The organism is Janthinobacterium pasteuri (genome assembly GCF_051380775.1).
GTDB lineage: Bacteria > Pseudomonadota > Gammaproteobacteria > Burkholderiales > Burkholderiaceae_D > Janthinobacterium.
In genome coordinates this window covers 56,654-111,971 of sequence record NZ_JBNYXS010000021.1, presented here as the reverse complement: position 1 = coordinate 111,971, position 55,318 = coordinate 56,654, and the positions used below count along the sequence as shown (strand labels likewise).

The window sequence follows — 55,318 nt, the reverse complement described above, 5'->3', positions numbered from 1 at the left end:
TTCGTCCCACATGCGCTGCAATACGGCGAGTTTGAACTCGGCATCGTAATGACTGAATTTCTTCTGCAGTCCAGCGATGCCATGCAAACGATACCGGTCAACCCACCGCTTCACCACTACATGATGAAGCAAGTGATCATTGGCCACTGATTTATAGCCTTGCCGGCCATCCAGATATTGCCGAACCACTGTCAGCTTGAACTGCTCGTTGTACTTGGTCATGAAAAAACCCCAAAAGTTGGTGTCCAACTTTTGGGGTTCAGTTCACAAGGCTCCCTTTTTACTGGCGCTGGCTATCCATTACATGATGTGCTGGCCAATCCACCAGGCGACCGCTGCGACGAAGGCCGAAGCGGGAATCGTGAAGATCCAGGCCCAGACGATGTTGCCCGCGACACCCCAGCGCACGGCCGACATTTTTTGCGCCGAGCCGACGCCGACGATGGCGCCCGTAATGGTGTGCGTGGTCGACACGGGAATGCCCAGCGCCGTCGAGACGAACAGGGTGATCGCGCCGCCCGTTTCGGCGCAGAAGCCGCCCACGGGTTTCAACTTGGTGATCTTCTGGCCCATGGTCTTGACGATACGCCAGCCGCCGAACAGCGTACCGAAGCTGATGGCCGTGTAGCACGAGATGATGACCCACAGCGGCGGCATCTTGTCGTTCACGCTCGAGTAGCCGGCGGCGATCAGCAGCATCCAGATGATGCCGATGGTTTTTTGCGCATCATTGCCGCCGTGGCCCAGGCTGTAGGCTGCCGCCGATGCCAGTTGCAAACGGCGGAACCACTTGTCGACCTTGCGCGGTGTGGAACGCACAAAAATCCACGACACCAGCAGCATCATGATCGAGCCGAACACAAAGCCCAGCACCGGTGCGATCACGATGAAGGCCACGGTTTTCCACAGGCCGGCCGCGACCAGCGCGCCCGTGCCCGACTTGGCGACGGCGGCGCCCACCAGGCCGCCGATCAGGGCGTGCGAGGAAGACGATGGAATGCCGTAGTACCAGGTAAACAAATTCCAGAAGATGGCGCCCATCAGCGCGCCAAAGACCACGTACTGGTCGATCACTGTCGGGTCAATCGTGCCCTTGCCCACCGTGGCAGCTACGGTCAATTGGTGGAACACGAAGATGGCGACGAAGTTGAACGTGGCGGCCATGGCAACCGCGGTCTGCGGTTTCAATACGCCCGTCGAGACCACCGTGGCGATCGCGTTGGCGGCATCGTGGAAGCCGTTCATGAAGTCAAACAGCAGCGCGAGGGCGATCAACAGGCCTAGCACGTAGATGCTGATTTGTATGGTCATTGTAGTTTCTTTTCTGATTCTGGTTCAGGACAGGCCCAACGCTTACGCGTTTTCGACGATGATGCCTTCGATAATATTGGACACATCTTCGCAACGGTCGGTCACGGTTTCCAGAATTTCGTAGATCGCTTTCAGCTTGATCAGGTTACGCACGTCCGGTTCGTCGCGGAACAGCTTGGACATGGCGGCGCGCATCACATGGTCAGCGTCCGATTCCAGGCGGTCGATCTCTTCGCAGATGGCGACGATCTTGCGCGAGTTGTCCATGTTGTGCAGCATGGCGACGGCGTCGCGCACTTTTTCGGTACAGGCCAGCACCAGTTCGGCCAGGCGCTTGGCTTCCGGCGTGACGGCTTTCAGGTCGTACAGCGAGACGGTTTGCGCCGCGTCTTCCAGCAAGTCGAGGATGTCGTCCTGGCGCGTGATCAGCTGATGGATGTCGTCGCGGTCGATTGGCGTGATGAAGGTCTTGTGCAGCATTTCCACGGTGGCGTAAGTGACTTTGTCCGCCTGTTTCTCGATGCTTTCGATCGCATGCACGCGGTTTTCCAGGTCGTCGAAATTGGTCATCAGGCCGAGCATTTCTTTAGCGCCCTTGACGCACAGTTCCGCGTGCTGGTTAAACAATTCAAAAAACTTGCCCTCAGTGGGCATCAAGCGTCCAAACATGTCATTCTCCGTTAAGCATTGAGTCGTGTTATTTACTACAGAAAGCCGCCCCGTATGAGGGGGCGGCCAATGGAATATCAGTGCTGCTGAGCCTTAGTCGCCTTGGTAAAGCGCCAGGCCACCACTGTAATTGCCAAATTTGGTGTACTGCCCCATGAAGGTGAGGCGGATGCTGCCGATCGGACCGTTACGTTGTTTACCGATGATGATTTCGGCCGTTCCCTTGTCTGGCGAGTCGGGGTTATACACCTCATCACGGTAAATGAACAGGATCACGTCGGCATCCTGCTCAATAGCGCCCGATTCGCGCAAGTCCGACATCACGGGACGCTTGTTCGGGCGTTGCTCCAGCGAGCGGTTCAGCTGCGACAACGCGATCACAGGACAACCGAGTTCTTTCGCCAGCCCTTTCAATCCCCGTGAAATCTCGGAAATCTCCGTGGCGCGGTTATCGCCAGGGGAATTGGCCGACATCAGTTGCAGGTAATCGACGATGATCAGGCCCAGCTTGCCGCACTGACGCGACAAACGGCGCGAGCGCGCGCGCAACTCAATCGAGTTCAACGCGGGCGTTTCATCGATGTACAACTGCGCGTCGTTCATCTTTTGAATCGCATTCGTCAGGCGCGGCCAGTCTTCGTCGTTCAGGCGGCCCGTGCGCAGGCGGTGCTGGTCGAGCTGCCCGACGGAGCCGAGCATACGCATGGCCAGCTGGGCGCCGCCCATCTCCATCGAGAACACGGCCACGGGCAAGCCGCTGTCGATGGCCACGTTTTCACCGATGTTGACGGAAAACGCCGTCTTGCCCATCGAAGGACGGCCCGCCACGATCACCAGGTCGCCCGGCTGCAGACCGGAGGTCATGCGGTCGAGGTCGATGAAACCGGTGGGCACGCCCGTGATTTCACTCTGGTTGTCGCGGCTGTACAGCTCGTCGATACGCTCGACCACCTGCGTCAGCAGGGGCTGGATGGCGGTCCAGCCCTGGGCACCACGCGCGCCTTCTTCGGCGATGGCGAAGATCTTCGACTCGGCATCGTCAAGCATCTGCTTGACTTCCTTGCCTTGCGGGCTGAAGGCCGTGCCGGAGATATCGTCGGCGACGGTGATGAGTTTGCGCAGCACGCCGCGGTCGCGCACGATCTCGGCATAACGCCGGATGTTAGCGGCCGATGGCGTGTTTTGCGCCATGGCGTTCAGGTAAGCAAGTCCGCCCACATCATCGGCCTTGCCGAGCTGGGTCAGGGTTTCAAAAACAGTAATGACATCGGCTGGCCTGGAAGCGTTAATCATCTTGACGATTTGCTCGAAGATGATGCGATGGTCATAGCGATAGAAATCCTCCGCATGCATGAAGTCGGCGATGCGGTCATATGCTGCATTGTCACGCAGCAGACCACCGATAACGGATTGTTCTGCTTCGATCGAATGCGGCGGAATACGGAGGGAATCCAGTTGCGGATCAGAGGGGGCGTTCATGGCGCGAATTATACCCGCTTCGGCGTGCTGGCAAAAATAAAGGGCTGAAAATGAGCGAAAAAAAGGCCACAAAAAAGCCGGGCGAACCCGGCTTTTCATCGTGCGGTAGCGCTTGCGGGCCAGGCCCGCAGACGATTACGCGTTCGCGTCTGGAACGACAGCGATAACAACTTCCACGACCACGTCGGTGTGCAGGGCAACCGAAACGTTGTGCTCGCCAACGATCTTCAGCGGGCCGGTAGGCATGCGGATTTGTGCTTTTTCAACAGCAAAACCTTGCTTGGTCAGCGCTTCAGCGATGTCGAAGTTGGTGACGGAACCGAACAGACGGCCATCAACACCAGCTTTTTGAGCAACTTGAACGGTCAGACCGCTCAGTTTTTCGCCCTGGGCTTGCGATGCGGCCAGTTTGGCGGCAGCAGCTTTTTCCAGTTCGGCGCGCTTGACTTCGAATTCAGCCACAGCGGTTGCCGTAGCACGACGTGCCAGGCGTTGCGGGATCAGGAAGTTACGTGCGTAACCGTCTTTGACTTTGACGACTTCGCCGAGGTTACCGACGTTAACAACTTTTTCTAACAGAATGATTTGCATAGTTCTTCTCCAGGAATATCTGACCGATTAAGCGTGGTGCAGATCGGTGTATGGCAGCAGCGCGAGGAAGCGAGCGCGCTTGATTGCGGTGTCAACTTGGCGCTGGTAGTGCGCTTTGGTACCGGTCAGGCGTGCTGGCATGATCTTGCCGTTTTCTTGGACGAAGTCTTTCAGCGTGTCGACGTCTTTGTAGTCGACTTGCTCAACGTGAGCTGCGGTGAAGCGGCAGAACTTCTTGCGTTTGAACAACGGGTTTTGCTGTTTGCGTTTTTCTTTAAGCTTGAGCTTATTTTTGTCGAACTTTTTACCGAATGCCATGTCAGGCTCCTGTATCTAAAATGCGCTAGTCGGGGTGACTGCACTAAAATCAATGATGTGAAACACCAAACTCTTGCTGTTGCGGCTCTTCCTTGCCAGGAAACCCGTGAACTGATAGATCCCGCCCAAGCTTGCCTGGCTGAAGCGGCCTGATATTTCACCAGCGGCTAGCGCGGCAACATCAAACTCGGTCAAACGGGCAATTCCTGCTTCCATCTGCTGCGAACTGTGCTGCAATACTGCATTCACAATCGGCAACCCTGCCGGGGTATAGCGCAATATTTCGCGCTCGGCAATGATGGCGGTGACTTGTAGCTGGTTCAGCGCACGATCCTGGTCAAGAATTAAGCTGCTGCTGCGGCTGGAGCTGCTGCTGGTGCTTCGGTGCGGTGGCTTTTGGCCGCGTCTTCGCGTTGTACCGATTTCATCATCGGCGAAGGAGCTGTTTCAGCTTTCTTCATTTTAACGGTCAGGTGACGCAACACGGCATCATTGAATTTGAATGCTGTTTCCAACTCGACCAGGGTCTCGTTGTCGCATTCGATGTTCAGGCAGATGTAGTGTGCTTTAGGCAGCTTTTGGATCGAGTAAGCCATTTGACGGCGGCCCCAATCTTCCACGCGGTGAACCGAACCGCCGCGGGTGGTTACGCTGGCTTTGTAGCGTTCGATCATCGCGGGCACTTGCTCGCTTTGGTCCGGATGGACGATAAAGACTATTTCATAATGACGCATGCAAACTCCTTCAGGTCGGATTGATAATCGCCCACCCCGGCGTCAAGACGGGTGTGGGAAGGTCAGCCGAAGATTATAACCGCCTTTTGCAAACGTTTCAATGATTGCTTCAACAAGCGGCCCATGCACGGGGCTGGCCAGGCACTTTTTCCTCCGCATTCCAGTATTTCGCACGAAATTCGCGCAAATAAGGGAAATCCCCTTGCATAGTGGGCGATACTGTACAAAAATACAGACTGTTCATATAGACAGCATTTTAGTATGCACCCACCGCTCATGATCAAGCTGACAGCACGACAAGAACAAATCCTGAACCTGATCAAGGACGCGATTGAAAACACGGGCTTTCCCCCAACCCGTGCCGAAATCGCCAATGAACTGGGTTTCAAATCGGCCAATGCGGCCGAAGAACATTTGCAAGCCCTGGCCCGCAAGGGCGCGATCGAGATTTCGCCCGGCACCTCGCGCGGCATCCGCCTGATCGGTGCGGCGGCGACTGCGGCCGCCGAGGCGCTTGCATCGAAAGTGCCGGCAGCCCTGCTGATGTCGCTGCCGCTGATCGGCCGGGTAGCCGCCGGTTCGCCCATCTTGGCACAGGAAAACCTGGAAGCGAGCTACAACGTGGACCCGGCCCTGTTTTCGGCCAAGCCCGACTTCCTGCTGAAGGTGCGCGGCTGGTCCATGCGCGACGCCGGCATCATGGATGGCGATTTATTGGCCGTTAAAAAAGTCGACAGCGCCAAGAATGGCCAGATCGTCGTGGCCCGCATCGGCGACGAAGTCACCGTCAAGCGCTACAAGAAAACGGGTTCCGTCATCGAACTGCTGCCGGAAAACCCCGACTTCAAGGTCATTACCGTGTCGCCGGAAGATGAATTCGCACTGGAAGGACTTGCAGTGGGCTTGATGCGCAGCTGGCATTAAGCATTCAACGTAAAAAGGGCCGCAACAGCATGACTGTTGCGGCCCTTTTCATTTGCGCGGCTTGTTATACACCCAGTGCCTGGCGGAAATCCTCGAGCAGATCAACCTCATCCTCGATGCCGACGGACACGCGGATCAGGGACTCGGCAATGCCCATGCTGGCGCGGCGTTCGGCCCCCATCTCGTAAAAGATGGTGTGGGCGACGGGAATGACCAGGGTGCGCGTGTCGCCGAGGTTGCTCGCTGGAATGGCCAGGTTCAGGCGATTCAGGAAATCGAAGCAGTCGATGCCATCCTTCAATTCAAAGCTGAACAGGGAACCATAACTGCGGAACAAGTCCGTCGCCAGCGCGTGCTGCGCGTGCGACGCCAAGCCTGGATAATGCACGGCAGCCACACGCGGGTCCGCTTGCAGCATGGTGGTCAGCGCGAGGGCGTTCGAGCAGGTGCGGTCCATGCGCAAGGCCATGGTTTCCGCGCCGACGGCGATATGGTGCGCCGCCTCCGGGCCCAGCGAAGCGCCGAAGTCGCGCAAAGCCTTGGCGCGGATTTGCGCGATGCCCCACTGCGCGGGCGCCGCCTTTTTATAATTCTCGAAAATGTTCGGGTACTGCGTCCAGTCGAACACGCCCGTGTCCGTCAAGCTGCCGCCCAGCGCATTGCCGTGGCCGCCGATGGATTTCGTCAACGCGTTGACGACCAGGCCCGCACCCACCGCTTTCGGGCGGAACAGGTATGGCGTGGTCATGGTGTTGTCGACGATATACAAGATGCCACGCTCCTTGCACAGCGCGCCGATCTTCGCCAGGTCGGCGATCTGCGTGCGCGGATTGGCGATGGTTTCCACGAACACGATGCGCGTGGCCGGCGTGATGGCGGCGGCCACGTTGGCCACATCGGTGGCATCGACAAACGACACGCCAATACCCTGGCCCGTCACCGTTTGCCACAGGCTGTTGGTGTTGCCAAACAAAAAGGCCGACGACACCACATGGTCGCCCGCGCGCAGCAAGGATTGCACCACGGCGCCGATGGCGCCCATGCCGGTGGCAAAGCACAAGGTCGCCACGCCATCTTCCATCTTGTTGACCTTGTCTTCCAGCGCGGAAACGGTCGGATTGCCCTGGCGGCCATAGCGAAAGCCCGGCTCTTTGCCCTGGAACACGGAAGCGAGCTGGCGCGCGTCGCCATAGCCAAACGCGACGGAGGTGTGCACGGGCTTGTGCAGAGAGCCGTGCTCGATGCCCTTGCGGCGGTCGTTATGCAGGATGGTGGTGGTAAAGCCGTATTTTTTTTTATCGTTCATGATCGCAAGGCAAAAAAAGCCCGGCGCTAGCCGGGCAAGATAATTACGCTTCTGTCGTTGCCAGGTTCAGGTTCAGCTGGGAACGCGGCGTATCTTCTGGCGCTGCCGCCTTCGGATGGTGGCGCGCATATTCCAGGCGGTCCAGGTATTCCTGCGACACGTCACCCGTCACGTACACGCCATCGAAGCACGAAGCCTCGAAGTTCGTCAGTGCCGGATTGACGTCGGCAATCGCCTGCTTGAGCGCGCCGATATCCTGGTACACCAGGTAGTCGGCCGTGATTTCGCGGCACACTTCTTCCGTCGTACGGCCGTAAGCGATCAGTTCATCGCGTGTCGGCATGTCGATGCCGTACACGTTCGGGTAGATCACCGGTGGCGCGGCCGAGGCGAAGATGACCTTCGTCGCGCCCGCTTCGCGCGCCATCTGCACGATTTCACGGCTGGTGGTGCCGCGCACGATGGAATCGTCGACCAGCAACACCACTTTATCCTTGAATTCGGATGGAATCGCGTTGAGCTTCTGGCGCACGGATTTCTTGCGCGCCGCCTGGCCCGGCATGATGAAGGTACGGCCGATGTAGCGGTTCTTGATGAAGCCTTCGCGGTATTCCAGGTTCAGCGCCAGTGCCAGCTGAATGGCGGCCGGACGCGAGGAATCGGGAATCGGCATGACCACGTCGATATGCACGTCAGGCAATTCGGCACGGATCTTTTCCGCCAGGTATTCGCCCATTTTCAGGCGCGTGGCGTACACCGAGGCGCCGTCGATGACGGAATCGGGACGGGCCAGGTAGACGAATTCGAACACGCAGGGATTCAGGCTGGCATTGTCGGCGCACTGGGCGCTGTGCAATTTCTTGTCGGCATCGATGAAGACGGCTTCGCCGGGACCGATATCGCGCACGAAGCGGAAGCCCATGCCTTCCAGGGCCACGGATTCGGAGGCGATCAGGTATTCAGGACCCAGCTCCGTTTCATTAATGCCCAGGCACAGCGGACGGATGCCGTGCGGGTCGCGGAAGGCCAGCAAGCCTACGCCGGCGATTTGCGCGACGGCAGCGTAACCGCCCTTGACGCGGCGGTTCAGCACGGTGACAGCCTTGAAGATGGCTTCCGGGTCCAGATTCAGGCCCGTCGTCGCTTCCTGGATTTCATGCGCCAGCACATTGAGCAGCACTTCCGAATCGGAATCGGTATTGATGTGGCGGCGGTCGTTCTTGAACATTTCCTGTTTCAACTGTTCCCAGTTGGTCAGGTTGCCATTGTGCGCCAGGGTGATGCCGAACGGCGCATTCACATAAAACGGCTGTGCTTCCTCTTCGCTCGACGAACCGGCCGTCGGGTAGCGGCAATGGCCGATGCCCGTCGTGCCTTGCAGCGAACGCATGTTGCGCGTACGGAAGACGTCACGCACGAGGCCATTGGCTTTGTGCATGGAAAACATACTGCTGTGATTGGTCGCAATCCCTGCCGCGTCCTGACCGCGATGTTGCAAGAGCAACAATGCATCATAGAGCAATTGATTGACAGGTTGATGGGAAACGACGCCGACGATGCCACACATGGTGTGCTCCTAAACTGTGCTACTGATTTTAAAAAAATTCAAAATTTCACATGCTGCGCGTAAGCGGCAGGCAGATAAGGCTTGATGGCACGCGCGCCCTGCTCCGCGAGCGGGCTGAGCAGCGCATTTTTCCAGAATGGCTGCTGCGGTATGGAAGTCATGCCACACAAGATGACGGCGGTCAGCACGATCACAAGACCCCGCGCCACACCGAACAGGCTGCCCAGGGTGCGGTCGGCCAGGCTCAGGCCCGTCACCTTGACCAGTGCATCGACTGTCATGGACAGTAATCCCATCAAAATGCGCACGCCGATGAACAGCACCACGAAGGCTAGCAACAGGCGGACGGCTTCGCCCGGCACGGCTTCCGGCAGGAATTTCGCCAGGGTGGCGCCATACGCGTTGGCAATGACGAATGCCACGATCCAGCTGACCAATGACAGTATTTCCTTGACCAGGCCGCGCATCATGCTGATCAGCACGGAAGTCACCAGCACAAACAGCACCAGATAATCGAAGATCGTCACGCGCGTTCAACCTTGCAACATCACGCCGGTACCAGGCTGCCGCCCAGGCCCAGCTTTTGCAGCTTGGCGCGGGTCTTTTCGGCATCTTCGCGGTTGCCGAACGGCCCCACGCGCACGCGGATACGCTCGCCCGCCGGGCTGGAGACTTTCTGCGTATAGGATTTGATGCCCGCTTCGCGCAGCTTGTCCTGCAATTCATCGACCTTGTCCTGCGTCGCCAGGGCTGCCACCTGCACCACGAACTTGCCGCTGCCGGCGTCGTGTGCCTTGTCTTGTGCTTTCTCCTGTGGCTTGTCCAGTGGCTTGCCTTCCAGAATCGCCATGGCGCGCGCCGCATCGTCGGCAGATTGCGCTGGCTTGGCAGGCTTAGTCTCAGGCTTGACTTCCGGCTTTACCTCATGCTTCGGTTCAGGCTTCGGTTCCGGCTTGGTTTCGTGCTTCGGCTCGGGTTTTGCTTCCACCTTGACTGGCTTGGGCTCGGGTTTGGGTTCGGGTTTGGGTTCCACATAGGCCGGCTTGGCAGGCGCAGGCTGGACGGCCGCCAGCACGGGTACCGGAGCCGGAGCCGGTGCCGGCGTTGGCCTGGCCGCAGGCGGCAGGGGCGCGTCGATGATTTCCTCGGACTGGTCCAGGCCATTGTGCGCAGCCGCCTGAGCGGGCACAGCCGGCACGGGCGCAGGCGCAGCGGCCTTTTCTTTCGAGGGAATGTCGATGGCGATATCGTTGAAAGGCGCCTTCGGTTCGGAATCGAGCAGCATCGGCAAGCCGACAGCCACGCCCAAAGCCAGGGCGATGGCCCCGACCAGGCGGCGGCGTGCGCGCTTTTTTTCAGGCAAGACCGGGTCCGGCGCTTCCTTGCCGCCACGGCGCGATCCGCCGCCACCGGAGGTGTTGGCGGCGCGCTTGCGGGTCGGCGACTGTGCTTCGCCAGGGACGTAAAAGCCGCTGTCTTCGCCAGAGGATTCTTGCTTGTTTTTAAACAGTTTCGAGAACAAGCCCATGCGTGATTTTCAGTCGAGTGCGTTTCAGTGAAGTGAGGATTTTCTGGCCTTCATCACGCCGGCAACGGTGAGGAAAGAACCAAAGACCACAATTCTATCATTCTCACCGGCCCGGCTCATTGCATTTGCAAAAGCTTGTGCCGGATCATCGAAAATAGACACAGTATGTTCACTGCTGTCGGGCTTATCTTCGAGCATGATCTGCACCTTGGCAGCCAGCTCGGAAGCCGTGGCCGCGCGCGGCGAAGGCAAGCCCGCCAGACACCAGTGATCGACGTGTTCACTCATCGCGGCCAGCACGCCATCGATATCCTTGTCGTGCATGGAACCGAACACGGCATAGGTGTACGGGTGATAGCCCATATTGCCCAGGTTCTGGTTCAGCGCCGCAGCTGCGTGCGGGTTGTGCGCCACGTCGAGGATCACGCTGGGGCGGCCAGGCAAGACCTGGAAGCGGCCCGGCAGCTCTACCGTCACGAGGCCGGTGCGTACTTCCTGCGCCCCAACGGGCAGTTTCAGCTTCAGCACTTCCAGCGCGGCCAGTACGGCCGTCGCATTGAGGATCTGGTTGGCACCGCGCAAGCTTGGATACGCGAGCGAATTGCGGCGCTGCTCGCGCCCGCCATAGTTCCACTGCTGCTTGTCGCCCGAATAGTTGAAATCGCGCCCCATCAGCCACAGGTCGGCGCCGATGGCCTCGGCATGGTCGATCAAGGACTGCGGCGGTACGGGGTCGCTGCAGATGGCCGCCTTGCCCGGACGGAAGATGCCGGCCTTTTCAAAGCCGATCGCTTCGCGCGTGTCGCCCAGATAATCCGTATGGTCGATATCGATGCTGGTGACGATGGCCACGTCCGCGTCGATCACGTTGACGGCATCGAGGCGCCCGCCCAGGCCCACTTCCAGGATGGCCACGTCCAGCTTGGCTTGCGACAGCAAATGCAGGATGGCCAGGGTGGTGAATTCGAAATACGTCAGCGGCGTGTCGCCGCGCACGGCTTCGACAGCCTGGAAGCTGGCAACGATTTGTTCGTCGCTGGCCATCTCGCCCAGCACGCGGGCGCGCTCATTGAAATCGAGGAAATGCGGCTTGATGTACAGCCCCACTTTGTAGCCGGCACGCAACAGTACCGATTCCAGCATGGCACACGTGGAACCCTTGCCATTCGTGCCCGCCACCATGATCACGGGGCAAGTAAACGCCAGTTGCATGCGCGCCTTGACGGCTTGCACGCGGTCCAGGCCCATGTTGATCTGGGTTTCCGAATGACGGGTTTCCAGCATGGCGAGCCATTCCGGCAAGGTGGTGGGGAGGTTTTGCATGGGAGACTTATTGATTAGAGTGCGCGAGGCGGGAAAGACATGAGACCCAAACCGAAGACTGGGGTCGGACCCTGAGGGTCCGACCCCAGCAGTTCAGGTTTTGGGGTAAATCAAATTACGCAAGTACTTCTACGGCCTGGTTTTGCAGCAAGGCCAGCAGACGGGCGATTTCTTCGCGCATCTTGCGGCGGTCGACGATCATGTCGACGGCGCCTTTGGTGACGAGGAACTCGGCGCGCTGGAAGCCTTCCGGCAGTTTTTCACGCACGGTGTTTTCAATCACGCGCGGGCCGGCAAAGCCGATCAGCGCTTTCGGCTCGGCAATGACGACGTCGCCCATGAAGGCGAACGAGGCGGACACGCCGCCCATGGTCGGGTCGGTCAGCACGCTGATGAATGGCAATTTCTTTTCCGACAGCTTGGTCAGCATGGCCGTGGTTTTCGCCATCTGCATCAGGGACAGCAAGCCTTCCTGCATGCGCGCGCCACCGGTGGCGGTGATGCAAATGAACGGCACTTTCTGTTCCAGCGCGATTTGCGCGCCGCGCACGAAGCGCTCGCCCACGACGGAGCCCATGGAGCCGCCCATGAATTCGAATTCGAAGCACGCCACGACCACTGGCAGGCTCATGATGGCGCCACCCATGACGACCATCGCATCCGTCTCGCCCGTCGCTTCCATGGCGGACTTCAGGCGGTCAGGGTATTTCTTGCTGTCCTTGAATTTCAAGGTATCGACGGGCAGGATTTCCTGGCCGATTTCATAACGGCCACCCGCGTCGAGCAGGCTGTCGAGACGTTCACGCGCGCGGATGCGCATGTGATGGTCGCATTTCGGACACACGTGCAAATTCGATTCCAGGTCCGTACGGTACAGCACGGCTTCGCACGACGGGCACTTGACCCACAGGCCTTCCGGCATGGTCTTGCGCGCGGCAGCATCAGAACGCTGTATGCGCGGTGGCAGCAGTTTTTCCAACCAACTCATATTTTCTCCTTGGGCCCTTGTAGGGGTAGCGTCGGTGGACGCCCCCGGCAGACGGTAAACGGCGACGCCCCGCAGGGCGCCACCAAAAATTTTATCTATTGCACAATAACAGCAAAATCAGTGGCCGAAGTGTAGCCGTTTATCGCCGGGCTGTCGAACTTTGCCGCCAACGCAAATGCGTAAACGGCAAGCTTGCTCAGGCGTCCAGTGCGGCGCGGATGCCCGCCGTAAAGCTGCGCACGGCATCGACGGCGCCCCCTGCCGGGGCGTTTTCAATCTCCTGGATGATGCGGCTGCCGATCACGACGGCATCGGCCACCTTGGCAACGGCCTTGGCCGTGGCACCATCGCGGATGCCAAAGCCCACGCCGATAGGTAATTTTACATGCTGGCGGATGGCTGCGAGACGTTCGGCTACCTGTTCCGTATCAATGTTGCCTGCACCCGTCACGCCCTTGAGCGACACATAATAGCTGAAGCCACCGCCAACCTTGGCCACTTGCGCGATGCGCTCTTCGGTCGAGGTAGGCGCCAGCAGGAAGATCAGATCGAGGCCGGCAGCGCGCATGGCGGCGGCGAATTGCTCGCACTCTTCCGGCGGATAGTCGACGATGATGGCGCCATCGGCGCCGGCCGCTTGCGCCGCATCAATAAACGCGGCGCTGCCGATGCGCTCGATGGGGTTGGCGTAACCCATCAGTACCACGGGCGTCGTCTGGTTTGTTTCGCGGAACTGGCGCACATACGCGAACACATCGTGGATGCCGACATTGAATTTCAGGGCGCGTTCGCAGGCGCGCTGGATGACCGGACCTTCGGCCATGGGGTCGGAGAACGGCACGCCCAGTTCCAGTATGTCGGCACCGCCCTCGACAAGCGCGTGCATCAGGGGCACGGTGGCGTCAGGGCCGGGATCGCCGGCGGTGATGAAGGTGACCAGGCCGGTCTTGTTATTCGATTTTAAGTTGGCAAAGGTAATGGCGATACGGGACATGGGGAGCTTTCTTAATGATGGATAGATGGAATAATTTCAACCCAAAGCAAAGGCTGGGGTCAGACCCGGCGGGTCTGACCCCATTGACACGCTGCTAATTGAAATTCAATCCCATGCGTTCCGCCACGGTATGCATGTCCTTGTCGCCACGGCCCGACAGGTTGGCCAGCACGATCTGGTCTTTCGGCAAGGTGGCCGCCAGCTTGGCCGCGTAGGCCAGCGCGTGCGACGATTCCAGCGCCGGGATGATGCCTTCGATATGGCAGCAGTCGTGGAAAGCCTGCAAGGCCTCGTCGTCCGTGATCGACACGTATTGCGCGCGGCCCAAGTCTTTCAACCACGCGTGTTCCGGGCCCACGCCGGGATAATCGAGGCCGGCAGAGACGGAATGCGTCTCGATGATCTGGCCGTTTTCATCCTGCAGCAGATAGGTGCGATTGCCATGCAGCACGCCCGGGAAACCGGCCGCCAACGAGGCCGAGTGCTTGCCCGTGTTCAATCCTTCACCGGCCGCTTCCACGCCGATCAGTTTGACATCCTTCTGGTCGATATACGGGTAAAAGATGCCCATGGCGTTCGAGCCGCCGCCGATGCAGGCCAGCACATAATCAGGTTGGCGACCCGTCATTTCCGGCATCTGCACCAGGCATTCCTCACCGATCACGGACTGGAAATCGCGCACCATCATCGGGTAAGGATGGGGGCCGGCGACGGTGCCGATGATATAGAAGGTGTTTTCAATGTTGGTGACCCAGTCGCGCATGGCTTCGTTCAGCGCATCCTTGAGGGTCTTGGAACCGGATTCGACAGGCACGACAGTGGCGCCCAGCAATTTCATGCGGTACACGTTCTGCGCCTGGCGCTTGACGTCTTCGCTACCCATGTAGACCACGCATTCGAGGCCGAAGCGGGCACAGATGGTGGCCGTGGCCACGCCATGCTGGCCGGCGCCCGTCTCGGCGATGATGCGCGGCTTGCCCATGCGCTTGGCCAGCAAGGCCTGGCCGATCACGTTATTGATCTTGTGCGCGCCCGTGTGGTTCAAGTCTTCGCGCTTGAAATAGATTTGCGCGCCGCCCGCCATTTCGGACCAGCGCTTGGCGTGGTAGATGGGCGACGGACGGCCGACGAAGTGTTTCAGCTCGTAGCGGAATTCTTCCAGGAATTCCGGATCGACGCTGTAGCGCGCGTAGGCGTCTTTCAGCTCGGCCAGCGCATGCGTGAGCGTTTCGGCAACAAATGCGCCGCCATACGGGCCAAAGTGGCCGCGCGGGTCAGGGAATGGGTAATCGGTGGCGTGAAATAATGCGGCGGCTTCGCCGGGCGCTGTGGTGTGGTCATTCATGGTGGTTTCCTCTGGCAATGATGGCATCGGCATCCTGCACCGCGGCGATGAACGCGCGGACTCGGGATGCGTCCTTGATACCCTTGGACGCTTCGACACCACTGCTGATGTCGACGGCGTAAGGGCGCACGCGCACCACTGCGTCAGTCGCGTTTTGTACGCTCAAGCCACCACTTAAAACGACCCGAGGCGCGAGTTCTTTTGGAATGAGGGACCAATCAAATACCTTTCCTGCACCGCCGTAGGCATCCACATAGGTATCGAGCAAGAGGCTGGAGAACAAGGGACTGGCGGCGCGATAGCGCTGTTCGTATTCTAGCAAATCTTCAAAGGACGTGTCGGGTTTGACGCGGAACACTTGCGTAAACGGCGTATTCACGGCGCCAGCGAGCGCGGCGCTGTGTTCGGGCGTCTCGTCGCCATGAAATTGCAGCAGCGACAAGGGCGCCACGGCCCTGGTGGCCCGCACTTCTTCCACCGTGGCGTTGACGAACAGGCCCACCGTCGTCACGTAGGGCGGCATGGCGGCGATCAGGGCCGCCGCCTGCCGGGGCGTGACGTAACGGGGGCTTTTCGGATAAAACACGAAGCCGATGGCGTCGGCGCCCGCCGCCACGACCGCCTGGATGTCTTCAACGCGGGTCAGGCCGCAGATCTTGATGCGTGTGCGTGGCATGCTATTCCTTAATGTCAACCGTCAGAACCAGGGCAAGGCACTGCTGCTGTCTTGCGGTAACGCCCATTTCGGGTCGTAATCGATCTGCGCCAGATACAAGCCGTCCGGCATGAAGGTGGGCGCCGCCGCATGGCGGTCTTTACTTTCCAGCAAGTGCCCCAGCCAGTCCGGCTTTTCGCGCCCCGTGCCGATATACACGAGCGAACCGACCAGGTTGCGCACCATGTGGTGCAGGAAGGCATTCGCCGTGATGGTGAAGATGACGCAATCGCCGCGCCGCTCGATGCGGATGTCATGCATCAGCTTGACGGGCGACTTGGCCTGACATTGCGCGGCGCGAAAGGCCGTGAAATCGTGCCAGCCCAGCAGAGGCTGCACGGCCTGGCGCATCAGTTCCACGTCCAGCGGACGGAAAAAGAAGCCGGCGCGTCCTTCCACCAGCGGCGAGCGGGTGGCGTTGTTATACAACACATAATGATAGGTGCGCGCGCGGGCGCTGAAGCGGGCGTGGAAGAAATCGTTGACGGCAGGATCGCCGGCCAGCTCCTTGGCCCAGCGCACGGCGATGGATTTCGGCAGGAAGGCGTTGACGCCGCGCACCCACGAGTGCACGTCGCGGTTCAATTCCGTATCGAAGTGCACGACTTGCTCGAGCGCATGCACGCCCGTATCCGTACGGCCGGCGCAGGTCGTGGCCAGGCGCACGCGGGCAAACTGCTCCAGCGCGTTTTCCAGCTGGTCCTGCACCGTCTGCCCATCTTCCTGTTTCTGGTATCCATGCCAGGCCGTGCCGTCGTACTGCAGGCCGAGGACGATACGCTTCAATGGCGTTGCTGTCGTAATATTTTGCATCGAAGCATTATACCGGCGCAGCAGCCTGCTGCGCCGGCAGGTATTGCTAGCTGAGGAGAGCTCTCATGGTATTCGCCTTGGCAACTTGTTCCGCGCTGCCGCCCTTGATGACTTCATCGATCAGCTCGCGCGCGCCTTCCTTGTCGCCGATTTCCTGGTAAGCGATCGCCAGGTCCAGCTTGGTATCCATTTCCATGTGGATGGCCGACAGCGGGTCGTCCACGCCCACGCTGGCCGTCTTGCCATCGTTGAGGTCCAGGTCGATGCCGGACAGGTCGAATTCCTGTGCCGGCGGTATGGCTTCCGGCAAGGTGGCTGGCGTTTGTGCGTCGTCGAACAGGCTGTCGAGGGAAGGCTCGGCCGCCGCCACCGGTGCGGCAGCAGGAGCCACGGGCTCGTCGAGGTCGAAATGGGCCAGGTCCACATCCTTCAACGGATCAGGCAAAGGCGTCAAACCGGCACCCACGCCATTCACGGGGCCCGCTGGCGGCTCCAGGTCGAGGCCGAAATCCATGCTGGCGTCATAGTGCGCATCGTGCGCAGGCGGCTGCGGCTTGCTGTCCGGTCCCGGCATGACGATCGGGTCGCTGGTGGAGACGGGCTCGAAATCAAGGCTGTCGAGGTCAAAATCGAGAGGATCGCGCGCATCGCGGGCGCTGACAGAGGAAACCGGCTCTGCCGGCGCCAGGTCGGCCGACGGCGCCGGTGCAGACAGATCGTCGGGCAAGTCCATGCTCTGACCGCGCAAGTCGTCGCCGCCCCCCTTGCTGAGGCTGACGACGGCATCATCTTCCGTATCGCCATACAGGGGGTTGGTGGGGTCGAGCGCCAGGCCCAGCGCGGCCGCCTGCGGCCACTCTTCGCCCTGGCCCCGCGTCAGGCTGTAGAGTTCGCTGGCCTGGTCTTCAAACGCGCGCACATCGTTGCGGGCCGAATAGATTTCCAGCAACTTCAAGCGGGCCGCATGACGCTCGGGATGGAGGCGCAAGGCTTCCTTGAGGATATCTTCCGCCTGGCCATCGCGGCCGTAGGCGATATACACGTCCGCTTCGGCGACAGCGTCTGTTTCATTGCCTTCAAGCATGCTGGCACCCGCTGCGGCGGCCACGCCGGCAGCGGCGGCGCCCGTGCCGAACAAGTGGTTGCTCGCTTCGGACTGCTGGTCTTCCGGCGCCAGACCGGCCGGCGGCGCCACTGGCGGCTCCGCTTCGAACTCGGGGGCGATATCTTCGGCGGGCGGCGGCGCTTCCTTGCGGCGGCGCGCGATCACCAGCGCCGCCACGGCCGCCAGCAACGCGGCCAGGCCGATGCCGATGGCACCCAGGTGGTCGCTGATCTTGTCGGCCAGGGTGGGCTCCAGCGGAGACGGTTTTTTCACCAGCGGCACCGGCTTGGCCTTCGGTGCGGGCGGCTGAGACACGGACGGCGGCGCCTCGGCCGACGCGCTGGCGATGGCGCTGGCAGCGACCTCGGCCGGCTTGGCGGGGGTGGGAGCGCTCTTGTCGGCCATGGCCTTGCTCTTAACCGCCATCAACTTTTCCAGGTCGCTGACGTTCTTTTCCAGCTCTTTGACGCGCGCGGCCGCTTCATCGACCTGTTTGGCCTTGGCGATCTTGTCTTCCTCGCTGGCAACTGCGCTCTTGCCGGCCGACTTGGCCGCCGACTCCGCCTTCGACAGTTTCAGTTTGTCTTGCGATTCGCTCACGGCCGTCGGCTTTTCCTGCACCTTGGTCGCGCCGATCTTGCCAGCCGTGCTTTGCGTCGCTTGCGCCGCCTTGGCCGGCTTGCTTTGCGATACCTGGCCCGCCAGCTTGTTGCGATAGGCTTCGAAATCGATGGCGTGCGCCGTCACGATACCCTTCGCTGCGGCCGCATCGGTGGCGCGCACGGCGTCCGCGCCCGGCACGGCCAGGATGCGCCCGGCTTGCATGCGGTTCATGTTCTCGCCCCTGAAGGCATCGGGATTGGCGCGGTACAGGGCGACAAGCATCATGTCGAGCGAGACGCCCGATGGTTTCAGTTCGCTGGCGATGCGGCTCAGGGTGTCGCCCGCCTTGACCTTGTATTCGCCAGCGGGCTTCTTGCGTGACTCTTGCGCCGCCGCCGGCTCCACATTGCGCCCGGCCCGGCCTGGTTCGGCCGGCGCCGTCACTTGCGCGCCGCGCGTCTGGCGCGCTTCGGGCGTGTCGAGCACGAACGCATATTCGCGCACCTGGCGCCCGCTCTTGCTGCTCAGTTCCAGCAGCAAATCCACCATGGGTTCGGCCACCGGTTGCGCCGAGCTGATGCGGATGAAGGACTTGCCGTTGCGGCTTTCCACGGCAAACGTCAGCGCGTTCAGGGCGGGATTGAATTCCACGTTGGCCTGGCGGTAGGCATCCGGCGGCGCCAGCTTGGCCAGCAGGCTGGTTGCCTCGCCTGGCTTGACGGCGGATAATTCGACCTCGGCGCGCAGCGGCTGGCCGGCGGCGGATAGCACCGTGATCTTGCCCAGCTCGGCTGCGGATACCGCCGGTGACAATAACACCGCGCAGGCAACAGCGCTGCTGAGTGTTTTGATGGCAAGGGAGGCGACCCGGGGACGAGTGTGTACAGGCATAATTGGCGGCATCTTAGTTGACATGGGAAAACAGTTACTTTTCCAGAGGTATCAACATATCATCATGCCCATAGCTATGCAAGCTCCGCATGGTTGAGCCTTGACGGACTCAGGACGAAAAAAAAGCCGGGAAAACAGCCCCGGCTTGATCTTGATCAGCAATTTATTGCCATTACGCGTCCAGCAAAATGCGCAGCATGCGGCGCAGCGGCTCGGCCGCGCCCCACAGCAATTGGTCGCCCACGGTGAAGGCGGACAGGTATTCGCCGCCCATGCTCATCTTGCGCACGCGGCCGACGGGAATCGTCAGGCTGCCCGTGACGGCTGCCGGCGACAGGTCGCGCACGGACGCTTCGCGCGTGTTCGGCACCAGCTTCACCCATTGATTGTTGCTGGCGATGATGTCGTTGATTTCATCGAGCGGCACGTCTTTTTTGAGCTTGATGGTCAGGGCTTGCGAATGGCAACGCATGGCGCCGATGCGCACGCACAGGCCATCGACAGGAATTTCCTTGGTGCCAAAATCGATGCCGCGGCCCAGGATCTTGTTCGTTTCCGCGCCCGCTTTCCATTCTTCCTTCGACTGGCCATTGCCCAGGTCCTTGTCGATCCATGGGATCAGGTTGCCGGCCAGCGGCGCGCCGAATTGCTTGATTTCATCCGGGGAATAGCCGTGCTGGGTGGCCAGCACCTGACGGTCGATTTCCAGGATGGCGGAAGCGGGGTTTTCCAGCAGCGCCTTGACGGAGCTGTTGATGGTGCCAAATTGCGTCAGCAGCTCGCGCATGTGCTGCGCGCCGCCACCCGATGCCGCCTGGTACGTCATCGACGTCATCCAGTCGATCAGGTCGTGCTGGAACAGGCCGCCCAGGCCCATCATCATGCACGATACGGTGCAATTGCCGCCGATGTAATTCTTCACGCCCTTGCCCAGCGCATCCTTGATGACGTGCAGGTTGACGGGATCGAGCACAATGACAGCGTCTTTTTCCATGCGCAGGGTCGATGCCGCATCGATCCAGTAGCCATTCCAGCCCGCTGCGCGCAGCTGCGGGAAGACCGCGCTCGTGTAGTCGCCGCCCTGGCAGGAAATGATGATGTCGCACTTGGACAGTTCGGCGATGCTGTTGGCATCCTTGAGGATGGTTTCATTCTTCGCCATGGCCGGCGCCGCGCCGCCCGTGTTCGAGGTGGTGAAAAACACCGGTTCGATGTGGGCGAAATCGCCCTCTTCCTGCATGCGCTGCATCAGGACCGAACCGACCATACCGCGCCAACCTACCAAGCCAACTAATTTCATTACCATTCCTCAAGATGAGACGGCGACTGCCGTCATTAGACTATTTTATCCCAGTGCTTTTACAACTGCATCGCCCATCGCCTCGGTACCCACCAAGGTGGTACCCGCTTCGTGGATGTCGGCCGTGCGCAGGCCCTGCGCCAGCACTTTCTTCACCGCACCCTCGATGCGAGCTGCCTGCTCTTCGCGGTGCAGCGAATAGCGCAGCATCATGGCCGCCGACAAAATCGTCGCCAGTGGATTGGCGATGCCCTTGCCCGCGATATCGGGCGCCGAGCCGTGCGATGGCTCGTACAAGCCCTTGTTGTTGGCATCGAGCGAAGCGGACGGCAGCATGCCGATCGAGCCCGTCAGCATGGCGGCCGCGTCCGACAAGATGTCGCCGAACATATTGCCAGTCACCATGACGTCGAATTTCTTCGGTGCCCGCACCAGTTGCATGGCCGCGTTATCGACATACATATGATCGAGCGCCACATCCGGGTATTCCTTGTGCACGTCGATGACGATGTCTTTCCAGAACTGGAACGTTTCCAGCACGTTCGCCTTGTCCACGCTGGTCAGACGCTTGTCGCGCTTTTGCGCCGCCTGGAAGGCTACGTGGGCGATCCGGCGGATTTCGCCTTCCGCATAGCGCATGGTGTCGTAGCCTTCGCGCTGGCCCTTGAACGGACCGTCCGGGCACTCGCGCACGCCGCGCGGCTGGCCGAAATAAATGTCACCCGTCAATTCGCGGATGATCAGGATATCCAGGCCGGACACTACTTCCGGCTTCAGGGTCGAGGCGCCCGCCAGTTCCGGGTACAGAATGGCCGGACGCAGGTTGGCGAACAGGCCCAGGTTCTTGCGCAAGCCCAGAATAGCCTGCTCCGGGCGGAACTGGCGCTCCAGATTGTCGTACTGGTAGTCGCCAACGGCGCCGAACAGCACGGCATCGGCCGCTTTCGCCAGCGCCAGCGTGCCTTCCGGCAAAGGGTGTCCATGGGCCGCATAGCCGGCGCCGCCCACGGGCGCCGTTTCCAGCTCGAACGATTCGCCCAACACATTCAAGACCTTGACGGCTTGCGCGACGATTTCAGGACCGATGCCGTCGCCGGGTAAGATTGCAATTTTCATGGAATGATCTTTAGATAACGTTGGCGAGCCAAGGCTGATTGGTCAAATGACGCTCTTCGAAGGCGCGGATATCGTCGGCATGGCGCAGGGTCAGGCCGATATCATCGAGGCCATTCATCAGGCAATATTTGCGAAAGGCATCGATCTCGAACGGGTACGAAACGGAACCATTGCTGGTGCGCACGCATTGCTGTTCCAGGTCCACCACCAGCTTGTAGCCGGGGAAAGCCTTGACTTCATTGAACAGGTGCTCGACCTGGCTTTCCGACAGCACGATGGGCAGCAAGCCGTTCTTGTAGCAATTATTGAAGAAAATATCGGCAAACGAAGGCGCGATGATGGCGCGGAAGCCATATTGGTCCAGCGCCCACGGCGCGTGTTCGCGCGAGGAGCCGCAGCCGAAGTTCTTGCGCGTCAGCAAGATGGAAGCGCCCTGGTAGCGCGACTCGTTCAGCACGAACTCCGGGTTCAGCGGGCGACGGCTGTTGTCCTGGCCCGGTTCGCCATGGTCGAGGTAGCGCCATTCGTCGAACAGGTTGGGGCCGAAACCACTGCGGTGGATCGATTTCAGGAATTGCTTCGGGATAATCGCGTCGGTGTCGACGTTGGCGCGGTCCAGCGGGGCGACCAGGCCTTCGTAAATCGTAAATTTATCCATGCTGTTTCTACTCGGTAAGACGGGCGGCGCTGTGCGCCGACACGTCACGGTTTATTTTCCGCCGGCGCCAGTGACGACCTGGCCGACTTTCTGCACATCGCGGCCGATGCCGGAGACGGTGTTGCAGCCGGACAAGATGACGGTGGCGATGAGGAGGGCGAAGAGTTTTTTCATGATGATTTCGTTTATTTCAGGGAAATGGATGGCGTTAGTGTAAACCAGCAACTGAAAGCTGGGGTCAGTCCTCACGGATCGGAATTTTTTCCACTGGAAAAAATTCCCCCGGCGGGTCTGACCCCAGAATTTAGCTGCGTTGCCACGCAGCACCCTTAATTCATCGCAATCCCCGCACGTCGACAAAGTGGCCGGCGATGCCCGCCGCCGCCGCCATCGCGGGCGACACCAGGTGGGTACGGCCGCCCTGCCCTTGCCGGCCTTCGAAGTTGCGGTTCGAGGTCGAGGCGCAGCGTTCGCCCGGTTCCAGACGGTCGGCATTCATGGCCAGGCACATGGAGCAGCCCGGCTCGCGCCACTCGAAACCGGCATCCTTGAAGATGCGGTCCAGGCCTTCGCGCTCGGCCTGGTCCTTGACGAGACCGGAACCGGGCACCACCAGCGCCAGGGTGACGTTCGAGGCGCGGTACTTGCCGCGCACCACGGCGGCCGCCGCACGTAAATCTTCGATGCGCGAATTGGTGCAGGAACCGATGAAGACCTTGTCGATGCGGATGTCTTCGATGGCGGTGTTCGGTTTCAGGGCCATGTAGACCAGCGCCTTTTCCATCGCATCGCGCTTGACGCTGTCTTTTTCCTGGTCGGGATCGGGCACGCGGCCATCGATGCCGACCACCATCTCGGGCGACGTGCCCCAGGTCACTTGCGGCACGATGTCGGCGGCGTTGAGGGTGACGACCAGGTCGAAGCGGGCGCCCGCGTCCGAATGCAGGGTGCGCCAATAGGCCACGGCGCGTTCCCAGTGCGGACCGGCCGGCGAAAACGGGCGGCCCTTGACGTAATTGATGGTGGTGTCGTCCACGCCGATGATGCCGGCGCGCGCGCCCGCCTCGATGGCCATGTTGCACACCGTCATGCGTCCTTCCATCGACAGGGCGCGGATGGCCGAGCCGCCGAATTCGATACAGTAGCCCGTGCCGCCGGCCGTGCCGATCTTGCCGATGATGGCCAGTACGATATCTTTCGCCGTCACGCCGGCCGGCAAGGCGCCGTCGACTTGTACCAGCATGGATTTGGATTTCTTTTGCAGCAAGGTTTGCGTGGCCAGCACGTGTTCCACTTCGGACGTGCCGATGCCGTGCGCCAGCGCGCCGAAGGCGCCGTGCGTGGACGTGTGCGAATCGCCACAAACGACCGTCATGCCGGGCAGGGTCGCGCCCTGCTCGGGGCCGATCACATGCACGATACCCTGGCGCTTGTCGTTCATGTTGAAGTAGGTCAAGCCGTAGTGCCTGGCGTTCTTGTCCAGGGTCTCTACCTGCAGGCGCGAAACCGGGTCGGCGATGCCGTCGGCTCGGCTGGTAGTGGGCACGTTATGGTCGGCCACGGCCAGGTTGGCGGAAACGCGCCACGGCTGGCGGCCTGCCACGCTGAGCCCATCGAAGGCTTGCGGGCTGGTGACTTCGTGCAGCAAGTGCCGGTCGATGTACAAAATTGTCGTGCCATCATCTTCGGCCCGAACAACGTGGGATTCCCAGAGTTTGTCGTAAAGCGTCTTCATCATGATTTATGCAGCGTTGCCACAGCCTGTTTAAGTGATCAAGTGATACCAAGTCATACGGTGATCCACAAGGATTATGCCATACATTGCGCAATACAGAACCGAAACAGGCAAAAGCGTGGGATTGGCGATACAAAGTTTGGCCACATCGTTAGATGTGAGCTGGAAATTGCCGATGTCAGCACATTGGCGGCATGCCGGCCCCATCCGCAGGCGGGCTGCCGAACGAGTCACGGCGAGACCATAATTTAATATTTTTTTCCCAATCTTTCGTGTATTGTATTTCGACAACAATAGCCAGCGCACACGCGCCACCACACTTGGGAATCTCGATGAAACTGAACTTGTTAGCGCTGGCCGCCCTGACCCTGGCCGCGCTGCCCTTGGCCGGCGCCCATGCGGCGGCGTCCACGCCGGGAGAAACCTGCGTGCAAGACTTGCGCGACATTGCGCCCTTCCTGCTGGAAAACGATACGGGCGCACGCGCCCACCTGGCGCAAAAGGGCCAGGCCTATTTCGACCTGGCGCTGGCAAGCGCAAGCGAGGCCGCGAAAAACACTGACGATGAGTCTGCTTGTGATGTAGTACTGGCTAATTATCTGAGTCAGTGGCGCACAGGCCATCTGCAAATCGTGCCCAGCGCAGCATTGAAGCACAGCAAACCAGCGCCGCCCTCCACGCCCACTGCAAATACGGTTGATACAAGAGCGCCATCGCTGCAACTGCTGTCACCTCGGACCGCCTTACTGACACTGCCCAGTTTTTTTCCTCGGTACAGCAAGGCAATCGCCGATCTACTGACAAGCCAGCGCCACGATCTTGCCACCCGCCCCAACTGGATCATTGATGTCAGGCGCAATAATGGCGGCAGTGATAGCACTTATGCCCCCCTACTGCCATGGATCAGTTCAGGCGAGATCGTCAGCGTGGGTGGCGAATGGCTGTCCACGCCAGCCAATATCGCCGGACAGGAAGGTATCTGCGCTCTGTTCGCCCCCGGTGATGCCTCGTGCACGACGCATAGTGATCAAGCCGTCGCCCGGATGCGCAGCGTCCAATCAGGCCAGTTCGTGACGCAGCAAGCCGATGGACCTGTCAGCTATGGAAGTTTTCCCAGAAATAAAACGCAGCCGGCCCGCGTCGCGGTGCTGGTCGATCGCGATTGCGGGAGCTCCTGCGAAGAATTCCTGCTGGTGGCGCGGCAAAGTTTTCGTGTCAAACTGATAGGGCGCAACAGCCATGGCTCCCTCGACTACTCGAATTTGCGCCTGCATGCCCTGCCTTCAGGAATACGCCAGTTAATGTACGCCACCTCGCGCTCTGCCCGTCTGCCGCAACTGCAGGTCGACCTGGATGGCATCATGCCCGACATCTATCTGCCGCCACCGAAGGACGAGGCGCAACGCGCCCAGGAAATCGTGCGCGTGCAGCGCTGGCTCGAAGGCGGTAGTTTACGCCCCGGCGGCGCTTGACTGCACAATGAAAAAAGCCCGCTACAGACAGCGGGCTTTCCAAAGACTCAGCGATAGTTACGTCAGGCTGCCAGCCGCACGCTACCTCGACACCCGTCCATCAGGAACGACAGCCCCACGACCAGCACCAGCTCGCCTTCGGCCGAACGGGCAGTACCGGTGATGCCTTCCACGGTGATGGCCGTCATCGGCTTGATCACCAGGTCGGCCGTCCCATCGACGGCTGCCACGGCGAGAATGTACGGCTGTGGCGCAGCGACAACAATGCCCACGCGCTCGCTGCACGATTCGTAGCCCAGGGCGCCGGCCAGCGAACGTACGGGCAATGGACGGCCCTGGTCTTTCAGCACGGGCGCGCCACCCACTTCCATGAAGGTTTCCGGCAATTCGACGACGCGCTGCACCACCGCCATCGGCAGCGCCAGCGCGGCGCCCGACGTCGACACGAGCATGGTCGGCACGATGGACAGCTCGATCGGCAGGCGGATGGCAAACTTGGTGCCCTTGCCCAGGGACGACTCGATGTGGATGGCGCCGCGGTTTTTCTCCACGGCCGTCTTGACCACGTCCATGCCTACGCCGCGTCCGGAGACGCTGGAGGCCACTTCCTTGGTCGAGAAGCCCGGCAGGAACACCAGCTGGAAGCATTCATCGTTGCTCAATTGCGCGTTTTCGCTGATCAAGCCCTTTTGCTGGGCCTTGCTACGCAGGAAGGCTGGGTCCATGCCCTTGCCATCATCCTGCAGCACGATCATGACACTGTTGGCTTCCTGCCAGGCCTTCAGCGAAATATACGACTTGGCGGGCTTGCCGGCAGCCAGGCGCGCTTCCGGCGATTCGACGCCATGGTCGAGCGAATTGCGCAGCATGTGCACGAGCGGATCGTACAGGCTGTCGACCACCACGCGGTCGACTTCCGTCTCCGCGCCTTCGATAGTGAGCTCGACATCCTTGCCCAGATCCTTCGCCAGTTCACGCACCAGGCGCGGGAATTTCTGGAACAGTCGACCCACGGGCTGCATGCGCGTGGCCAGCGTGGCACGCTGCAGTTCGGTCGAGTAGCGTGAAGCGCGTTCCAGGGTTTCCGCCAGGGTCGCCATCAGGGTAGCGGCCTGGCCTTCGAATTTGAATTGCAGCAAGCGTTCGAGCAGCACGGCTGCCTGGTTGGCAGCCTGCACCGACTCGCCGGCCACTTCCAGCAGCGCGTCGAGCTTGACGGCGTCGACACGGATGCTATCTTCCTTGACGGGCGCGGCATGGCGCACTTCCGGCCGCTCTTCACGGCGGTCCACGCCATCCCATGCCTTGCCGGCCGGCTTGGCGGCAGCGGCCGGCGCCGCGACCACGGCGGCAGGAGCAGCAGCGATGGCGGACACTGGTGCGGCAGCGAGCCGGCTAGCCTCGGGCACGACGGTGTTATACATGCCTTCCCAGTCCAGGCCATCGGCGCTGGCGGTGGCAACGGCGGCAGGCGCGGCCACCACAACTGCGGCGACCTCGGCAACGACCACGGCGGCTTCCGCCACCACGGCGGCGGCAGGCGCGTGTGCGTCCATGCCCTTGCCTTCGATGGCGTTCGTGAGGATGTGTTCCAGCTCTTCCGGCATGGCTGGCAAGCTTTCCGGCGCGGCACCATTGGCCAGTTCCGTCAGCTGGTCGGCCACGAAACCGGATGCTTGCAGCGCCGCCTCGATGGCGATCGGGGTCACCGGCGCGGCGCCCGTGCGCAAGGCGTCGAACAGATTTTCCGTCAGATGGCAGGCCGCCACCAGCGCGGGCAAGCCCATGAAACCGGCGCCACCCTTGATGGTGTGGAAGGAACGAAACACGGCATTCAGTGTTTCCTTGTTGTCAGGATCACGCTCGAGGCGCAATAAGTGCTCTTCAACATTAACCGCAAGATCCATCGCCTCAACGACGAAATCCTTGAGCATATCGTCCATTAGAATCCCAAATCCGCAAGAAGGTCGTCTACATTATCCTGGTCCAGCGCCACCGACGGCACGGACGGGCCCTGCATCAGCGGCACCGGCTTTTGCGCCAGTTTTTCGCGCACCTCGGCCGGCGCGTTGTCGCGCAGCAGCTGGGCAAGTTCGTGCTCCACCGTCTTGGTGATGTTGACCACTTTTTTGATCAGCTGGCCCGTGATGTCCTGGAAGTCCTGCGCCATCATGATTTCCAGCAAGCGCGCTTTTTCCGCTTCCGTTGCCTCGGCAACGGCTTGCGCGAACTGGCGCGAGTCGCCGGCCAGGGCCTTGAATTCTTCCAGGCTCAGCTTGCCATCGAACAGCGCCGTCCAGCGGCTGTCCATGTCCTTGGCTTTCTTCGACAGCACATCTTGCGCCGGCATGCCTTCGTCGAGCGTATTCAGGACCTTGTTGGCAGCCTGTTCCGTCAGCGTGGCGACATATTCCAGGCGGTCCTGGGCATCGACGATCTGCGACGACGCTTCCGTCAATGCCTTGTCGTAGCCCAGTTCGCGCAGCGAATCGTGCAGCAAGCGCACGATGCCACCCAGGCGTTCGAACATCGGCTTGTCGGACTGGTCAACCGGATCGGCCGCTTCGTCAGGCACGCCTGCGGCAGCTGCCGGGGGCGCTTCCGGTGCGGCGGCGACTGGCGCTTCCGCTGCCGCTGCCGGCACGGCGGCGCTGGCCGACACCGAGTCGAACAGCGCGTCAAAATCGTCGTCCGCGATCACGGCTGCGGGCGCTGCGGCAGGCGCGGGCTTGGGAGCGGCCGCACTTTGCGCAGATACTTCATCGAATAATGCATCGAAATCATCAGCGGCGTTGGTCATATCCCTGCTTCTCCATAATTTGTCAAAATTCCGCCTGAACTGTGCGTTTTACAGACTGATACCCACAATTTCTCGATTAAGATGATTTGAGGCAATACCGCTGCGATGGTGCGAGTGTAGCAGGGCGCCGCCCTGTTGGTAAATCTCAAAACGCGCTTCCTGGTGTAAAGCTGGTCCATAAGAGCTTTTCCGTCAGGAAATAAGTGTTCCAGCCGTTGTATTTTGAAATACTACCATTGGCGTGCCTGCAAGACCACGCGCCGCACAAGAAATCCTGCTCGCGGGCGCCTGCGCAACGGTGCGCCAAGAATATCGTTGCGGCTAAAACACGATCTTTCTACCAATGTTGCCTATACTGAAGGTGCAATAGTATTGATAATTATCAAGTCTTTACATGAATACCATGCTGCCGTCGCGCCTACAATAAGGGGCGTTGCGCGCGCTGAGCCACCGCCAAAGGACCTGCCATGTATAAGAAAATTCTGATCGCTACGGACGGCTCCACCGTCTCCAACCTGACGGCCTGTGCCGGCGTTGCCTTTGCCGAACAGATGCAAGCCGACATCCTTGCCGTGTACGTTGCGCCCGAATACCAGTATCCGGTGTACATCGAAATCATTCCACCAAGCTATCCCAGCGAGGAGGAATACCGCATCGCCATGCGCAAGGCGGGTGCCGACCACTGGCAGCCCATCCTCGACGCGGCCGCCAAGCGGGGCCTGGAAGCGACGGGCCTGACCGCCTTTTCCGACAGCCCCGCCCTGAAAATTGTGGAAGTGGCGCAATTGCAGCAATGCGACCTGATTTTCATGGGTTCGCATGGACGCAGCGGCTGGGGGCAATTGCTGCTCGGCAGCGTGACCAACAAAGTGCTGTCGCACTCGACATTGCCAGTGCTCGTACATAGGCTGATCAAGGAACCCCCATCCAAGTAAGAGGTAAGATGGCCACGCAGGCCGCCGCAGCCCATATATTGGGTAAAAGATTGGGTAACAGATTGGGTAAAAGGCAAAACTGCGGCCATTTCGATTAAAATGACAACGTTTCTTGTTTTTTAACACCAGGCCGGCCGCAACTAAACGGCCAGGGCCAATTACACGCTTCCAGATTGCGCGCCTATGATACGTATTGTGATTGCCGACGACCACACCATCATGCGAGAAGGATTGAAGCGCATCCTTGACGGCGCGCCGGACATCGACATCGTGGGCGAAGCCATCGACGGCTTTGAGGTACTCAACCACATACGCCAGGGCGGCTTCGACCTGTTGCTGCTCGACCTGTCGATGCCGGGCCGCAGCGGCGTCGACCTGATCCGGCAAATCCGCAGCGAGGCGCCCAAGCTGGCCATCCTGATCCTCACCATGCACGAGGAAGAGCAATATGCGGTGCGCGCCATCCGCGCCGGCGCGCAAGGCTATCTGACCAAGGAAAGCGCGGGCACCCAGCTGGTGGGCGCCATCCACAAGGTGGCGTCGGGGCGCCCCTACATCAGCGCCGAGGTGGCAGAACAGCTCGTGCTCAACATCATGATGCCGAATGAAAGCTTGCTGCACAAACAGCTTTCGGACCGCGAGTTCGAAGTCTTTTCCCTGCTGGTGGCGGGCAAGTCGATCACGGAAATCGCCAACAATCTGCACCTGAGCGTGAAGACGGTGAGTACACACAAGACGCGCATCATGCAAAAGATGGGCATGAGTTCGCTGTCGGAAATGGTCCAGTAAGCCGTGGCGCACCGCCTGCTGTCCCCCTTCAAGACCTGACCGTGCGCGCCAGCGCGTAGGAACAATCCTACATCAATTGCCACAGCTCCTACTGCCATATTCAGCCACTGCTGATATTAATTGCATACGGTTGTTGGCATACTGAAACCAGTCATCAAGTTGCTGGGAAGTTACTTCATCACACAGCAAGTCTTCAGCGAATCGAGATTCACACGCCTGGACGCGCGCCGCCCTTTCCCTGCCCGCCGCCCTGTGCACCTTGTCATTCAACTCTGAACTACCTGTTACCAGGAGATGAACATGCTGTCCACGCAAACGCCTGAAACCCGCGCTGCCGCTCCATCACTGCCCCCGTCCTCTACAATGGAAGCGGGGCGCCAGCGCCAAGGTCGGCTCTGGTCGAACCTGAAGGAGGTGTGCGACCTGCTGCATATCTCCAGCGCCTGCACCATCGCCGCCGACGAACTGCTGTTCCAGCACGTGCAATTCAAGACGGGCCAGCGCGTGCACACCATCGGCCAGCCCTTCGACACCCTGTATATCGTCAATTCGGGCTTCCTGAAAACCGTGCTCATCGACGAGTTCGGCAATGAGCAGGTACTCAGCTTTCCCATGAAGGGCGACATGCTGGGCGTCGATGGCATCCACTCGCGCCATTACTCCTCGGAAGCGGTGGCCCTGTCCGACTGCGACCTGATCCTGCTGCCATTCAAGAAGCTGACGGCGCTGGGCCGCGTGCACCTGGAACTGGAAAATGTCATGTATGGCGTGATGAGCCGCGAACTGGTGCGCGAACAGGCGATGATCGGCATGCTGGGGGCCCTCAGCGCCGAGGCCCGCGTGGCGCGTTTCCTCGTCTCGCTGGCCGACCGCTTCGCGCAGATGGGCTACTCGAGCAAGCTGTTCAATCTGCGCATGACGCGCCATGAAATCGGCAGCTACCTGGGCCTGACCCTGGAAACGGTCAGCCGCACCCTGTCCGCCTTCAATGAAATCGGCCTGATCACGGTCGACCAGCGCACCATCGGCATCAAGGATGCGGACGCCCTGAAAACCCTGCGCCGTTTGCCGCCCTCGCGTTCGCGCGCCAAGCAGCTGGCCGCCGCCAAGCTCAAGGCCGCCACCACCACCACCACCACCACCGCCTCGGCACAATTGCTGGCCACTATTTAATACCGTCCCGTTTACTTCAAGCTTGGCACAGGCTTGACCCGACCAAGGCGCGCACCGCCTTGCCGGGTCTTTTTTGCTGCCGCTCCCCTTCCGCGCCGCGCCTGCGGCCGCCTTTGCACAGCCCTCTCATCCCAGCTGCCCTGGCGGCATAAAAAAGCGCAAATTTCGCACAAATAAGCCTTGCTTTTCGGGCCACATTCAACAATAATGCAAATACGAATCATTCTCAACTGAGACAAAGAAAGCCCAACATGCAAAGCTCAAAACCAGCCTTGATCCAGGATGCCGCTACCGCCCATGTCCGTCCTCCCGTCAGCATGGCGCAACCGGCGCGCCGCATCACCAGCGAAGCGCTGCTGCAGCAGGGCCGCGAAGTGGAGATTGAGCACAGCGGCAAGATCTATCGCCTGCGCGTCACCCAATTGAACAAGCTGATCCTGACTGCCTGAAGCAGCACGGCAGCCAGTCACCACACTCGCCAGCCAGTCGCGCTCCGTGCGCGCAGCCAGCCAAACCACCGCACAGGAGTGTTTGATGGCGAACGACAGACCTTCCCCGATGTTTCCGTCCCCGCAGGGCCAACAGCCTGAATTACTGCTGTCGGCCGTGCTGCACCTGATGTCGCACTACCATGCGGGCAGTCCCTGCGAGAAACTGGCGGGCGTCATCGAACGCCATCTGCAAGTGTTGTCCAGCTCGTCCGACCTGGGCCCCGTGCTGCAAGCGACCTGCCAGCAGTTGTCGCAGCAATGGGCCACGCTGGTGGCGCTGCACCGCCCCGCGCCGCCCAAGTCCACCTTGTTTGAGCGCCTGGCATGCCTGCTGAGCGCCAAGCGCCCTGCCTCGCCCCTGCCGCAATAATTTTTCTTCGACACCCCACCGCCTAACAGGATATCGCCATGTGTGACAAAGACCAGTCCCTGCCCGTCATCAGCAATTGTTCCAGCGGCGAGGCCGAAACGGCCGCACTCGCTTCGCGCCGCCGGCGAATGTGGGAACTGTCGCATACCTGCCATTGCCCGCTGGTCGGCGTGGGCCTGCCGCTGGGCTACCTGCGCAAGCTGGTGGGCAAAATGACGGGTGGGCGCGTGCTGGCCGACGACTACGAAGTGCACGTGGGCGCCGTGACGGAATGCGGTGCGCGCAACCGCCTGTCCGAAGCCCTGCAAAAGGAACTCGAACGCCGCTACGCCCCCGTGATCCTGCGCTTTCGCGGCGCCAAGACCACGGAACAGGTAGCGCAACTGTGGCGCACGGCCGTCGCCAACGGCGACGTGTCGGGCGCCTTCTGGGCCGGCCTCACGCATCCGCGCTGCGACGCCGAGCTGGAAGAGCAGATGTGCCGCGACTTGCACATGATCCAGCACCAGGCCGGTGCCTGCGTGCGCGCCGACATGGGCAAATTTACGGCCTTGCAGGAAGAAAATGCGCGCCTGACGCACGAACTGACCAAGCTGCAACAGCGCAGCCAGGCCATGCTGATGGAAAAAACGGGCGAACTGGAACGCCAGGAAGCCGTGCTGCTGCGCACGCGGGCTGAATCGATCGGCAAGGATAGCGTTATCGACGGCTTGCGCTTTGATCTGGCGCAACTGCAGGCCGCCATCCCGGCGCTGGAATCGCGCACGCGTCTGGTCGAACGCCTGGCGCAAATGGATGAGCGCGAAAAGGAATTGCGCCAGCAAATCACGGAATTGAAGCAGGCCCAGCCACGTCCAAGCGCCGCCGTGCCGCCACCGGCTCCTAAGCTGGAAGTGCCGACGGGCGGCAAGCTGAAAATGCCGATCCGCCTGGTCGATCAAAGCGTGCTATGCGTGGGGGGGCGCAGCGGCAATGTCGCCACCTACCGCGCCCTGATCGAGCGCGTGGGCGCGCAGTTCGCCCACCACGACGGCGGCCTGGAAGACAATGCCAACCTGCTCGATTCGAGCCTGGCGGCGGCCGACCTGGTGATTTGCCAGACGGGCTGCATCAGCCACAGCGCCTACTGGCGCGTGAAAGATTATTGCAAGCGCACGGGCAAGCGCTGCGTCTTCATCGACAACCCCAGCATCTCCAGCCTGGCGCGCGGCTTGCAGGAAGTAAGCGGGGAAATGGAACCGGCCGCGCTGAACACGGCGGAGTAACAAAGGCGGCGCGGCAAGCGCCGTCGATACGCTCAGGCCTGCAGCTCGCGGTCGATGGCCTCGCGCAGGATGGCATCGTCGACCGTGGTGTCGGGCGAGAAACGCCCCACCACCGTGCCATCCTTGCTGATCAAAAACTTCTCGAAATTCCACAGCACGTCGCTGGGCTGCTCTTGCGTGATGCCGTAGCCGGCCAGCCTGGCGCGGAAATCGCTGCCCGGCTTTTCCTGCGCCTGCGGCTGCTCCTGCACCAGGCGCTGGTACAACGGATGCTGGCCCGGTCCCTTGACGACGATTTTTTGAAACAGGGGAAATTGCACGCCGTAGGTCCCGCGGCAAAAGTCCGCGATCTCGGCATTGCTGCCCGGCTCCTGCGCGCCGAATTCATTCGCGGGAAAACCGGCCACCACCAGGCCCTCGGCCTGCTTGTCGGCGTAGAGTTTTTCCAGTCCTTCGTACTGCGGCGTCAAGCCGCAGGCGGAGGCGACATTGACCACCAGCACCACCTTGCCGCGATACGCGTCCAGGCTGGCGGGCTCGCCATTGATGCGGCGCAGGGGAATGTCGTAAATGCTGTCGCTCATGATGGTTCTCCTCGGATGAACCTATCATGATAACGGTCGCCGCGCGAACGCGCTGGCGGCGTCAAAAACTCAGTACACGTCGCGCCGGTAGCGCCCTTCTGCCGCCAGCGCATCGAGCGCGGCCCGGCCCAGCATCTCTTGCAGGGCCTGGTCAACGCCGCCCGCCATGCCGGCCAGGCTGCCGCAGATGTAGATGGCGGCGCCCTGCTCCAGCCACAATTTGACTTCGTCGGCATTGCCGCGCAGGCGGTCCTGCACGTAGGTGCGCTCCGTCTGGTCACGCGAAAACGCCAGGTCCAGGCGCGGCAAGTCGCCGCTGGCGTGCCAGCCTTCAATTTCCTCGCGATAATGGAAATCGTGGGCAGCGTTGCGCTCGCCAAAGATCAGCCAGTTGCGCCGCTGTCCCGCCAGCACGCGGCTCTTCAGGTGGCCACGCAGGCCGGCGATGCCGCTGCCGTTGCCAATCAGAATTAATGGCCGTTGGGCATTGTCTTCCAGGCGGAAACGCCGGTGCTGGCGCAAGCGCAGCTGCACCACGTCGCCCACAGACGCCTGCGCCGTCAGCCAGCCCGAGGCCAGTCCCAGGCTGCCATCGGGATGCGCATGCTGGCGCACCAGCAGGTGCACGCTGCCATCGCGCGGGATCGAGGCGATCGAATACTCGCGCGGCTGGGCGGAATCCGCGGGCGCGGCCACCTGCACCAGGTCGCCCGACTGCCAGTCAGGCAAGGCACCCGCCACGGGTGCCAGTTCCACATGGTAGATGGCGCCACCGGCGCTGCCAGGATTAAGCAAATGCCGGCCCGTCAAACGCCAGTCGCCAAAGGCAGGGGCGCTCCAGTCGGGCGCGTCGCTGGTGCCGGCCAGATGGCTCAGGTGCTGGAACCATTGCTCGATGGCGGCGCTGGCGCTGCGGTCGACCTCGATGCACGGGAACAGGCGCGAGGCACCCTGCGCCGCCAGCCAGGCATCGAGCGAGCGGCCGAAGCCGCAGAAGTGACCGTAGCTGCGGTCGCCCAGGGCCAGCACGGCGTAATGCAATTGCGGCAGCGCCAGCTCGCCCGTCATCAGCCTGCCCATGAAGGCGGCCGCATTGTCGGGCGCATCGCCTTCGCCATAGGTGCTGACCAAAAACAAGGCCCGTTCGGATTGCTGCAGATCAATGGCCGTGACTTCGACCAGCGCGCACAGGCGCACGGGAATGCCGGCCAGTTGCAAGCTCTGCGCCGTTTGCGTTGCCAGTTCCTCGGCATTGCCCGTCTGGCTCGCATACGCCACCAGCCAGGCGGGGCTGTTGGCCAGCGCCACCCTGGCGGCAGCGGCGGCGCGGCGCCTGGCGCGCGCGCGCAGCCAGGGTGCCAGGCACACGCCCGCATAACTGAGGGACAGGGCGGCCAGCAAGGCCAGCCGAGTCGTATCGTGCGTAAAAATCATGGAGTTAATGGTTCATTCATCGAGCATGGCCAGCATGTGGCTGCTCAGCATTTCGTGGTAGCCATGGCCGTCGCGCTGCAGGAAGCGCGCGGCCAGGCCCTGCTCTTCGGCCAGCGCCATGCCGGCATCCAAGCCCAGTACGGTCAGCGCCGTCGACCAGGCGTCGGCTGCCATGCACTCGGCGTGCACGACGGTGACGGAAGCGAGTTGATTGCTGATCGGCATGCCGCTGCGCGGATCAATGGTGTGTGAGAAACGCACTGTACCGTCCTGGAAGAAACGCCGGTAATCGCCCGAAGTGGCCACGGACAAGCCGTGCAGCGCCAGCAGCATTTCTGCGGGATGCTGTGTATTCCCGGCACTATCGGCGGCGCCATCGACCTGTTCCAGCAGCACCCACCACGGCTGGCCGTCGGGCTTGCTGCCGGCGCCGCGCAGCTCGCCGCCCACTTCGACCAGGTAATGGTGGATGCCCTGGCTGTCCAGGTAGCGGGCCAGGCGGTCCACGCCATAGCCCTTGGCCACGGCGGACAAATCCAGTCGCAAACCGCCGGGCTGGCGCACGCGGCGGGCCGGCAAGTCCAGTTCCAGGCGGCGGTGCTGGCGCTGCGACAGCAGCAGCGCCACGGTATCGTCTTTCGGCGGCAGGAAACCGGGCTGATCGTAGCGGTTGCAGGGACCGAAGCCCCACAGGTTGACGAGCGCACCCGCGCACGGGTCATACGCGCCGCCGGACGCTTGCGATACGTGCATGGCAAAGCCCAGCACCTCGCAAAAGGCGGCGGGCAGGCTGTGCCAGCTACCGGGCTCGGCCCGGTTGAAGCGGCCCAGGTCGGACGCGTCGCTCCAGTGGCTCATTTGCGCCACAACAAGATCCAGCTGCTGCTGCAAGCCCTGCTGCAAATCGGCGCTGCCCGCGCGTCCCGGCATGGCGGTCTCCAGCAGGCGCACCGACCAGCTGGTGCCCATAGCCAGGCCGCGCAAGTCCCGGATCGCGGCGCCGGGCGGCGCGACCTGATCGGAAATATGCTGCGGCAACAGGACCCGGCGCATCGGCGCTCTCGTGAAGACGCCGCCGCTTACTGCGGCAGCACTTCCACGGTAGCCGCGTACGTCATGCGGCGCTCGGGCATGGCTGGCGGCTGGCCGGCCACGGCCGGAGCGGCCGCTGGCCAGGTGCTGCTCAGGTAATACATGCCTGCCGCCGGCAACGTCAACGTGATCTCGCCCTTGGCATCGGTGCTCTGGCGAATTTCCCCCAGCACGCCACGGTAGCGCACGCCGCCGGGCACCAGGCTGAAGGCCTGGTTGGCTGCCGGCTTGCCATCGACCAGGAAGCGCCACGTGGCTTTTTCGCCCGCGCGCAAGTCGTTCGGATGGGTCACCGGCACGAATTCCAGGCCCACGCCCGTCGGCTTGAACACTTCCGTGCTGGTCTCGCCATTGCTGAAGAAAGTTTCCAGGCGGCTGGCCGTGCGCGTGATTTTCACGTCTTGCGCATCGGCCGGCATGTCTTTCTTGAAGGTTTCCTCGTTGCCGCGGAAACGTTTCTGCTCGCCATTTTGCTTGTAGCTGGCCATCACGTTTTGCGACACGATGGCCGCCTTATACGTGCCCGGCTTTTCCATCTTCACGTCGAAGACGCTGCGCAAACGGCCCGTGACGGTATTCGCCGGCGCCACTTTCGCGCCATCCGGGCCGATCACTTGCAGCGCGTCAAGGCGCAGCGGCTGGTGGTCGATCTCGAACAGGCCATCGGAGATGGCGGCGTCCACCGTCACCCAGGCATCCTTGCTTTCCACCATCGTGCTCGATGGCACCATCCAGCCCCGATGGGCGTGTGCGTTCATGGCCAGGCCGGCCAGGGCCAGGGCGATCAGCGGTTTATTGAGTTGCTTCAACATGATAGAGGCGCCTTATGGTTTGAGTTGGACGACGACATTACCGAGTTCTTCCTTGCCTTTGCCAGGAACGGACTGGGCCGATTTCAGCGGCCACTGGAATGGCACACGCACCAGTTCGCGTCCGCCCGCTTCGCGCGCCGCTTCCACCACCACCTGGTATTCACCGGCCGGCAGCTTGTCGAGCAAGGCCTTGGCACCCGGGAAAGTCAGGGTATGTTCGCCCGGCGCGCGCGTGGCGCCGCTGACGCCGTCAACGGGCATGGCCAGGTCGCGGCCGCTCTTGCGCCACCATTGGCGCATGTCTTTCAGCCATTTCTCTCCCGCCTTGTCTTTCTTTTTCACGTCATACAGCACCGTCAGGTTGCCGACGACTTTTTGATCGGCCGTTTCCAGCCACGCAGCCACGTAGGGACGGTGATATTCCGCCACGTTCAGTTGCGGGATTTCAAGCTTGAGGGCCAGGTCGGCCGCCATCGCCGAAGTGCCGATCAGGGGAAGGCCAAGCGCCAGGGAGTAGCGTAATTTCATGGTGTGCCTGTAAAAAAGAAAGTGAAAACGATCAGTGGATAAACAGCAAGGCGATCGCGCAGGGTATCAAGATACCGAGGCCAACCATCGGCCAGGTAAATGGCCGGTTGGCCGCGTGGAACTTCAAAATCAATAAACCCGTCAGGCAAAACACGATGCAGGCGCCGGCAAAAATATCGATGAACCAGTTCCAGGCCACGCCCGTGTTGCGGCCCTTGTGCACATCGTTGAGCCAGGACACCCAGCCCCGGTCCGTCAATTCATATTCGGCCGCGCCGTCTTCCAGGCCGATGCGCACCCAGGCGTCGCCACCGGCCTTGGGCAGCGGCAAATACACTTCGTCGACGCTCCATTCGGCGGGCCGCCCGCCCGCATTGAGCGACCATTGCTGCTTGAGCCAGGTCTCGGCAGCGGCCGGCATGGGCGCGTTGGCACCATCATGCCGGGCGGCATACGCGGCAAGTTCGGTGACCAATGGGGCCGGCAACTGCGCCTTCTGGCGCGTGATCGATGGCTTGGCCTCGATCTGGCTGGCATGATTCAGGGTGATGCCGGTGATGGCGAACAAAAACATGCCCAGCAGGCAAAGTGCCGAGCTGATCCAGTGCCATTGATGCAAGTTCTTCAGCCAGACGGCGCGGCTGGCATTGTTCCTGGCCTTGTCTGCGGTGCCCGCATTACCCATCGAGGGCTCCCGGCAAGGAGCGAGCCAGGTGGCGCGACAAGTCAGTGTGCTTCATTCCCATCCTTCAATCAAAGTTTATGCCCATCGTTTCAAACAAATGATAATGATTATCATTTATTAAGTCAATACATGGGCGCCCCGCCAGGCCAGCGTTTTGTAACAGCTTTGAAACAAAGCAGCCCCACTACGTAAGCTGCCGTACAGAGCCGCATGCAACACCCGCCTATGCTGTTGTTCAGGACAACCATCAAGGGAGCACCCCATGCAAGCGTATTCCAGCGAACAATTGGCCAGCATCGCGGCCAAGATTAAGGACGTCAAATTCGGCATGTTGACCACCAGCGACGACATGCGCACCCTGACCAGCCGGCCCCTGACGCAGCAGCAGGTCGACAATGCTGGGCAAATCTGGTTTTTTGTCTCGGACGAGGCCGCCTACACGCGCGATTTGCTGAACAATCCGCAAGTCAATGTCAGCTTTGTCGACACGGGCGACAGCCTGTATGTGTCCGTCTGCGGCCATGCACATCTGCTGAAAGACCGGGCCAAGGCGGAAGAGCTGTGGAATCCGTTGATGAAAGCCTGGTTCCCGGGCGGGCTCGACGATCCGAAGCTGTCGCTGATCAAGGTGACGATCCAGTCGGCCGAATATTGGGATAGCAGCGCCAGCAAGATGATGCAATTCTATGCAATGGCCAAGGCCGCCATCACGGGTGAGCCACCGAAAGACCTGGGTGAACACGGCCGGGTCGACCTGTAGCAGGGCCGCCACATTTTACCCGGGTGTTATTGATTTTTAATTTGATCCGGGTAAAATTGCGTGCATCGTCACGCATTGGAGGCAAGACATGCACGCACCCAGACAACTCACCGCCTTTGCGGGTCCACACAAAGTTGCCAGCGGCACCTTGCGTGCGGTGGCCCAGACACTGAAAGAATGGGTGACGCGCGATCCCGGGGCGCAAATCCTGATCTTCGACGACACGAGCGGCAGCCAGGTCGACCTGAACCTGCACGGCAGCCTGGCAGATGTGCTGCAGCGCCTGCCACGCGAAGCCGAGGAGGCGCCAGCGCCGCAGGAAGACGCACCCCTGCCCCCGCGCACGCCGGGCCGCCCGAAGCTGGGCGTGGTGGCGCGCGAAATCACCCTGCTGCCCCGTCACTGGGAATGGCTGGCGACGCAGCCGGGCGGCGCCTCCGTGGCCTTGCGCAAACTGGTGGAACAAGCACAGCGCAGCAACAAGGCGCACGACGAGCAGCGACAGGCGCGCGAAGCGGCCTATCAAGTCATGAACGCGCTGGCCGGCGATGCGCCCGGATTCGAGGAAGCCACCCGCGCCCTGTTCGCCGGCAAGCAGCCGGCTTTCCTGGCGTGCGTACAGGAATGGCCAGCCGACGTGCGCGAACACGTCTTGCAACTGGCCCAGCGGGGATGGTCCGGGAGCGAAGAAAGATAGGCGACCCGGTCAGACGCCGGTGCTGCCCGTGGTGTCGGGTGCATCGTCGGCGCTCTGCCTGCTCTGCCCGGCGGAGCCTGACTGATGATGGGGCAAGCGGTCGGCGCGCCGCACTTCGCCGATGGAAAACAGATCGTCGCCGATATCGAGTCCTTGCTCGCTATCGACCAGCACAAAGCTCTCGGCCGACTCGGCCGTGCTTTGCTTGCTGCCTGCCGTGGAAGGCGTGCCGCCCTGGCTATTGCCGGGCTGCGGCGTAGTGGAGTTGCCCATCATCTTCTCCCTGATCGTGAGTGCGAGTTGATTGCACATTGACTGCGAATTTTGCACATTGACTGCGAATTGGCCGTGACCGGCGCAGCTACTTCATCATAGTCCATGCCTGCTGCATTGCATCAAAATTTTGCGGCTGGCCGAAAATGGCCGCGACTGGCCAGCGGCAATGCGCGATTCCCGCCGGCCAGGCCTGCCTTGCTATCGCTTCCCCTTACTTGTTGCGCGAACCGGACGAGCCCGTCCCCGAACCCGCACCGCCGCTTTGCTTGTTGCCACTGTCGCGGTTGCCATCCTGCTTCATGCCTGGATTGGTACGCGCACCGCTGGCACTGGCGGCACTTTGCCGGCTGGCATCGTTTTTGTGGCTTTGGCTGCCTGCGCGGCGCGCTTCTTCCGACGTGAATTCATGCGCCGTGCCCTTTTCATGCGCGGCACGTCCGCCTTCGCTGGCGATTTCGCGCTGCTGGGCGGGGTCCATGGACGCGAAGCCACGCTTGCTGGTATCGCTTTGCTTGTTGCCGCCACTGCTACTGCTACTGCTACTACCGGCTTTACTACCTTGCTGTTTATTGTCGCTCGATGTGGCCATGATGATCTCCTGGATCGATGAATCAGAAAACAGTGCAAACCATGCAATTCTTCCCCCTCGCACGGCAAGGGAAGCCTCATCTTAGTGCGCACATGGGACGCAAGAAATAGGAGGATGGCAAGAGCGCATGTAGGATGAGTCCCGCCTGTGGTGGCAGAGTTACTTTTAGTTTTCCACCAAAAGTACCAAATACTCAGCAGTTGGCGGGTATCGCGAAAATCGCCGCGTCCGCCGTCACATACACGCGCTCGCCAGCGGCTGGCTGCACCGCATGGCCGCCAGTAAAGGCGCCAAATGATGGCAAAATGGCACGCTGCCGGCCCAGCAGGAAACACGCCAGGCGCAAGCCCTTCCTGTCCGCGCGCAATTGAAACACGGGATGCATGTGACCGGCCAGCACATAGCCAGGCGCGACGGTGTCCGGGTGATGGCAGAAGGACAGATTGCCCACATTGTGCGGTTCGTCCACCATGCCGATACCCAGTGCGCTGGCCGGATCGCCAGCATGCGCATCGTGGTTGCCGCGCACCACCGTCAGGCGCACGTCCGGATGGCGCGTGCGCCAGGCCAGCATGGCCGCCACGGTGGCGTGCGCATGCGCGGCGCGCGCGTGCAGAAAGTCGCCGAGAAAGACGATTTCCTCGCAAACATGGCTGGCCAGCAAGGCGTCCAGCGCCAGCAGGTTTTGCGTGGTGGTGCCGCGCGGCACGGGCACGCCCAGCGCGCGAAACGCGGCCGCCTTGCCGAAATGGATGTCGGCGATAATCAGCATCTTGCGCGCCGGCCAGTACACGGCCTTGTGCGCCAGTAGCCACACCAGCTCGCCAGCCAGTTCCACCACGCAATGCGCTGGGCGCTGGCCATTCATGCGGCCGCCTTTTCCAGCGCGCTCACCAGGCGCGCCACCCGGTCCGACAGTTTTTCCGTCGTCAGCTGTTCGCGGAAACGCTCGACCATCAGGCCGAAGGCAAACGGCGAGGCACGCTCCAAAGGCTGCAGACTGATGCGTCGGGCGTGCAGCTCGCGCAAGGTGGCGCGCAAGCGCGTCAGTTCCAGTTCCTGTTCCAGCACTTCGCGCTGCGCCTGCGTGAGCAACAAATTGGCCGCGTCGTGCTTGCGGAACACTTCAAAGAACAGCGAGGACGACGCTTGCAGCTGGCGCGCGCTTTTCGGCTGACCTGGATAGCCCTGGAACACGAGGCCGGCGATGCGGGCAATTTCGCGGAAGCGCCGCTGCGACAATTCCGTCGCGTTCAGGCTGGCCAGCACGTCTTGCAGCAAGTTGTCCGTGCTGAACAGGGCAATATCGGCGCCGCTGGCGGCCGTCAACAGCGGCGCAAAAGCGATATCGGCCATGCCCAGCAATTCAAAGCCGTAATCGTTGACGGCGATCGACAAGGTCGCCGGTTGCATGCGCGCGATGCGGTAAGCGAGCAGGGAAGCGAGGCCCAGGTGCACCGAGCGGCCCGCAAACGGATACACGAACAGGTGCTGGCCTTCGCGACTGGACAAGGTTTCCACCAGCAGACTGGTGCGCGTGGGCAGGCTGGACCATGTCTGCTGGATGGCCAGCAGCGGCGCCAGCGCGCGCATTTCCGGCCCGCTGGCACGGCCTTCCTGCGCCAGCTGCAACTGGTCCAGCACGGCATGCGCCAGTTCCGACGACAGCGGCATCTTGCCGCCCTGCCAGCGCGGCACGGCGCCCCGGCTGCCTGTTGCGCGCCGCACATACGCCGTCATCTCGTGCACGCGCACAAATTCCAGGATGCGCCCGCCAAACAAAAAATGGTCGCCCTGCTTCAGGCGCGCGATGAACGATTCCTCGATGCTGCCGATCCGTGCGCCGCCCAGGAACTTGACCTGGATCGCCGCCTCCGACACGATGGTGCCGATGCTCATGCGGTGGCGCCGCGCCAGGGCTGCATCCGGCACGCGGTACACGCCGTCATCATCGGGCAGCACTCTCCGGTATTCCGGATACACGGTCAGGCTTTGCCCGCCGCGGGCCACGAAATCGAGCGCCCATTGCCACTCATCTGGCGTCAGGTGGCGATACGACCAGGCGGCGCGCACTTCGTCGTACAGCCCCGCCGACTCGAAGCCGCCGCCCAGAGCGATCGTCACCAGGTGCTGCACCAGCACGTCGAGAGGCTTGTCCGGCACGGGGCGCGCTTCCAGGTGGCCTTGCGCCAAGGCAGCGCGGGCAGCGGCCGCTTCCAGCAATTCCAGGCTGTTGGTGGGCACCAGAGTGACGCGCGAAATCCGTCCCGGCGCGTGGCCGCTGCGCCCGGCCCGCTGTACCAGCCGGGCGATGCCCTTCGCGCTGCCCACCTGCAGCACCCGTTCGACGGGCAGGAAATCGACGCCCAGATCCAGGCTGGAGGTGCACACGACGGCTTTCAGTTCGCCCGTCTTCAAATGCTGCTCGACCCACTCGCGCACTTCGCGGTCCAGCGAACCGTGGTGCAGGGCGATCAATCCCGCCCAGTCCGGCCGTGCGTCGAGCAGGTGCTGGTACCACAGCTCGGCCTGCGAACGCGTATTCGTAAACACCAGCGTGGTGGCGCTGCCCTCGATCTCGGCGATCAACGGCTGCAGCATCTGGATGCCCAGGTGGCCGCCCCAGGGAAAGCGCGTGGGGTTCACAGGAATCAGGCTGTCGACGAGGATGCGCTTCTTGACTTTACCTTCCACCAGCACGCCGTCGCTGCCTTCGCCCAGCAAGACCTCCTGCGCCTGCGGCAGATTGCCCAAGGTGGCCGACAAGCCCCACGTCATCAATGTGGCACTCCAGCGGCGCAAGCGGGCCAGCGCCAGTTGCACCTGCACGCCGCGCTTGCTGCCCATCAATTCATGCCACTCATCGACGATCACGGTTTCCAGCAGGCTGAAGCGTGCCTGCGCGTCCATCTGGCTGAGCATCAGCGACAGGCTTTCCGGCGTGGTGACGAGCACCTCGGGCCAGGCTTTCGCCTGCCGCGCCCGCTGCGCGGCGCTGGTATCCCCCGTGCGCGCCTCGATGCGCCAGCCGGGAGCGAGATCCACGCCCGAGGCTTGCAATGCGCGCACGGTGTCGGCCGCCAGCGCCCGCATGGGCGTGATCCATAGCACGCGCAACCCCTGCTTTCGTCCCTGTTTTCTGCCCTTGCCTCGCAGGCGCTCGGCGCGCAGCAAGGCGCCGAACCAGACGGCATACGTCTTGCCGGAACCCGTGCTGGCATGCAGCAGGCCGGAGCGCCCCTGTGCAGCAGTGCGCCAGACGGCGCGCTGGAAGGGAAAGATGGTCCAGCCGCGCCCGGCAAACCAGGCATCGATGCGCTGCGCCAGCGTGCTTTTGCTCATCGCTTGCTCATGCAGTGGTCGCCAGCATGGCCTTCAGGGTGGCCAGGGTATCCGCATCGGCGATGGCCTTGTCTTCGCGCCGGCGCAGGATGCGGGGAAAGCGCACGGCGATGCCCGCCTTGTGGCGGCTGGAGGCGGCGATGCCTTCGAAACCGATCTCGAACACCATGCTCGGCTGGACGCTGCGCACGGGGCCGAATTTTTCTATCGTCGTCTTGCGAATGGCCGCATCGACTTGCGCGATTTCCGCATCCGTCAGGCCCGAATACGCCTTGGCGAACGGCACCAGCTTGCGTTCCTCGCCAGGTTCGCCATCGCTAGCATCGTCCCACACGGCAAAGGTGTAATCCGTGTACAGCGACGCGCGCCGGCCGTGGCCCGCCTGGGCGTAGATCAGCACGGCGTCGATGGCATACGGGGCGATCTTCCATTTCCACCAGGTGCCCACGTCTTTCGTGCGGCCCACGCCATACGCGGCCGCAACAGCCTTGAGCATCAAGCCTTCCACGCCGCGCGCCCGCGATTCGCTGCGGATGGCCGCCAGCGCGTCCCAGCTTGCCGCAGCGATGCGCGGCGACAGACGCAGCGTGGGAGAGCGCACGGCGGCCACCAGGGTTTCCAGCAACGCACGCCGTTCCAGCTGGGGCAGCTGGCGCACATCGACGCCATCCATTTCCAGCACATCGTAGGCCACGAGAACGGCCGGCAACTCGGCCAGCAGCTTGGCAGGCAGCGTCTTACGGCCCATGCGCTGTTGCAAATCGGCAAATGGCGCCGGCACCTCGCCCGGCTGCCAGACGAGGATTTCGCCATCGAGCACCGTACCCTCCGGCAAGGCCAGCTGTGCCAGCTCGGGAAAGCGCTCCGTGATCAATTCTTCGCCGCGCGACCACAACCAGTTCACGCCATCGCGGCGCAGCAGCTGGGCGCGCATGCCGTCGTATTTCCATTCGACCAGCCAGTCGGCAAGGTCGCCCAGTGTCTCCGGCGGCGCCTGCAAGGGGTGCGCCAGGAAGAACGGGTAAGGCTGGCCGCCGCGCAGCGCATGTTCATCATCCGACTGCGCGCCGGTCAGCTTGAGGAATCCCGCGCCCGTGGGGCTGACCTTGCCATCGGTCCAGCCCATCAGGCGCTGCGCGATCAGCTTGCTGTCCACGGCGGCGATGCTGGCGAGCGCGCGCGTCACCAGCAGTTTTGAGACTCCCACGCGAAAGCCGCCGCCGATCAGCTTGATCAATAGAAAACGTTCGCGCGTTTCCAGCTCGTCCCAGTACGCCAGCAGGGCCTCGCGGATGGTCTCTGGCGCCGCGCCGCGCAACGGTGCGATGCGCTGCTCGACCCACTCGGCCAGGCCGATGTCGCTGCGCCTGGCGGGCGCGGGCAGGATCAGCGCGATGGTTTCGGCCAGGTCGCCCACGGCGTGGTAGGCCTCGTCAAACAGCCAGGCATCGAGACCCGCGCGTTCGGTCGCGTATGCGCGCAGCAACTTGGTGGGCACGGCCTGGCGCGGCTTGCCGCCGGCCAGGAAGTACACGGCCCAGGCCGCGTTCTCGGGTGAGGCGCCGCGAAAATAGGCTTGCAGCGCCGCCAGCTTGCGGCTGGTGGAGGTAGTCTCGTCGAGTTCCGCGTACAGCCGGGCAAATTCACGCATGGGTGACGTCCTCCGCTGCCGTGGAAGCACCAGGCGCACTGTCATCGGCTTCGTCATCGCCATATTCCGTCTCGAAGCCGCCCGCCTGCCAGCCATTCTGCTGCAGCCAGCGCACCATCACGGGTATCGAGCCGTGCGTGACGATGATGCGTTCGGCCTGCGTGGCCTGGATGGCTTGCATCAGGCCGGGCCAGTCCGCATGGTCGGACAGCACGAAACCCCGGTCCACGCCGCGCCGCCGGCGCGCGCCGCGCAGCAGCATCCAGCCGCTGGCAAACGCATCGCTGTAGTCGCCGAAGCGCTTCATCCACGGCGAACCGGCGGCCGAGGGCGGCGCGATCACCAGCGCCGTCTTCAAGGCCGCCTTGTGCGTGACATCGCCCACCATCACGGTGGCCGGCAAGGCCACGCCGGACGCGCGGTAGACCTGCGTCAAGGCCTGCGCCGCGCCATGGCAGATGATGGGGCCGATGGTGGCGTCCAGACCCGCCAGGATGCGCTGCGCCTTGCCAAAGGCATAGCAGAACAGCACGCTGGTGCGCCCTTCGGCCGCATTCCTGCGCCACCACTGATTGATGTCCTCGTGGATTTCCTGCGGCGCCTGCCAGCGGTAGATCGGCAGGCCGAAGGTCGATTCCGTGATAAACGTGTCGCAGCGCACGGGTTCGAACGGTGCGCAGGTTGGATCGGGCTGCAGCTTGTAGTCGCCGGACGCCACCCATACCTGGCCGCCGTGCTGCATGCGCACCTGGGCAGAACCGAGCACGTGGCCGGCCGGATGCAGCGAAACCTGCACGCCGTGGTGTTCGATGGTCTCGCCATACGCGAGACCCTGGATGGAAACGGCACCCAGACGCGCCTGCAGCACCTTGACGCCGTCGCTGGCGCACAGGTAATGCCGGTGGCCCACGCGCGCATGGTCGGCATGCGCATGCGTGATGATGGCGCGCTCGACAGGGCGCCACGGGTCGATGTAGAACTGCCCCGGCACACAATACAAGCCTTCCTTGCGCACCACTACCATGTCCGCCATGCCCAGCTCCCTACGTTAAAAAAAACCGCGTTGGAATGGGCTGATTCTAGCGCTCTTTCGCACGATCACTGTTCGACAGCGCACAATGAATTCAAGCCGGTGCGACAAACTCGGCCATGAAGGTGCGCGTCGTGTTTTCGGGAAACGCAATCGTCACCTGGTCCCCCGCCACCAACAGCACGGTGCCGACCTGGTAGCGGGGCACGCGCACGCGGCTGCCCACGGCGAGCAGGGGCGACGTCGACTGCGCCTGAGCAGGCGCTGGCGGCAACTCGTCCAGGGTGATGGGTGCCGCCAGCGCAGGTGGCGACTGGCAATTATCACAGGTGCAACAGCGCTTGAAATCGTCCGCATCGCCAAAATACTCGAGCAGCAATTTCCAGCGGCAAAAGCCGCTTTGTGCATACGCCACCATCTGCTCGAGCGCCTGCCTGTCGCGCTCCTGCTTGTCGATATAGATGTGCGCCAGTTGCGCGAATGACAGCGACTTGGCCGTGGGCGCTTTCAGGCTGTAGCCCAGCTTGCGGTCCTGGCGCAGCAACTTGCCGTCTTTCAACAGTTTCAGGCAGACCTTCAAGTGGCCATCTGAAAACTCGGGCAAGCCCGATGCCAGCGCAGCAAAAGCGAAGGTGGCCGGCAGCTCTTGCGCTGCCGCGACGATGGCGGCCAGTTCGCCTTCCGTGGGATAGTGCTTGGCCAGGAAGAATTGCTGCACCCGCTTGTCCTGCTGGAAATACAGCAAGGTGCAGTCGGCGGGCAAGCCATCGCGCCCTGCCCGGCCCGATTCCTGGTAGTACGCTTCCAGGTTGGCCGGCACCTGCAAATGGATCACGAAGCGCGTGTCGGGCTTGTCGATGCCCATGCCGAAGGCGTTGGTGGCCACCATGATGCGGCGTTCGCCGCCCATGAACAAGTCCTGGTGGAGCTGGCGCTCGCGCGCCGCCAGCTTGCCGTGGTAGCACGTGACGCTCTCGCCCACATCCTCCAGCCGCGCCGTCAGATCCTCGACGGCCTTGACGGTAGCTGCATACACGATGCCCACGCCGGGTGTCTCGCGCAGCAGGCGCAAGACTTCATCCTGTTTTTCTGCGGCATTGGTGACCTGGATCACGCGGTAGCGCAAATTGGCGCGGTAGATGCCCGTATTGATGACCTGCAGCTTGCGCGCATCCAGTTGCGCGTCGATATCGGCCATCACTTCCCCGGTAGCCGTGGCCGTCAGCGCCAGTAAGGGCGGGCGGCCCAGCGCGCGCAGGGCGGCGGCAATTTCGAGGTAGGCGGGACGAAAATCGTGGCCCCACTGGGAAATGCAATGGGCTTCATCGATGACGACCAGGCTGGGCGGCGCAGCGCCCAGCAGGGACAGGAATGCGGGATTGGTCAGACGTTCCGGTGTGCAAAAGATGATGAGCCGGCCACCCTGGGCTATGCGGGCGATGGCGGCGGCATCCTCGGCGCGCGACAGGCTGCTGTTGAGCTGCACGGCCGTGATGCCCAACTGCTGCAGCTTTTCCAGCTGGTCTTTCATCAGCGAGATCAGCGGCGACACCACCAGGGTGGCGCCGGGCAACAGCGCGGCGGGCAATTGGTAGCACAGCGATTTGCCGCTGCCGGTAGGCATGATGGCCAGGGTGTCCTGCCCGGCCAGTACGCTGTCGATCACTTCCTGCTGGCCCGCGCGCAGCCGCGCCACGCCAAATACGCAGCGCAGCAGCCGCTTGATCTTGCGCTGCCGGGCGCTGCCCGACTCTTGCGTTGCGGAAGTGGTGGTGGTCATTGCAGTCCGGTCCCTGACATGCCGGCGCCAGCCGCCAGCTTGCTGTCACTCTACGGCCGGGCCCCGCGCACCGCCATAGGACGGCTGCTACCGTTCACGTAGGACTTCAGGAAGCGAACAGGATGGCCCAGAAGACCATCAGCAAACCGGCAATCGACACGCACCATACCAGCGTACGCACGACCGGCACGCCAAACGCGTACAGCGGCAGGTAGAGCACGCGGGCGGCCAGATACAGGGCGGCGCCGTACAGGGTCAGCGCGCTTTCCTGCGCCGTCACGTGGGCGATCAGTACGGCGGCAGCGAACAGGGGCAGGGTTTCAAACAGGTTCGCCTGGGCCCGCTGCAAGCGGCCCGTGATCTTGCCCACGGGCGGCCCGTCGCCGTCGCGCGCGCTCACGTTATACGCGGTGCCTGTTTCGCGCGTGCGTAACAGCGCGGGCAACAGGATTTGCACCAGCGCCAGTACCAAAGTACCGCCTAGCATGGTCAGTTCAGGAGTCATGTTTGCCTCTGCAGGGTGAGACAGGCAGGCCGTGCCGGCGCGTGCCCGTCAGGGTTGGTCGAGTGCTGCTTGTAATTCCGTCAAATCATAGGGCTTGCGCAAGACACTGGCGGAAAAGCCCAGTTCATCCATCGACTCCTTGCCATAGCCGGTGGAAAAGATGATGCGCATGTCCGGTTTCTCGCGCAGCACCATGCGTGCCAGCGCGATGCCGGACATGCCTGGCAGGCTGACATCGGTAAACAGGATATCGAAGTCTTGCTCGTTAAGCAATTTCCAGGCCGCCTCGCCATCGGCGACGCCGCTGACCGTGTGGCCCAGCATGCCCACCAGCTCGCACACCATCAGCTGGGAATCGAGATTGTCTTCCACCACGAGTATCTTCATCGATGTCGGCATATCCCCTTGCGGTTCTGGCGCATGGCCAGTCAGGTCCAGCCCCGGCGTACCGCCCCCCAGCACGCTGGCCGCCTGACCATCGGCCGCCGGACTGCTGGCCACCGGTGCGCCTGACCGTTCAAACTGGCGCGCCCGCATTTGCTGCTGGCGGTTGGCCAGCACATGGCGCAGCTTGCGTGCCAGCTCTTCGCGCCGGTACGGCTTGCTGAGCAATTCCACCCCCGCGTCGAGACGCCCTTCGTGCACGATGACATCCTGCGCGTAGCCCGAAGTAAACAAAACGGCGATATCGGGCTGCAGTTCGCGCGCCTGGCGCGCCATCTCCGTGCTGCTGACGGGGCCCGGCATGATGACGTCCGTAAACAGCAAGTCGATCTGCGCGCCGCTATGCAGCACGGCCAGCGCGCTTTCGCCATCTTCAGCCTTGAGCACCGTATAGCCGAGCGCACCGAGCATGTCGACCACGGTGGTACGCACGCCCATGTCGTCTTCCACTACCAGCACCGTTTCCGTGCCGCCCGTGACGACGCCGCTCAATTCCAGTTCCTCGTCCGCTTCAGCCATCAGGGAACGGGGCAAATAGATTTTGACTCCCGTGCCCACGCCAGGTTCACTGTAAATGCGAATATGGCCGCGGCTTTGCGTAACGAAACCATACGCCATCGACAGGCCCAGGCCCGTGCCCGCGCCTTCCGGCTTGGTGGTAAAAAACGGCTCGAACGCGCGCTGCAGCACGGGCCCGCTCATGCCGCGGCCCGTGTCCGTCACCGACAGCATCACGTACTGGCCCGCCGGCACATCGACCAGCTTGTGCACATATTGCTCGTCGAGCACCACATTACCCAGCTCGATGGTCAGCTTGCCCACGCCATCCATGGCGTCTCGCGCATTGATGGCCAGGTTGAGGATGACGTTCTCGATCTGGCTGCGATCGACCAGGGTATTCCACAGCCCGCCGCCGCCCACCAGCACGATGTCGATCGCTTCACCCAGGGCGCGCCGCAGCAGCGCATCCATGTTGCGCACCACCCGCGCCAGGTCGGCCACCACGGGTTGCAACGGTTGACGCCGCGCAAACGCCAGCAGGTGGGACGACAGCTTGGCGCCCCGCTCGACGGCGGCAATCGCCGTGTCCAGGCGCTGGCGCATCACGCCATCCGTGCCCGTCAGGTGCTGCAGCAAATGCAAATTGCCGGAGATAATTTGCAGCACATTGTTGAAGTCGTGCGCGATGCCGCCTGTCAGCTGGCCCACGGCTTCCATCTTTTGCGCCTGGCGCAAGGCATCCTCGGCCTTGGTACGCTCATTCACCTCCTGTTCGACACGGTGTTCGAGCGTTTCGTTCAATTCATGCAGCGCCTTTTCAACGCGGCGCCGGTCCGTGATGTCGGTCTTGACGGCGATCAGGGAGTGCGTCTGTCCCTGCTCGTCCAGCAGACGGCTGACATTGCTCGACACCCACACTTGCGAGCCATCTGGCTTCAGGTAGCGCTTTTCCAGGGAGAACGATTCACCCGTTTCCACCAGGCGCTGGAACAGCACGCCGTTGCCAGGCACGTCCGCCGGATGCATGATGTCGTTCATGTTCAGGCTCAGCAGCTCTTCAGCCGAGCGGCCCAACATGCGGCACAGGGCACCGTTGACGCGCTGGAAACGGCCATCGAGGCCCAGCTCGGACAAGCCCACCGAGGCCTGGCCGAAAATGGCCGCCATGCGCTCCTGGCTGGCGTTGAGTTCATCCTCGATCTGGCGCCGCTCCGTCACGTCGAACGACACGCCCACGTAGCGGCGCTGGCCCGGCACCCAGCCGGCCACCACCTCGCCCTGGCGCGCGATCCAGCGCAACGCGCCATCGGCAGGGCGGCGGATGCGGTACTCCACATACTCGAGGGGATTTTGCGCCAGATCAAGCTTGCTGGGCCCCACCTTCTTCAAGTCCCGTTCGTCTACCAGGCTCACCAGCAACTGCTGCGTAACCTCTTCCTCGTCGGCAATGCCCCACAGGCGGCGGAACATGGGCGAGACCAGCATCGCGCCCGTCTCGGGGAACCATTCGAAGGTGCCGATGCCGCCCGCCTGCTGGGCCAGGCGAAGCCGCTCCTCGTCTTCCATGCGCTCGGTGACATCGATGCCCTCAACCAGGATGCCCGTGACCACGCCCTCGTCATCCTTGATGGGCTGGTACACGAAGTCGATCTGGCGCTGGCCCGTTTGCCCATCGGCAGTCTGCAAATCCACTTTGACCTGGCGCCCCTCGTAAGGTTCGCCCGTGCGGTAGACCTGGTCGAGCAACGCGATGAATCCTTGCGACTTGATTTCGGGCAAGGCCATTTCGACTGTCTTGCCCAGTAAATCGCGGTGGCCCACCAGGCGCAGATAATGTTCATTCGCCAGCTCAAACACATGCTGCGGCCCGCGCAGCAGGGCCATGAAGCTGGGCGCCTGCTGGAACAGGGCGCGCAGCAGCGCACGCTCTTCGCCCAGGCGGCGGTTGGCCGCGCGCACGGCCTCGCTTTCCGTCTGCAAGGTGGTGTTGAGTTGGCCCAACTCGGCCGTAGCCAGCTTCAGCTGGCGCCCCTCTTCCATGCGCGCAGTCAATTCCAACGCCGTGCACAGCACGCCGTCCACCTGGCCGTCTGCGCCATGCACGGGCGTGTAAAACAGGTCGAAACAGACATCCGCGCGCTGTCCGCCGCGCAACAGCGGCAAGCTGCATTCGCGGTGCACCTGCGTCTCGCCGCGCAGTCCCGCTTCAAGGATGCGCGCGTTCCAGTCCCAGATTTCGGGCCAGACGGCGGGCACCGTGCCGCCCAGCGCCGCCGGATGGCGCGCCCCGGCGATCGGAATGTAATCGTCGTTATAGATCATGACGTGCTGCGGGCCCCACATCAGCACCATCGCCATCGGCGAATTGAGCACGATGTCGACGCTGGTGCGCAAATGGGCCGGCCAGCCATCGAGCGCGCCCAGACTGGTGGCGGACCAGTCGCGCCGGCGCACCATCTCGCCCATGCTGCCGCCGCCGCGCGGCCAGGCTGGCGCGCTCATGTGGCCAGTCCCGCTTGCACGCGCACCTGGCACTGGCGCGGGATGCGCACGGTCGCTACCGTGCCCTGCGTGGCCGTGGAACTGAGCCCGACCGTGCCGCCGTGAGCCTTGACGAACATGCTCACCGTGTACAGGCCCAGTCCCAGACCCTGCCCCGTCCTGCGCTTTTCACCCGCCTGCCGGAAAGGTTCGAACAGGGTCGGCAGCAAGGCGGCGGGGATGACGCCACGATTGACAATGCGCAACTCAATGCTGTCGGTGGCGCGCCCGTCCAGGGCCAGTTGCACCGGCGTACCCGCCTCGCCATGCGTGATGGCATTGCATAACAGATTCGAGATGACTTGCGACAGCAAGCCCGCATCGCATTGCCCGTGCAGCTCGCCTACACTGCTGACCTCGACATGCGCGGCCTGGCCGGCCGTCTCGAATTCCTCGACGATCGCGCGCGCCAGCGCCTGGTAGTCGTGCGTGCTGCTGCGCAACTCCATCGTGCCGGAACGGATGCGCGCCAGGTCCAGCAGCTGGTCGACCATGCGCGCCATGCGCTTGGCGCTGCTTTCGATGCGCTGCGCCGTGACGATCACCTTCGGGTGGTCGCTCATCATCGGCAACAGCATGGCGCCGTTCATCACCACCGACAAGGGCGTGCGCAAATCGTGGCCCAGCACGGCCGTGAACAATTCATTGAGGTGCAGCGCATGCTTGAGTTCATCGAGCTGGGCCGACAGTTCACGCTTTTGCTGAAACAGCTGCACCAGCACCGCCACCTTGCTTTGCAAGGCTTTCACGTCGATGGGCTTGTACAGGAAATCGACGGCGCCCGCCTCGTAGCCACGGAAGCTGTAGCTCGGTTCGCGCGATGCGGCCGTGAGGAAAATCAAGGGGATGCCGCGCGTGCGTTCGCTGCCGCGTATCAGTTCGGCCAATTCAAAACCATCCATCTGCGGCATTTGCACATCGATCAGGGCAAGTGCAACTTCATGCGTCAACAGCAATTCCAGCGCTTGCGCGCCCGAACTTGCTTTCAGGATGACAATACCGGGCCTTGCCAGCACGGCTTCGGCGGCGACCAGGTTTTGCGCAATGTCGTCAACGACGAGGATATGGATAGGGGCGGTCACGGAATCATCTTCAGGCATCGCAACGGCAACATGCCATCGTGTCTCGATATAGTCATCAACATTGTTTCACTTTTCACATATATTACACGCACTGCTCCACTCCCACTCACTTGTGTTCGCCATCACCGAGCAAGGCCAGGCTGGCGGCCATCTGCGGCAAATCGAGCACGCGGTCGGCGCCGGCCCGCTTGAGCGCGGCGGCCGGCATGATGCCACAACTGGCCCGCTGCGGGTCTTGCACCCAGGCGCTGCCGCCCAGTTGCCGCACGCGCGCCAGTCCCGCCGCGCCATCGGCCGAAGCACCGGTCAGGATGATGGCCAGCATGGCGCGCCGGTAGGCGTACGCTGCCGTTTCCAGCAAGACATCGATGGACGGGCGTGAAAAATACACGGGTTCTTCCTGCGACAGGGAAAAACAGCCATCGGGTTCGATCTGCAGATGATAGTCGGGCGGGGCAAAGTACACGGTGCCGCCTTGCAGCGGCTCCTTGTCTTGCGCTTCGCGCAAGGGCAGCGCACAGCGCTCCGCATACAGCTGTGGCAAGCGACTGGAGCGGCCCGGTGCCAGGTGCAGCACCACCACCACGGCCGCGCCGCAGGTGGCGGGCAAGGCGCGCAGCACGCTGCCCAGCGCTTCCACGCCGCCGGCCGAGGCGCCGATGGCGATCAGGCGCAGGCCGGCGGGCGGTGGCGCCACCTCGCTGGTCGGCAGCATGTCAGGCCCGCTGGAAGATGCGTTCAGCCGGGCTCAGCTCGCTGAAGCTGGCCGCATGGCGGCTGAAATGCAGGCTTTCCTTCATGCCCAGGCCCAGGAAGCCCCGGTTCACCAGCGCTTCGTGGAACAGGCCCAGGCTGCGGTCTTGCAAGTCTTTATTGAAGTAAATCATGACGTTACGGCAGGAAACCATGTGCACCTCCGAAAACACGCTGTCCGTCGCCAGGCTATGGTCGGCGAAGACGAACTGGCGTCGCAGGCGCCGGTCAAAGATGGCGCCCTTGTAGGCAGCCGTGTAATAGTCGGACAAGGAACGCTTGCCGCCTGCCAGCTGGTAATTCTCGCTGAACTGGGCGATGCGCTCGATCGGATAGATGCCCGCTTCGGCGGCGGCCAGCGCCTCGACATTGATATCGGTCGCATAAATCATGCTGCGTTCGAGCAAGCCTTCTTCTTCCAGCAAGATGGCCAGCGACCACACCTCTTCGCCGCTGCTGCAGCCGGCCACCCAAATCTTGATGGAGGGATAGGTATGCAGCATGGGCACGACTTTTTCGCGCAAGGCGCGGAAATACGCGGGATCGCGGAACATCTCGCTCACTTGCACCGTGAAGAACTGCAACATCTGCGCGAACATGGCCGGCTCGTGCAAGATGCGGTTCTGCAACTGCGACAGGCTGGCGCAGCCGAAGCGCTCCATGGCCTGGCGCATGCGCCGGCGCAACGACGCCACCGAATAATCGCGGAAATCGTGCTGATACCTCAACAAGATTCCTTCAAGCAATAACTTCAATTCGATATCGAAAATATCATCATCCAGCAATTTGACATCCCCTCTTCTATGCATACTGCATCCCCTGCCGCGCACCACTTCGCGGGTACACGAGGCCAGCCGAAATGCTAGCAGATCGCCAGCGATTATCCCGCAGGCGAAGTGCCAGTTAGGTACGCTGGCGTACACT

The 55,318-nt window shown here is 62.1% G+C and carries 54 protein-coding genes; 10 read left to right on the top strand and 44 right to left on the bottom strand.

Annotated elements, in window-relative coordinates; translation table 11 throughout:
• The 8 genes from ACQ4WN_RS20040 to rpsF all read right to left on the bottom strand — a co-directional run.
• The coding region (locus tag ACQ4WN_RS20040; protein WP_436553094.1) for a transposase at window positions 1-222 on the bottom strand (222 nt) is incomplete at its 3' end.
• A gap of 78 nt (window positions 223-300) precedes the next feature.
• Window positions 301-1,311, bottom strand: coding sequence for an inorganic phosphate transporter (locus tag ACQ4WN_RS20035; RefSeq protein WP_436553093.1), 1,011 nt, complete (start codon window positions 1,309-1,311; stop codon window positions 301-303).
• A 42-nt stretch (window positions 1,312-1,353) separates the two neighbouring features.
• Complete coding sequence (locus ACQ4WN_RS20030) at window positions 1,354-1,980, bottom strand: DUF47 domain-containing protein (protein WP_010400015.1); 627 nt, start codon at window positions 1,978-1,980, stop codon at window positions 1,354-1,356.
• A gap of 93 nt (window positions 1,981-2,073) precedes the next feature.
• The gene (locus ACQ4WN_RS20025; protein ID WP_436553092.1) at window positions 2,074-3,459 is read right to left on the bottom strand and encodes a replicative DNA helicase; all 1,386 of its coding nucleotides are present in this window, start codon (window positions 3,457-3,459) and stop codon (window positions 2,074-2,076) included.
• A 135-nt stretch (window positions 3,460-3,594) separates the two neighbouring features.
• Window positions 3,595-4,050, bottom strand: a complete 456-nt coding sequence (gene rplI, locus ACQ4WN_RS20020) for a 50S ribosomal protein L9 (protein ID WP_034783456.1) — start codon at window positions 4,048-4,050, stop codon at window positions 3,595-3,597.
• A gap of 27 nt (window positions 4,051-4,077) precedes the next feature.
• Entirely contained in the window at window positions 4,078-4,368 is a 291-nt protein-coding gene (gene rpsR, locus ACQ4WN_RS20015) for a 30S ribosomal protein S18 (RefSeq protein WP_010400024.1), read from the bottom strand.
• 15 nt (window positions 4,369-4,383) lie between these two features.
• Entirely contained in the window at window positions 4,384-4,692 is a 309-nt protein-coding gene (gene priB, locus ACQ4WN_RS20010) for a primosomal replication protein N (RefSeq protein WP_436553098.1), read from the bottom strand.
• 20 nt (window positions 4,693-4,712) lie between these two features.
• Entirely contained in the window at window positions 4,713-5,102 is a 390-nt protein-coding gene (gene rpsF / locus ACQ4WN_RS20005; protein WP_034750499.1) for a 30S ribosomal protein S6, read from the bottom strand.
• A 276-nt stretch (window positions 5,103-5,378) separates the two neighbouring features.
• On the opposite strand from rpsF, the gene lexA reads away from it, so the two are divergent.
• Window positions 5,379-6,026, top strand: a complete 648-nt coding sequence (lexA, locus tag ACQ4WN_RS20000; protein WP_436553097.1) for a transcriptional repressor LexA — start codon at window positions 5,379-5,381, stop codon at window positions 6,024-6,026.
• A gap of 64 nt (window positions 6,027-6,090) precedes the next feature.
• Here lexA and ACQ4WN_RS19995 read toward each other — a convergent pair whose 3' ends face one another.
• The 16 genes from ACQ4WN_RS19995 to leuC form a co-directional block, all read right to left on the bottom strand.
• Window positions 6,091-7,332, bottom strand: a complete 1,242-nt coding sequence (locus ACQ4WN_RS19995) for a cystathionine gamma-synthase family protein (RefSeq protein ID WP_436553091.1) — start codon at window positions 7,330-7,332, stop codon at window positions 6,091-6,093.
• Between the two features lie 43 nt (window positions 7,333-7,375).
• Entirely contained in the window at window positions 7,376-8,899 is a 1,524-nt protein-coding gene (gene purF, locus ACQ4WN_RS19990; RefSeq protein ID WP_436553090.1) for an amidophosphoribosyltransferase, read from the bottom strand.
• A gap of 38 nt (window positions 8,900-8,937) precedes the next feature.
• Window positions 8,938-9,426 carry a CvpA family protein gene (locus ACQ4WN_RS19985; protein WP_092795381.1) on the bottom strand — a complete coding sequence of 163 codons (489 nt, stop codon included), beginning with the start codon at window positions 9,424-9,426 and terminating at the stop codon, window positions 8,938-8,940.
• Between the two features lie 20 nt (window positions 9,427-9,446).
• On the bottom strand, window positions 9,447-10,427 hold the full coding sequence (locus ACQ4WN_RS19980) for an SPOR domain-containing protein (protein ID WP_436553089.1): 981 nt from the start codon (window positions 10,425-10,427) through the stop codon (window positions 9,447-9,449).
• Window positions 10,428-10,451: 24 nt separating this feature from the next.
• Window positions 10,452-11,750, bottom strand: a complete 1,299-nt coding sequence (gene folC / locus ACQ4WN_RS19975; protein ID WP_436553088.1) for a bifunctional tetrahydrofolate synthase/dihydrofolate synthase — start codon at window positions 11,748-11,750, stop codon at window positions 10,452-10,454.
• A 115-nt stretch (window positions 11,751-11,865) separates the two neighbouring features.
• Window positions 11,866-12,738, bottom strand: coding sequence for an acetyl-CoA carboxylase, carboxyltransferase subunit beta (gene accD, locus ACQ4WN_RS19970; RefSeq protein WP_010400390.1), 873 nt, complete (start codon window positions 12,736-12,738; stop codon window positions 11,866-11,868).
• Between the two features lie 196 nt (window positions 12,739-12,934).
• The gene (gene trpA / locus ACQ4WN_RS19965) at window positions 12,935-13,732 is read right to left on the bottom strand and encodes a tryptophan synthase subunit alpha (RefSeq protein WP_436553087.1); all 798 of its coding nucleotides are present in this window, start codon (window positions 13,730-13,732) and stop codon (window positions 12,935-12,937) included.
• A 94-nt stretch (window positions 13,733-13,826) separates the two neighbouring features.
• Window positions 13,827-15,077, bottom strand: a complete 1,251-nt coding sequence (gene trpB / locus ACQ4WN_RS19960; RefSeq protein WP_436553086.1) for a tryptophan synthase subunit beta — start codon at window positions 15,075-15,077, stop codon at window positions 13,827-13,829.
• Window positions 15,070-15,753 (bottom strand): phosphoribosylanthranilate isomerase, encoded by a 684-nt coding sequence (locus ACQ4WN_RS19955; RefSeq protein ID WP_436553085.1) that lies wholly within the window; start codon window positions 15,751-15,753, stop codon window positions 15,070-15,072. Before ACQ4WN_RS19955 ends, trpB begins: the two co-directional genes overlap by 8 nt.
• Before the next feature lie 21 nt (window positions 15,754-15,774).
• Window positions 15,775-16,605 (bottom strand): tRNA pseudouridine(38-40) synthase TruA, encoded by an 831-nt coding sequence (gene truA / locus ACQ4WN_RS19950; RefSeq protein WP_436553084.1) that lies wholly within the window; start codon window positions 16,603-16,605, stop codon window positions 15,775-15,777.
• Window positions 16,606-16,651: 46 nt separating this feature from the next.
• On the bottom strand, window positions 16,652-19,132 hold the full coding sequence (locus ACQ4WN_RS19945) for a motility hub landmark protein FimV (protein WP_436553083.1): 2,481 nt from the start codon (window positions 19,130-19,132) through the stop codon (window positions 16,652-16,654).
• A 244-nt stretch (window positions 19,133-19,376) separates the two neighbouring features.
• Window positions 19,377-20,504 carry an aspartate-semialdehyde dehydrogenase gene (gene asd, locus ACQ4WN_RS19940; protein ID WP_436553082.1) on the bottom strand — a complete coding sequence of 376 codons (1,128 nt, stop codon included), beginning with the start codon at window positions 20,502-20,504 and terminating at the stop codon, window positions 19,377-19,379.
• Window positions 20,505-20,549: 45 nt separating this feature from the next.
• Window positions 20,550-21,620 (bottom strand): 3-isopropylmalate dehydrogenase, encoded by a 1,071-nt coding sequence (leuB, locus tag ACQ4WN_RS19935; protein WP_436553081.1) that lies wholly within the window; start codon window positions 21,618-21,620, stop codon window positions 20,550-20,552.
• A gap of 10 nt (window positions 21,621-21,630) precedes the next feature.
• Window positions 21,631-22,278, bottom strand: a complete 648-nt coding sequence (gene leuD, locus ACQ4WN_RS19930) for a 3-isopropylmalate dehydratase small subunit (protein WP_436553080.1) — start codon at window positions 22,276-22,278, stop codon at window positions 21,631-21,633.
• Window positions 22,279-22,329: 51 nt separating this feature from the next.
• Window positions 22,330-22,452, bottom strand: a complete 123-nt coding sequence (locus ACQ4WN_RS19925; protein ID WP_010400408.1) for an entericidin A/B family lipoprotein — start codon at window positions 22,450-22,452, stop codon at window positions 22,330-22,332.
• Between the two features lie 160 nt (window positions 22,453-22,612).
• Window positions 22,613-24,016 (bottom strand): 3-isopropylmalate dehydratase large subunit, encoded by a 1,404-nt coding sequence (gene leuC / locus ACQ4WN_RS19920; RefSeq protein WP_436553079.1) that lies wholly within the window; start codon window positions 24,014-24,016, stop codon window positions 22,613-22,615.
• Window positions 24,017-24,345: 329 nt separating this feature from the next.
• Here leuC and ACQ4WN_RS19915 point away from each other — a divergent pair, with 329 nt between their 5' ends.
• Window positions 24,346-25,485 carry a S41 family peptidase gene (locus tag ACQ4WN_RS19915; protein WP_436553078.1) on the top strand — a complete coding sequence of 380 codons (1,140 nt, stop codon included), beginning with the start codon at window positions 24,346-24,348 and terminating at the stop codon, window positions 25,483-25,485.
• 62 nt (window positions 25,486-25,547) lie between these two features.
• Here the strand turns inward: ACQ4WN_RS19915 and ACQ4WN_RS19910 are convergent, their stop codons facing one another.
• Window positions 25,548-27,428 carry a chemotaxis protein CheA gene (locus ACQ4WN_RS19910; protein ID WP_436553077.1) on the bottom strand — a complete coding sequence of 627 codons (1,881 nt, stop codon included), beginning with the start codon at window positions 27,426-27,428 and terminating at the stop codon, window positions 25,548-25,550.
• On the bottom strand, window positions 27,428-28,285 hold the full coding sequence (locus ACQ4WN_RS19905; protein WP_436553076.1) for a protein phosphatase CheZ: 858 nt from the start codon (window positions 28,283-28,285) through the stop codon (window positions 27,428-27,430). The genes ACQ4WN_RS19910 and ACQ4WN_RS19905 overlap by 1 nt, the downstream gene beginning before the upstream one ends.
• Before the next feature lie 467 nt (window positions 28,286-28,752).
• On the opposite strand from ACQ4WN_RS19905, the gene ACQ4WN_RS19900 reads away from it, so the two are divergent.
• From ACQ4WN_RS19900 to ACQ4WN_RS19875, 6 genes are all read left to right on the top strand, one after another.
• Window positions 28,753-29,220 (top strand): universal stress protein, encoded by a 468-nt coding sequence (locus ACQ4WN_RS19900; protein ID WP_436553075.1) that lies wholly within the window; start codon window positions 28,753-28,755, stop codon window positions 29,218-29,220.
• Window positions 29,221-29,403: 183 nt separating this feature from the next.
• A complete protein-coding gene (locus ACQ4WN_RS19895) occupies window positions 29,404-30,009 on the top strand; it encodes a response regulator (RefSeq protein ID WP_436553074.1) in 606 nt (201 codons plus the stop codon).
• A gap of 363 nt (window positions 30,010-30,372) precedes the next feature.
• Window positions 30,373-31,182: a Crp/Fnr family transcriptional regulator gene (locus tag ACQ4WN_RS19890; protein ID WP_436553096.1), complete on the top strand. Its 810-nt coding sequence runs from the start codon at window positions 30,373-30,375 to the stop codon at window positions 31,180-31,182.
• Between the two features lie 251 nt (window positions 31,183-31,433).
• Entirely contained in the window at window positions 31,434-31,631 is a 198-nt protein-coding gene (gene hemP, locus ACQ4WN_RS19885) for a hemin uptake protein HemP (protein WP_034750559.1), read from the top strand.
• 85 nt (window positions 31,632-31,716) lie between these two features.
• Complete coding sequence (locus ACQ4WN_RS19880) at window positions 31,717-32,043, top strand: hypothetical protein (protein WP_436553073.1); 327 nt, start codon at window positions 31,717-31,719, stop codon at window positions 32,041-32,043.
• A 38-nt stretch (window positions 32,044-32,081) separates the two neighbouring features.
• Window positions 32,082-33,308, top strand: a complete 1,227-nt coding sequence (locus tag ACQ4WN_RS19875) for a DUF2325 domain-containing protein (RefSeq protein WP_436553072.1) — start codon at window positions 32,082-32,084, stop codon at window positions 33,306-33,308.
• 32 nt (window positions 33,309-33,340) lie between these two features.
• Here ACQ4WN_RS19875 and ACQ4WN_RS19870 read toward each other — a convergent pair whose 3' ends face one another.
• The 6 genes from ACQ4WN_RS19870 to ACQ4WN_RS19845 all read right to left on the bottom strand — a co-directional run bounded on the left by ACQ4WN_RS19870 (window position 33,341) and on the right by ACQ4WN_RS19845 (window position 38,443).
• Window positions 33,341-33,892, bottom strand: a complete 552-nt coding sequence (locus ACQ4WN_RS19870) for a glutathione peroxidase (protein WP_436553071.1) — start codon at window positions 33,890-33,892, stop codon at window positions 33,341-33,343.
• A gap of 69 nt (window positions 33,893-33,961) precedes the next feature.
• On the bottom strand, window positions 33,962-35,326 hold the full coding sequence (locus tag ACQ4WN_RS19865; RefSeq protein WP_436553070.1) for a sulfite reductase subunit alpha: 1,365 nt from the start codon (window positions 35,324-35,326) through the stop codon (window positions 33,962-33,964).
• Window positions 35,327-35,338: 12 nt separating this feature from the next.
• Window positions 35,339-36,379, bottom strand: coding sequence for an FAD:protein FMN transferase (locus ACQ4WN_RS19860; protein WP_436553069.1), 1,041 nt, complete (start codon window positions 36,377-36,379; stop codon window positions 35,339-35,341).
• Between the two features lie 26 nt (window positions 36,380-36,405).
• Window positions 36,406-37,230: a DUF4198 domain-containing protein gene (locus tag ACQ4WN_RS19855; protein WP_436553068.1), complete on the bottom strand. Its 825-nt coding sequence runs from the start codon at window positions 37,228-37,230 to the stop codon at window positions 36,406-36,408.
• A gap of 12 nt (window positions 37,231-37,242) precedes the next feature.
• A complete protein-coding gene (locus ACQ4WN_RS19850; protein ID WP_436553067.1) occupies window positions 37,243-37,758 on the bottom strand; it encodes a DUF2271 domain-containing protein in 516 nt (171 codons plus the stop codon).
• 31 nt (window positions 37,759-37,789) lie between these two features.
• Entirely contained in the window at window positions 37,790-38,443 is a 654-nt protein-coding gene (locus tag ACQ4WN_RS19845; protein ID WP_436553066.1) for a PepSY-associated TM helix domain-containing protein, read from the bottom strand.
• A gap of 262 nt (window positions 38,444-38,705) precedes the next feature.
• On the opposite strand from ACQ4WN_RS19845, the gene ACQ4WN_RS19840 reads away from it, so the two are divergent.
• Both ACQ4WN_RS19840 and ACQ4WN_RS19835 read left to right on the top strand, forming a co-directional pair.
• Window positions 38,706-39,203 (top strand): pyridoxamine 5'-phosphate oxidase family protein, encoded by a 498-nt coding sequence (locus tag ACQ4WN_RS19840; RefSeq protein WP_436553065.1) that lies wholly within the window; start codon window positions 38,706-38,708, stop codon window positions 39,201-39,203.
• An 88-nt stretch (window positions 39,204-39,291) separates the two neighbouring features.
• Window positions 39,292-39,900, top strand: a complete 609-nt coding sequence (locus ACQ4WN_RS19835) for a DUF2239 family protein (protein WP_436553064.1) — start codon at window positions 39,292-39,294, stop codon at window positions 39,898-39,900.
• A 9-nt stretch (window positions 39,901-39,909) separates the two neighbouring features.
• Here ACQ4WN_RS19835 and ACQ4WN_RS19830 read toward each other — a convergent pair whose 3' ends face one another.
• The 12 genes from ACQ4WN_RS19830 to ACQ4WN_RS19775 form a co-directional block, all read right to left on the bottom strand.
• Window positions 39,910-40,176 carry a hypothetical protein gene (locus ACQ4WN_RS19830; protein WP_436553063.1) on the bottom strand — a complete coding sequence of 89 codons (267 nt, stop codon included), beginning with the start codon at window positions 40,174-40,176 and terminating at the stop codon, window positions 39,910-39,912.
• Window positions 40,177-40,387: 211 nt separating this feature from the next.
• Window positions 40,388-40,765, bottom strand: a complete 378-nt coding sequence (locus ACQ4WN_RS19825) for a KGG domain-containing protein (protein ID WP_436553062.1) — start codon at window positions 40,763-40,765, stop codon at window positions 40,388-40,390.
• Window positions 40,766-40,958: 193 nt separating this feature from the next.
• Window positions 40,959-41,633, bottom strand: a complete 675-nt coding sequence (pdeM, locus tag ACQ4WN_RS19820; protein ID WP_436553061.1) for a ligase-associated DNA damage response endonuclease PdeM — start codon at window positions 41,631-41,633, stop codon at window positions 40,959-40,961.
• Window positions 41,630-44,107: a ligase-associated DNA damage response DEXH box helicase gene (locus ACQ4WN_RS19815; RefSeq protein ID WP_436553060.1), complete on the bottom strand. Its 2,478-nt coding sequence runs from the start codon at window positions 44,105-44,107 to the stop codon at window positions 41,630-41,632. The genes pdeM and ACQ4WN_RS19815 overlap by 4 nt, the downstream gene beginning before the upstream one ends.
• A 7-nt stretch (window positions 44,108-44,114) precedes the next feature.
• Window positions 44,115-45,758 carry an ATP-dependent DNA ligase gene (locus tag ACQ4WN_RS19810; RefSeq protein WP_436553059.1) on the bottom strand — a complete coding sequence of 548 codons (1,644 nt, stop codon included), beginning with the start codon at window positions 45,756-45,758 and terminating at the stop codon, window positions 44,115-44,117.
• On the bottom strand, window positions 45,751-46,791 hold the full coding sequence (locus ACQ4WN_RS19805; RefSeq protein ID WP_436553058.1) for a ligase-associated DNA damage response exonuclease: 1,041 nt from the start codon (window positions 46,789-46,791) through the stop codon (window positions 45,751-45,753). Before ACQ4WN_RS19805 ends, ACQ4WN_RS19810 begins: the two co-directional genes overlap by 8 nt.
• A 91-nt stretch (window positions 46,792-46,882) precedes the next feature.
• Window positions 46,883-48,568, bottom strand: a complete 1,686-nt coding sequence (locus tag ACQ4WN_RS19800) for a RecQ family ATP-dependent DNA helicase (protein WP_436553057.1) — start codon at window positions 48,566-48,568, stop codon at window positions 46,883-46,885.
• A 106-nt stretch (window positions 48,569-48,674) separates the two neighbouring features.
• On the bottom strand, window positions 48,675-49,073 hold the full coding sequence (locus ACQ4WN_RS19795; protein WP_436553056.1) for an MAPEG family protein: 399 nt from the start codon (window positions 49,071-49,073) through the stop codon (window positions 48,675-48,677).
• Window positions 49,074-49,121: 48 nt separating this feature from the next.
• Window positions 49,122-52,520 carry a hybrid sensor histidine kinase/response regulator gene (locus ACQ4WN_RS19790; protein WP_436553055.1) on the bottom strand — a complete coding sequence of 1,133 codons (3,399 nt, stop codon included), beginning with the start codon at window positions 52,518-52,520 and terminating at the stop codon, window positions 49,122-49,124.
• Window positions 52,517-53,641, bottom strand: a complete 1,125-nt coding sequence (locus ACQ4WN_RS19785; RefSeq protein ID WP_436553054.1) for a hybrid sensor histidine kinase/response regulator — start codon at window positions 53,639-53,641, stop codon at window positions 52,517-52,519. The genes ACQ4WN_RS19790 and ACQ4WN_RS19785 overlap by 4 nt, the downstream gene beginning before the upstream one ends.
• A gap of 106 nt (window positions 53,642-53,747) precedes the next feature.
• Window positions 53,748-54,356, bottom strand: a complete 609-nt coding sequence (locus tag ACQ4WN_RS19780) for a chemotaxis protein CheB (RefSeq protein ID WP_436553053.1) — start codon at window positions 54,354-54,356, stop codon at window positions 53,748-53,750.
• A 1-nt stretch (window position 54,357) separates the two neighbouring features.
• Window positions 54,358-55,203 (bottom strand): CheR family methyltransferase, encoded by an 846-nt coding sequence (locus ACQ4WN_RS19775; protein WP_436553052.1) that lies wholly within the window; start codon window positions 55,201-55,203, stop codon window positions 54,358-54,360.
• Between the last annotated feature and the right edge of the window lie 115 nt (window positions 55,204-55,318).

Coding starts and splice junctions, on each gene's coding strand:
- ACQ4WN_RS20035 (WP_436553093.1), bottom strand. CDS start 1,311: ATGACCATACAAATCAGCATCTACGTGCTAGGCCTGTTGATCGCCCTC.
- ACQ4WN_RS20030 (WP_010400015.1), bottom strand. CDS start 1,980: ATGTTTGGACGCTTGATGCCCACTGAGGGCAAGTTTTTTGAATTGTTT.
- ACQ4WN_RS20025 (WP_436553092.1), bottom strand. CDS start 3,459: ATGAACGCCCCCTCTGATCCGCAACTGGATTCCCTCCGTATTCCGCCG.
- rplI (WP_034783456.1), bottom strand. CDS start 4,050: ATGCAAATCATTCTGTTAGAAAAAGTTGTTAACGTCGGTAACCTCGGC.
- rpsR (WP_010400024.1), bottom strand. CDS start 4,368: ATGGCATTCGGTAAAAAGTTCGACAAAAATAAGCTCAAGCTTAAAGAA.
- rpsF (WP_034750499.1), bottom strand. CDS start 5,102: ATGCGTCATTATGAAATAGTCTTTATCGTCCATCCGGACCAAAGCGAG.
- lexA (WP_436553097.1), top strand. CDS start 5,379: ATGATCAAGCTGACAGCACGACAAGAACAAATCCTGAACCTGATCAAG.
- ACQ4WN_RS19995 (WP_436553091.1), bottom strand. CDS start 7,332: ATGAACGATAAAAAAAAATACGGCTTTACCACCACCATCCTGCATAAC.
- purF (WP_436553090.1), bottom strand. CDS start 8,899: ATGTGTGGCATCGTCGGCGTCGTTTCCCATCAACCTGTCAATCAATTG.
- ACQ4WN_RS19980 (WP_436553089.1), bottom strand. CDS start 10,427: ATGGGCTTGTTCTCGAAACTGTTTAAAAACAAGCAAGAATCCTCTGGC.
- folC (WP_436553088.1), bottom strand. CDS start 11,750: ATGCAAAACCTCCCCACCACCTTGCCGGAATGGCTCGCCATGCTGGAA.
- accD (WP_010400390.1), bottom strand. CDS start 12,738: ATGAGTTGGTTGGAAAAACTGCTGCCACCGCGCATACAGCGTTCTGAT.
- trpA (WP_436553087.1), bottom strand. CDS start 13,732: ATGTCCCGTATCGCCATTACCTTTGCCAACTTAAAATCGAATAACAAG.
- trpB (WP_436553086.1), bottom strand. CDS start 15,077: ATGAATGACCACACCACAGCGCCCGGCGAAGCCGCCGCATTATTTCAC.
- ACQ4WN_RS19955 (WP_436553085.1), bottom strand. CDS start 15,753: ATGCCACGCACACGCATCAAGATCTGCGGCCTGACCCGCGTTGAAGAC.
- truA (WP_436553084.1), bottom strand. CDS start 16,605: ATGCAAAATATTACGACAGCAACGCCATTGAAGCGTATCGTCCTCGGC.
- asd (WP_436553082.1), bottom strand. CDS start 20,504: ATGAAATTAGTTGGCTTGGTAGGTTGGCGCGGTATGGTCGGTTCGGTC.
- leuB (WP_436553081.1), bottom strand. CDS start 21,620: ATGAAAATTGCAATCTTACCCGGCGACGGCATCGGTCCTGAAATCGTC.
- leuD (WP_436553080.1), bottom strand. CDS start 22,278: ATGGATAAATTTACGATTTACGAAGGCCTGGTCGCCCCGCTGGACCGC.
- ACQ4WN_RS19925 (WP_010400408.1), bottom strand. CDS start 22,452: ATGAAAAAACTCTTCGCCCTCCTCATCGCCACCGTCATCTTGTCCGGC.
- leuC (WP_436553079.1), bottom strand. CDS start 24,016: ATGATGAAGACGCTTTACGACAAACTCTGGGAATCCCACGTTGTTCGG.
- ACQ4WN_RS19915 (WP_436553078.1), top strand. CDS start 24,346: ATGAAACTGAACTTGTTAGCGCTGGCCGCCCTGACCCTGGCCGCGCTG.
- ACQ4WN_RS19910 (WP_436553077.1), bottom strand. CDS start 27,428: ATGGACGATATGCTCAAGGATTTCGTCGTTGAGGCGATGGATCTTGCG.
- ACQ4WN_RS19905 (WP_436553076.1), bottom strand. CDS start 28,285: ATGACCAACGCCGCTGATGATTTCGATGCATTATTCGATGAAGTATCT.
- ACQ4WN_RS19900 (WP_436553075.1), top strand. CDS start 28,753: ATGTATAAGAAAATTCTGATCGCTACGGACGGCTCCACCGTCTCCAAC.
- ACQ4WN_RS19895 (WP_436553074.1), top strand. CDS start 29,404: ATGATACGTATTGTGATTGCCGACGACCACACCATCATGCGAGAAGGA.
- ACQ4WN_RS19890 (WP_436553096.1), top strand. CDS start 30,373: ATGGAAGCGGGGCGCCAGCGCCAAGGTCGGCTCTGGTCGAACCTGAAG.
- hemP (WP_034750559.1), top strand. CDS start 31,434: ATGCAAAGCTCAAAACCAGCCTTGATCCAGGATGCCGCTACCGCCCAT.
- ACQ4WN_RS19880 (WP_436553073.1), top strand. CDS start 31,717: ATGGCGAACGACAGACCTTCCCCGATGTTTCCGTCCCCGCAGGGCCAA.
- ACQ4WN_RS19875 (WP_436553072.1), top strand. CDS start 32,082: ATGTGTGACAAAGACCAGTCCCTGCCCGTCATCAGCAATTGTTCCAGC.
- ACQ4WN_RS19870 (WP_436553071.1), bottom strand. CDS start 33,892: ATGAGCGACAGCATTTACGACATTCCCCTGCGCCGCATCAATGGCGAG.
- ACQ4WN_RS19865 (WP_436553070.1), bottom strand. CDS start 35,326: ATGATTTTTACGCACGATACGACTCGGCTGGCCTTGCTGGCCGCCCTG.
- ACQ4WN_RS19860 (WP_436553069.1), bottom strand. CDS start 36,379: ATGCGCCGGGTCCTGTTGCCGCAGCATATTTCCGATCAGGTCGCGCCG.
- ACQ4WN_RS19855 (WP_436553068.1), bottom strand. CDS start 37,230: ATGTTGAAGCAACTCAATAAACCGCTGATCGCCCTGGCCCTGGCCGGC.
- ACQ4WN_RS19850 (WP_436553067.1), bottom strand. CDS start 37,758: ATGAAATTACGCTACTCCCTGGCGCTTGGCCTTCCCCTGATCGGCACT.
- ACQ4WN_RS19845 (WP_436553066.1), bottom strand. CDS start 38,443: ATGGGTAATGCGGGCACCGCAGACAAGGCCAGGAACAATGCCAGCCGC.
- ACQ4WN_RS19840 (WP_436553065.1), top strand. CDS start 38,706: ATGCAAGCGTATTCCAGCGAACAATTGGCCAGCATCGCGGCCAAGATT.
- ACQ4WN_RS19835 (WP_436553064.1), top strand. CDS start 39,292: ATGCACGCACCCAGACAACTCACCGCCTTTGCGGGTCCACACAAAGTT.
- ACQ4WN_RS19830 (WP_436553063.1), bottom strand. CDS start 40,176: ATGATGGGCAACTCCACTACGCCGCAGCCCGGCAATAGCCAGGGCGGC.
- ACQ4WN_RS19825 (WP_436553062.1), bottom strand. CDS start 40,765: ATGGCCACATCGAGCGACAATAAACAGCAAGGTAGTAAAGCCGGTAGT.
- pdeM (WP_436553061.1), bottom strand. CDS start 41,633: ATGAATGGCCAGCGCCCAGCGCATTGCGTGGTGGAACTGGCTGGCGAG.
- ACQ4WN_RS19815 (WP_436553060.1), bottom strand. CDS start 44,107: ATGAGCAAAAGCACGCTGGCGCAGCGCATCGATGCCTGGTTTGCCGGG.
- ACQ4WN_RS19810 (WP_436553059.1), bottom strand. CDS start 45,758: ATGCGTGAATTTGCCCGGCTGTACGCGGAACTCGACGAGACTACCTCC.
- ACQ4WN_RS19805 (WP_436553058.1), bottom strand. CDS start 46,791: ATGGCGGACATGGTAGTGGTGCGCAAGGAAGGCTTGTATTGTGTGCCG.
- ACQ4WN_RS19800 (WP_436553057.1), bottom strand. CDS start 48,568: ATGACCACCACCACTTCCGCAACGCAAGAGTCGGGCAGCGCCCGGCAG.
- ACQ4WN_RS19795 (WP_436553056.1), bottom strand. CDS start 49,073: ATGACTCCTGAACTGACCATGCTAGGCGGTACTTTGGTACTGGCGCTG.
- ACQ4WN_RS19790 (WP_436553055.1), bottom strand. CDS start 52,520: ATGAGCGCGCCAGCCTGGCCGCGCGGCGGCGGCAGCATGGGCGAGATG.
- ACQ4WN_RS19780 (WP_436553053.1), bottom strand. CDS start 54,356: ATGCTGCCGACCAGCGAGGTGGCGCCACCGCCCGCCGGCCTGCGCCTG.
- ACQ4WN_RS19775 (WP_436553052.1), bottom strand. CDS start 55,203: ATGCATAGAAGAGGGGATGTCAAATTGCTGGATGATGATATTTTCGAT.